At 70.3% G+C, this 54,791-nt stretch carries 55 protein-coding genes (2 of these 55 only partly in view); 34 read left to right on the forward strand and 21 right to left on the reverse strand.

Translation table 11 applies throughout. The features are described 5' to 3' along the window. From A4W93_RS03815 to A4W93_RS03855, 9 genes are all read right to left on the reverse strand, one after another. Positions 1-121, reverse strand: the start of a protein-coding gene (locus A4W93_RS03815) for an amidohydrolase family protein (protein ID WP_085749344.1). The gene continues 686 nt to the left of window position 1, outside the view; the window shows 121 of its 807 coding nt (coding positions 1-121); the start codon lies at positions 119-121; its stop codon lies beyond the left edge, outside the window. A 24-nt stretch (positions 122-145) separates the two neighbouring features. Next, complete coding sequence (locus A4W93_RS03820) at positions 146-1,165, reverse strand: NAD(P)-dependent oxidoreductase (protein ID WP_085749345.1); 1,020 nt, start codon at positions 1,163-1,165, stop codon at positions 146-148. Further along, the gene (locus A4W93_RS03825) at positions 1,162-2,223 is read right to left on the reverse strand and encodes a LacI family DNA-binding transcriptional regulator (RefSeq protein WP_085749346.1); all 1,062 of its coding nucleotides are present in this window, start codon (positions 2,221-2,223) and stop codon (positions 1,162-1,164) included. The genes A4W93_RS03820 and A4W93_RS03825 overlap by 4 nt, the downstream gene beginning before the upstream one ends. 26 nt (positions 2,224-2,249) lie before the next feature. Beyond that, positions 2,250-4,127: a TRAP transporter large permease gene (locus A4W93_RS03830; RefSeq protein WP_085749347.1), complete on the reverse strand. Its 1,878-nt coding sequence runs from the start codon at positions 4,125-4,127 to the stop codon at positions 2,250-2,252. After that, on the reverse strand, positions 4,124-5,152 hold the full coding sequence (locus A4W93_RS03835) for a TRAP transporter substrate-binding protein (protein WP_085749348.1): 1,029 nt from the start codon (positions 5,150-5,152) through the stop codon (positions 4,124-4,126). The genes A4W93_RS03830 and A4W93_RS03835 overlap by 4 nt, the downstream gene beginning before the upstream one ends. 258 nt (positions 5,153-5,410) lie before the next feature. After that, entirely contained in the window at positions 5,411-6,328 is a 918-nt protein-coding gene (locus tag A4W93_RS03840; RefSeq protein WP_085749349.1) for an ABC transporter permease, read from the reverse strand. After that, positions 6,325-7,395: an ABC transporter permease gene (locus A4W93_RS03845; RefSeq protein WP_237357688.1), complete on the reverse strand. Its 1,071-nt coding sequence runs from the start codon at positions 7,393-7,395 to the stop codon at positions 6,325-6,327. Before A4W93_RS03845 ends, A4W93_RS03840 begins: the two co-directional genes overlap by 4 nt. Positions 7,396-7,406: 11 nt before the next feature. Continuing rightward, on the reverse strand, positions 7,407-8,993 hold the full coding sequence (locus tag A4W93_RS03850) for an ABC transporter ATP-binding protein (RefSeq protein ID WP_085749351.1): 1,587 nt from the start codon (positions 8,991-8,993) through the stop codon (positions 7,407-7,409). A 5-nt stretch (positions 8,994-8,998) separates the two neighbouring features. Beyond that, positions 8,999-9,982: a BMP family protein gene (locus A4W93_RS03855; protein WP_085749352.1), complete on the reverse strand. Its 984-nt coding sequence runs from the start codon at positions 9,980-9,982 to the stop codon at positions 8,999-9,001. A 270-nt stretch (positions 9,983-10,252) separates the two neighbouring features. On the opposite strand from A4W93_RS03855, the gene A4W93_RS03860 reads away from it, so the two are divergent. The 14 genes from A4W93_RS03860 (at position 10,253) to A4W93_RS03930 (ending at position 23,403) form a co-directional block, all read left to right on the forward strand. Next, positions 10,253-11,035, forward strand: coding sequence for a cysteine hydrolase family protein (locus A4W93_RS03860; RefSeq protein WP_085749353.1), 783 nt, complete (start codon positions 10,253-10,255; stop codon positions 11,033-11,035). A 1-nt stretch (position 11,036) separates the two neighbouring features. Further along, on the forward strand, positions 11,037-12,209 hold the full coding sequence (locus A4W93_RS03865) for an amidase (RefSeq protein ID WP_237357689.1): 1,173 nt from the start codon (positions 11,037-11,039) through the stop codon (positions 12,207-12,209). A gap of 12 nt (positions 12,210-12,221) precedes the next feature. Then, a complete protein-coding gene (locus tag A4W93_RS03870) occupies positions 12,222-12,899 on the forward strand; it encodes a TetR/AcrR family transcriptional regulator (RefSeq protein WP_085749355.1) in 678 nt (225 codons plus the stop codon). A gap of 167 nt (positions 12,900-13,066) precedes the next feature. Beyond that, a complete protein-coding gene (locus A4W93_RS03875; RefSeq protein WP_085749356.1) occupies positions 13,067-13,804 on the forward strand; it encodes a GntR family transcriptional regulator in 738 nt (245 codons plus the stop codon). A gap of 139 nt (positions 13,805-13,943) precedes the next feature. Beyond that, positions 13,944-15,665 (forward strand): fumarate reductase/succinate dehydrogenase flavoprotein subunit, encoded by a 1,722-nt coding sequence (locus A4W93_RS03880; protein WP_085749357.1) that lies wholly within the window; start codon positions 13,944-13,946, stop codon positions 15,663-15,665. A 9-nt stretch (positions 15,666-15,674) separates the two neighbouring features. Further along, complete coding sequence (locus tag A4W93_RS03885) at positions 15,675-15,917, forward strand: 4Fe-4S dicluster domain-containing protein (RefSeq protein WP_085749358.1); 243 nt, start codon at positions 15,675-15,677, stop codon at positions 15,915-15,917. 19 nt (positions 15,918-15,936) lie between these two features. After that, the gene (locus tag A4W93_RS03890) at positions 15,937-17,355 is read left to right on the forward strand and encodes an ABC transporter substrate-binding protein (RefSeq protein ID WP_085749359.1); all 1,419 of its coding nucleotides are present in this window, start codon (positions 15,937-15,939) and stop codon (positions 17,353-17,355) included. Next, positions 17,352-18,179 (forward strand): ABC transporter permease, encoded by an 828-nt coding sequence (locus A4W93_RS03895; RefSeq protein WP_085749360.1) that lies wholly within the window; start codon positions 17,352-17,354, stop codon positions 18,177-18,179. Before A4W93_RS03890 ends, A4W93_RS03895 begins: the two co-directional genes overlap by 4 nt. Beyond that, positions 18,176-19,003 carry an ABC transporter ATP-binding protein gene (locus A4W93_RS03900; protein WP_085749361.1) on the forward strand — a complete coding sequence of 276 codons (828 nt, stop codon included), beginning with the start codon at positions 18,176-18,178 and terminating at the stop codon, positions 19,001-19,003. The genes A4W93_RS03895 and A4W93_RS03900 overlap by 4 nt, the downstream gene beginning before the upstream one ends. An 11-nt stretch (positions 19,004-19,014) precedes the next feature. Then, positions 19,015-19,953, forward strand: coding sequence for a HEAT repeat domain-containing protein (locus A4W93_RS03905; RefSeq protein WP_085749362.1), 939 nt, complete (start codon positions 19,015-19,017; stop codon positions 19,951-19,953). Continuing rightward, positions 19,950-20,219: a DUF971 domain-containing protein gene (locus A4W93_RS03910; RefSeq protein ID WP_085749363.1), complete on the forward strand. Its 270-nt coding sequence runs from the start codon at positions 19,950-19,952 to the stop codon at positions 20,217-20,219. The genes A4W93_RS03905 and A4W93_RS03910 overlap by 4 nt, the downstream gene beginning before the upstream one ends. Before the next feature lie 53 nt (positions 20,220-20,272). Further along, entirely contained in the window at positions 20,273-20,944 is a 672-nt protein-coding gene (locus tag A4W93_RS03915; protein ID WP_085749364.1) for a phosphoribosyltransferase, read from the forward strand. Further along, entirely contained in the window at positions 20,941-21,240 is a 300-nt protein-coding gene (locus A4W93_RS03920; RefSeq protein ID WP_085749365.1) for a hypothetical protein, read from the forward strand. The genes A4W93_RS03915 and A4W93_RS03920 overlap by 4 nt, the downstream gene beginning before the upstream one ends. Before the next feature lie 444 nt (positions 21,241-21,684). After that, on the forward strand, positions 21,685-23,403 hold the full coding sequence (locus A4W93_RS03930; protein ID WP_174694875.1) for a DUF6055 domain-containing protein: 1,719 nt from the start codon (positions 21,685-21,687) through the stop codon (positions 23,401-23,403). Between the two features lie 9 nt (positions 23,404-23,412). Here A4W93_RS03930 and A4W93_RS03935 read toward each other — a convergent pair whose 3' ends face one another. Next, a complete protein-coding gene (locus tag A4W93_RS03935) occupies positions 23,413-24,348 on the reverse strand; it encodes a LysR family transcriptional regulator (RefSeq protein ID WP_085749366.1) in 936 nt (311 codons plus the stop codon). A 105-nt stretch (positions 24,349-24,453) separates the two neighbouring features. Between A4W93_RS03935 and A4W93_RS03940 the strand changes: the two genes are divergently transcribed. Continuing rightward, positions 24,454-25,428: a Bug family tripartite tricarboxylate transporter substrate binding protein gene (locus tag A4W93_RS03940; protein WP_085749367.1), complete on the forward strand. Its 975-nt coding sequence runs from the start codon at positions 24,454-24,456 to the stop codon at positions 25,426-25,428. On the opposite strand, the gene A4W93_RS03945 is transcribed toward A4W93_RS03940, so the two are convergent. Continuing rightward, complete coding sequence (locus A4W93_RS03945; protein ID WP_085749368.1) at positions 25,415-26,335, reverse strand: LysR family transcriptional regulator; 921 nt, start codon at positions 26,333-26,335, stop codon at positions 25,415-25,417. The two genes, A4W93_RS03940 and A4W93_RS03945, sit on opposite strands and share 14 nt — an antisense overlap. A gap of 108 nt (positions 26,336-26,443) precedes the next feature. On the opposite strand from A4W93_RS03945, the gene A4W93_RS03950 reads away from it, so the two are divergent. From A4W93_RS03950 to A4W93_RS03970, 5 genes are read left to right on the forward strand one after another with little or no spacing between them, the layout of a single operon-like run. Further along, on the forward strand, positions 26,444-27,601 hold the full coding sequence (locus A4W93_RS03950; protein WP_085749369.1) for a CaiB/BaiF CoA transferase family protein: 1,158 nt from the start codon (positions 26,444-26,446) through the stop codon (positions 27,599-27,601). A gap of 24 nt (positions 27,602-27,625) precedes the next feature. Then, positions 27,626-28,594, forward strand: a complete 969-nt coding sequence (locus A4W93_RS03955) for a hydroxymethylglutaryl-CoA lyase (protein ID WP_085749370.1) — start codon at positions 27,626-27,628, stop codon at positions 28,592-28,594. Further along, complete coding sequence (locus A4W93_RS03960) at positions 28,591-28,986, forward strand: VOC family protein (RefSeq protein ID WP_085749371.1); 396 nt, start codon at positions 28,591-28,593, stop codon at positions 28,984-28,986. Before A4W93_RS03955 ends, A4W93_RS03960 begins: the two co-directional genes overlap by 4 nt. Then, entirely contained in the window at positions 28,983-29,924 is a 942-nt protein-coding gene (locus A4W93_RS03965; protein ID WP_085749372.1) for an NAD(P)-dependent oxidoreductase, read from the forward strand. The genes A4W93_RS03960 and A4W93_RS03965 overlap by 4 nt, the downstream gene beginning before the upstream one ends. 2 nt (positions 29,925-29,926) lie before the next feature. Next, on the forward strand, positions 29,927-30,901 hold the full coding sequence (locus tag A4W93_RS03970; protein ID WP_085749373.1) for a Bug family tripartite tricarboxylate transporter substrate binding protein: 975 nt from the start codon (positions 29,927-29,929) through the stop codon (positions 30,899-30,901). Positions 30,902-30,929: 28 nt separating this feature from the next. Here A4W93_RS03970 and A4W93_RS03975 read toward each other — a convergent pair whose 3' ends face one another. Both A4W93_RS03975 and A4W93_RS03980 read right to left on the reverse strand, forming a co-directional pair. Beyond that, complete coding sequence (locus A4W93_RS03975) at positions 30,930-32,642, reverse strand: M20/M25/M40 family metallo-hydrolase (RefSeq protein ID WP_085749374.1); 1,713 nt, start codon at positions 32,640-32,642, stop codon at positions 30,930-30,932. A 198-nt stretch (positions 32,643-32,840) separates the two neighbouring features. Beyond that, positions 32,841-33,932: a tartrate dehydrogenase gene (locus tag A4W93_RS03980; protein WP_085749375.1), complete on the reverse strand. Its 1,092-nt coding sequence runs from the start codon at positions 33,930-33,932 to the stop codon at positions 32,841-32,843. 189 nt (positions 33,933-34,121) lie between these two features. Between A4W93_RS03980 and A4W93_RS29470 the strand changes: the two genes are divergently transcribed. Further along, positions 34,122-34,292 (forward strand): hypothetical protein, encoded by a 171-nt coding sequence (locus A4W93_RS29470; protein WP_157131585.1) that lies wholly within the window; start codon positions 34,122-34,124, stop codon positions 34,290-34,292. A gap of 181 nt (positions 34,293-34,473) precedes the next feature. On the opposite strand, the gene A4W93_RS03985 is transcribed toward A4W93_RS29470, so the two are convergent. Then, complete coding sequence (locus A4W93_RS03985; protein WP_085749376.1) at positions 34,474-36,465, reverse strand: putative Ig domain-containing protein; 1,992 nt, start codon at positions 36,463-36,465, stop codon at positions 34,474-34,476. 352 nt (positions 36,466-36,817) lie between these two features. On the opposite strand from A4W93_RS03985, the gene A4W93_RS03990 reads away from it, so the two are divergent. The 3 genes from A4W93_RS03990 to A4W93_RS04000 are packed head-to-tail and all read left to right on the forward strand — an operon-like array spanning position 36,818 to position 39,307. Next, positions 36,818-37,432, forward strand: coding sequence for a TetR/AcrR family transcriptional regulator (locus tag A4W93_RS03990; RefSeq protein ID WP_085749377.1), 615 nt, complete (start codon positions 36,818-36,820; stop codon positions 37,430-37,432). Further along, complete coding sequence (locus A4W93_RS03995; RefSeq protein WP_085749378.1) at positions 37,429-38,538, forward strand: alkene reductase; 1,110 nt, start codon at positions 37,429-37,431, stop codon at positions 38,536-38,538. The genes A4W93_RS03990 and A4W93_RS03995 overlap by 4 nt, the downstream gene beginning before the upstream one ends. Before the next feature lie 4 nt (positions 38,539-38,542). Continuing rightward, positions 38,543-39,307, forward strand: coding sequence for an SDR family oxidoreductase (locus A4W93_RS04000; protein ID WP_085749379.1), 765 nt, complete (start codon positions 38,543-38,545; stop codon positions 39,305-39,307). On the opposite strand, the gene ligD is transcribed toward A4W93_RS04000, so the two are convergent. From ligD to hemN, 7 genes are all read right to left on the reverse strand, one after another. Continuing rightward, positions 39,292-41,766, reverse strand: coding sequence for a DNA ligase D (gene ligD, locus A4W93_RS04005; protein WP_085749380.1), 2,475 nt, complete (start codon positions 41,764-41,766; stop codon positions 39,292-39,294). The two genes, A4W93_RS04000 and ligD, sit on opposite strands and share 16 nt — an antisense overlap. Positions 41,767-41,772: 6 nt before the next feature. After that, on the reverse strand, positions 41,773-42,663 hold the full coding sequence (gene ku, locus A4W93_RS04010; RefSeq protein ID WP_085749381.1) for a non-homologous end joining protein Ku: 891 nt from the start codon (positions 42,661-42,663) through the stop codon (positions 41,773-41,775). A gap of 80 nt (positions 42,664-42,743) precedes the next feature. Next, positions 42,744-43,502, reverse strand: a complete 759-nt coding sequence (locus tag A4W93_RS04015) for a glutathione peroxidase (RefSeq protein WP_085749382.1) — start codon at positions 43,500-43,502, stop codon at positions 42,744-42,746. 76 nt (positions 43,503-43,578) lie between these two features. Continuing rightward, positions 43,579-44,106 (reverse strand): SRPBCC family protein, encoded by a 528-nt coding sequence (locus A4W93_RS04020; RefSeq protein WP_085749383.1) that lies wholly within the window; start codon positions 44,104-44,106, stop codon positions 43,579-43,581. Between the two features lie 88 nt (positions 44,107-44,194). Further along, positions 44,195-44,593 (reverse strand): VOC family protein, encoded by a 399-nt coding sequence (locus A4W93_RS04025; protein ID WP_085749384.1) that lies wholly within the window; start codon positions 44,591-44,593, stop codon positions 44,195-44,197. After that, positions 44,590-45,024, reverse strand: a complete 435-nt coding sequence (locus tag A4W93_RS04030; protein ID WP_085749385.1) for a VOC family protein — start codon at positions 45,022-45,024, stop codon at positions 44,590-44,592. Before A4W93_RS04030 ends, A4W93_RS04025 begins: the two co-directional genes overlap by 4 nt. A 102-nt stretch (positions 45,025-45,126) precedes the next feature. Further along, entirely contained in the window at positions 45,127-46,491 is a 1,365-nt protein-coding gene (gene hemN / locus A4W93_RS04035) for an oxygen-independent coproporphyrinogen III oxidase (protein ID WP_085749386.1), read from the reverse strand. A 106-nt stretch (positions 46,492-46,597) separates the two neighbouring features. Here hemN and A4W93_RS29475 point away from each other — a divergent pair, with 106 nt between their 5' ends. The 10 genes in view from A4W93_RS29475 to A4W93_RS04085 are tightly spaced (at most 31 nt apart) and all read left to right on the forward strand, a layout consistent with a single transcriptional unit that may run on beyond the window. Beyond that, the gene (locus tag A4W93_RS29475) at positions 46,598-47,338 is read left to right on the forward strand and encodes a helix-turn-helix domain-containing protein (RefSeq protein WP_099959856.1); all 741 of its coding nucleotides are present in this window, start codon (positions 46,598-46,600) and stop codon (positions 47,336-47,338) included. After that, positions 47,332-49,563: a heavy metal translocating P-type ATPase gene (locus A4W93_RS04045; protein WP_099959857.1), complete on the forward strand. Its 2,232-nt coding sequence runs from the start codon at positions 47,332-47,334 to the stop codon at positions 49,561-49,563. Before A4W93_RS29475 ends, A4W93_RS04045 begins: the two co-directional genes overlap by 7 nt. 9 nt (positions 49,564-49,572) lie before the next feature. Continuing rightward, the gene (gene ccoS / locus A4W93_RS04050) at positions 49,573-49,767 is read left to right on the forward strand and encodes a cbb3-type cytochrome oxidase assembly protein CcoS (RefSeq protein WP_085749388.1); all 195 of its coding nucleotides are present in this window, start codon (positions 49,573-49,575) and stop codon (positions 49,765-49,767) included. Between the two features lie 31 nt (positions 49,768-49,798). Next, positions 49,799-51,250 carry a cytochrome-c oxidase, cbb3-type subunit I gene (gene ccoN / locus A4W93_RS04055; protein ID WP_085749389.1) on the forward strand — a complete coding sequence of 484 codons (1,452 nt, stop codon included), beginning with the start codon at positions 49,799-49,801 and terminating at the stop codon, positions 51,248-51,250. Positions 51,251-51,268: 18 nt separating this feature from the next. Next, positions 51,269-51,898 (forward strand): cytochrome-c oxidase, cbb3-type subunit II, encoded by a 630-nt coding sequence (gene ccoO / locus A4W93_RS04060; protein WP_085749390.1) that lies wholly within the window; start codon positions 51,269-51,271, stop codon positions 51,896-51,898. An 11-nt stretch (positions 51,899-51,909) separates the two neighbouring features. Beyond that, a complete protein-coding gene (locus A4W93_RS04065; RefSeq protein WP_085749391.1) occupies positions 51,910-52,065 on the forward strand; it encodes a cbb3-type cytochrome oxidase subunit 3 in 156 nt (51 codons plus the stop codon). Further along, the gene (gene ccoP, locus A4W93_RS04070; RefSeq protein ID WP_085749392.1) at positions 52,062-52,973 is read left to right on the forward strand and encodes a cytochrome-c oxidase, cbb3-type subunit III; all 912 of its coding nucleotides are present in this window, start codon (positions 52,062-52,064) and stop codon (positions 52,971-52,973) included. The genes A4W93_RS04065 and ccoP overlap by 4 nt, the downstream gene beginning before the upstream one ends. 1 nt (position 52,974) lies before the next feature. After that, positions 52,975-54,411 carry a cytochrome c oxidase accessory protein CcoG gene (gene ccoG / locus A4W93_RS04075; protein ID WP_085749393.1) on the forward strand — a complete coding sequence of 479 codons (1,437 nt, stop codon included), beginning with the start codon at positions 52,975-52,977 and terminating at the stop codon, positions 54,409-54,411. A gap of 13 nt (positions 54,412-54,424) precedes the next feature. Beyond that, on the forward strand, positions 54,425-54,646 hold the full coding sequence (locus A4W93_RS04080; RefSeq protein WP_085749394.1) for a hypothetical protein: 222 nt from the start codon (positions 54,425-54,427) through the stop codon (positions 54,644-54,646). Further along, positions 54,643-54,791, forward strand: the 5' portion of a protein-coding gene (locus tag A4W93_RS04085) for a hypothetical protein (RefSeq protein ID WP_085749395.1). It continues 100 nt past the right edge of the window; the window shows 149 of its 249 coding nt (coding positions 1-149); the start codon lies at positions 54,643-54,645; the stop codon falls past the right edge of the window. The genes A4W93_RS04080 and A4W93_RS04085 overlap by 4 nt, the downstream gene beginning before the upstream one ends.

Consider the following 54,791-nt stretch of genomic DNA (forward strand, 5'->3'; position numbering starts at 1 on the left):
TGCGGTACGCCGAGGTGGGCGCGGCGGGCGGGACGAAGGTGGCGGTGGGCGCGAGCGCGAAGCCGGGCTCGTAGATGTGGACGTGGGTGTCGCAGGCGCCGTCGAACGCGAGAGGAGACATGGGCATTCCGGTGAAGAGGAAGGGTCAGCCCGCGGTGCTGTCCGCGGTGTCGGCGAAGGCCGGCCACTGGCGCAGGCGGCGCGCGTCCGGTGCGTTGACGGCGCCGGTGGGGATCTCGCCGCGCAGCAGCGCGGTGAGCTGGGTCACGGTTTCCATCGACTGGTGTTCGACGGCCGGCGGGGTGAGGCCGCCGATGTGGGGCGTGGCGACCACCTTGGGGTGCGAGGCGAGCCGCAGGCTCGGCATCTGGTCGGGGGCCATGCCCACGTCGAGCGCGGCGCCGCCGAGGGGGCCGTCCAGCGCCTGCAGCAACGCGGCCTCGTCGACGAGTTCGCCGCGAGCCGCGTTGATGAAGAAGCTGCCGGGGCGCATCGCGGCGAAGGTGTCGGCGTTGAACAGGTGGTGGGTCTCGGGCTTGGCCGGGGCGAGGCACACGACGTAGTCGCTGTCCTGCAGCAGCTCGGGCAGCGCGACCTGGCGCCGCGAGCCGTGGGCGGCCACCGGCTCGGGCGTGGTGACGAGCACCGTCATGCCGCAGGCCTGGGCGAGGTCGCACACGGCCTTGCCGATCTGCCCGTAGCCGACCACGCCGACCGTGGCCCCGCGGAGCTGCCGGCCCATGAACGGGGCCAGCGGCCAGCCGGCGTGGTACGCCGCGGCGTAGCGGCTGATGCCGCGCCCGAGGTCGATCATCGCGGCGATCACCCATTCGGCCACCGCGGCGACGAAGCCGGCGCTCGCCTGCGTGACCAGCACGCCGTGGCGGCCGGCGGCCGGCACGTCCACGGTGCGGATGTCGATGGCACAGCGCAGGAAGGCGGCCAGCCGCGGGCACTGCGCGAACAGCGTCTCGGGTCCGGGCGTGCCGCGGTACGCGATCAGCGCGTCGCAGCCGTCGAGGGCGTCGACCAGCGCGGGGAGGGGGAGTTCGTGCGGCGTCTCGTTGAGGCGGACGTCCGCCACGTCGCGCAGCGCCGACAGTGCGCGTTGTCCGAAGTAGTGCTCGAACTTGTCCTGGGGATGGCTGACGAAAACCGTGGTCATGGTCTGGCTTTGCTGGGAGATTTCTTGGGGCCGGGCGGGGGCGCGACGGACTCGCGCTCCACCAGGCGCACCTGGCTGAACAGTTGCTCGCGCGGGGCCGCGCCGTCGGTGGCGACGGCCTCGACCATCGCGTGGGCCATCTCGCGGATCGGCATCTGCACGTGCGTGAGGCCCGGGTTCGAGAGCGCCGCGAGGAACAGGCCGTCGATGCCGACCACCGACACGTCCTGTGGCACGCGGAGGCCACCCTCGCGCAGCCCGGCCATCAGGCCGAGCGCCATCAGGTCGTTCAGCGCGACGATGCCGGTGGGCCGCTTCGGGTCCGCGGCCAGCTGCAGGCCGGTGGCCCGGCCCACCTCGGCGATCACCGAGTCGCCGTACTCGTCGAGCGTGCCGCCGTCGAGCACCGCGGCGCTCTTCGACAGGCCGGCGGCCTCGGCCGCGGCGCGGAAGCCCGCGATCTTGTCGCTGCGGCTCATGGTCATGCCCGACACCGTGACGAACGCGAGCCGCTGGTGGCCGTGCGCGATCAGGTGGTCGGCGGCGAGCCGTGCCGCCTCGAAGTTGTCCGGCGTCACGTGTCCCACGCCGGTCTTCTGTCCCAGCGTGGCGCGCCGGTCGTAGCTCATGACCGACATGCCGCGTTCCACCGCGCGCTCGAGGTGGCGCTCGTCCGCGAGCGAGGAGATCACGATCACGCGGCGCACGCCGTGCGACAGCATGTCCTCGAAGAACGCGGCCTCCTTCGCGGCGTCCCGGTACGTGCTGCCGATCAGCAGCCGCAGCCCGAAGCGGTCCTGCGCGAAGGTTTCCACCTCGCGGGCGATGAACCCGTACATCGGGTTGGACATCGACGGCACCAGCAGGCCGAGGAGCGGGGTGTGCCCCGTCTTGAGCTGCTGGGCCAGCTTGCTGGGCCGGAACTGCAGCGCCTCGATGGCCGCCTCGACCCGCTGGCGGGTCTCGGGGCGCATGCGGTCGGCGCGGCCGTTGAGCACGTTGGAGACGGTGCTGGTCGACACGTCCGCGTGGCGTGCGACGTCCTGGATGGTGGTCACTGTTGTTGATCCGGGAGAGGCATCGGCTACAGGCCGAGCCGGTTCGGCAGCCACAGCGAGAACGACGGCACCAGGACGAGCACGATCAAGGTGACGAGCAGAACAGCCAGGTACTTCATCATAGGTCGGGTCACGTCCTTCACCGTGGTGCCCGTGATGGCGCAGGTGGCGAAGAGGCCGAGGCCGATCGGCGGGGCGAACAGGCCGAGGCCCATCGCGATCACCATCACCGTGCCGAAGTGGAGCGGGTGGATGCCCAGCTGCTGCGCGATGGGGGTGAGCAGCGGCCCGAAGATGATCAGTGCCGGCGCACCTTCCAGCACCGCGCCGAAGATGATCATGATGCCCACCGACAGCAGCAGGAACATGATGCTGCCGTAGTCGTTCGCGAACGCGATCATCGTGCTCGACACCATCTGGGGGATCTGCTCGATGGTCAGCGCGAACGACACGCTGGACGCGGCCGCCACGATGAACAGGATGCTGCCCGCCATCGACGCCGACTTCACGAACAGGCGCGACACCGAACGCAGCGTCAGCTCGCGGAAGGCGGCGCCGCCCACCAGCAGCGCGTAGACCACGGCGAAGGCCGACACCTCGGTGGAGGTGGCGACGCCGGACGTCACGCCCTTGCCGATCATGCCCACCATGATGAACGCCACGAGCGCGCCGCCGATCAGCGGCAGCAGCGGCGTGCGCTTCTCGAAGGCATCGTCGGGGTTGATCTTCTTGCCCACGATGACCGCGATGACGGCCAGCGACAGCGCGAGCACCGCCGCGGGCACGAGCCCCGCCATGAACAGCCCCGCGATGGAGATGTTGGCGACGAAGCCCATGATGATCATGTTGATGCAGGGCGGGATCGTCTCGGCCATCACGGCCGTGCACGCGAGCAGGCCGGCGGCCTCGTTGGGGTCCTGCTTCGTGCGGCGCACGGCCGGCATCACGATGCCGCCCACCGCGGCGATGTCGGCGAGCTTGGAGCCCGACACGCCCGAGAAGAAGGCCGTGGCGGTGATCGAGATGATGCCGAGGCCCCCGCGCACGCGGCCGAAGATGCGCAGCAGCAGCTCGATCAGCCGCGACGACATCCCGTTGGCCTCCATCAGCAGGCCGGCCAGCACGAAGAAGGGAATGGCCAGCAGCACGAAGTGGTCCGCGCCCGCCATCACCTGCTGCGAGTACACGAGCATCGGCAGCGTGGGGTCGGACAGGAAGTAGAGCAGGGCGGAGAATGCCAGCACGAAGCCGATGGGCACGCCGAGCACCAGGCCGCCGACGAAGGCGACCCCCAGCAGCAGGCCGTGCGGGATCGCATGGTCCGGCATCACGCGGTTCCAGCCGAACACGAGCACGGCCACGATGGCGCAGCCCACGAGCGTGTTGACGACGAGGCGGCGCGGGCCGTTGCAGGCGTTGGCGATGCCGAACAGGGTCATGAACGCGCTGCCGAACACCACCGGGAACACGTAGAGCCACTGGGGCAGGCCGATGGACGTGGTCTGCTCCCAGGTGTCGACGAGCAGGAGCACCGACGACAGGCACAGGCTGGCCGACACGCCCGCGATGATCCAGTGGCCCACCTGCACCATGGCCGGCTGCCAGCTCGCCGGCAGCTTGTCGCGGAAGATGTCGACGCCCACGTGCTGGCTGCGCGCGAGCACCGTGGCGGCGCCGAAGAACACCAGCACGATCATCAGCGCGCGGGCGATCTCCTCGGCCCAGTCCACCGGGTCGTGCAGGAAGTAGCGGAACACCACCGACAGGAACACCACCACCACGTCCACCGCGAGGACGATGCCGGACAACACCTCCGTCGTGTGGGTCAGGCGGCTGAGCCAGGTGCCCGCCGTGGTGTCCGAGCGAAAGCCCAGCGGCGGGGCTGCCGCGGCCACAGCGCTCACGCCTGCCCCCGGGCCGCGTCGATCGCGGTGAAGAGCGGGGCGGTCGCCGGGTACTGCTTCGCGAAGCCGGACCACAGCGACTTCTGCATCTCGGCGCGCACCGACGCGCGTTCGGCGGCGGCCATCGGGAAGAACGTCATGCCCTTGGCCTTCAGCTCGTCGACGGCGGCCGCGCTCTTCTGGTTGGCGATGGCACGCTGCTGCGTGGTGGCGTCGGCCACGGCCTTCATGAAGGCGGGTTTCAGGTCCGCGGGGATCTTGCTCATGCCACGCTTGCCGATCACCACCACCATCGGGCTGAAGAGGTGTTCGGTGACCCAGCACGACTTCACGACCTCGTTGAGCTTGCTGGCCAGCACCGTGGCCGCGTCGTGCTCGAAGCCGTCGACCACGCCGGTCTGCGCCGCCATGTACAGCTCGCCGAACGGGATGGGCGTGGGGATGGCGCCCATCACCTTGAAGGTCTCGATGAAGGCGGGCGTGGGCAGCACGCGCAGCTTCACGCCCTTCACGTCGGCCAGCGACTTCACCGGCGCCTTCGTGTAGACGCTGCGGGCGCCGAAGTGCGAGGCCCAGGTCAGCACGGAGCAGCCCGAGCGCTTGTTGAGGATCTCGTCGAGCTGCTTGCCCGCCGCTCCGTCGAGGGCACGGCCCGCGTGGGCGTAGCTGTCGAACAGGTAGCCGAGGTCCAGCATGCCGATCTCGGGGGCCACGGTCGCGAAGATCGACGAGCCGGTGACCATCATGTCGATGGAGCCCACCTTCACCTGCTGCACCACGTCGGCTTCCTTGCCGAGCTGGTTGTTCGGGAAGTAGTCGATCTTGAAGCGGTCGCCGGTGCTGGCCTTCAGCGCGGTCTCGAAGCTGCGGTACCAGACGTAGTGCGCGGCGTTTTCGTCGGCGAGCATCGACGACGAGAAGCGCAGCGAGATGGGGGCCTGGGCGCGGGCGATGAGCGGGGCGCCGGTGGCGGCGGCCACGGTGGTCACGGAGGCGGCCTGAAGAAAGCTTCTGCGGGAAGTCATGGGTACTCCAAGAAAAAAGAACGACCCGGTGAGCGGCGGGCCAACCGTTTGTGTATCGGTTTACTGCAACGATTTACTGTAACGGTTTACCGATTTTTGACGGCCTAGGGATTACCCGGTCCAGCGGAAAGCACGTTGTGATTCCCCCCAAAAACGAGTCATCCCGGCGGAGGCCGGGACCCTGGGCGCTGCGAGGAACGCTCGGGGTCCCGGCCTGCGCCGGGATGACAGGAAGTTTTTCGGGCGGCCGGGAGGGGGTCAGCGCACGTAGGCTTGCGTCAACGCCGCCGGCGACGTCTGCCGCCCCACGAGCCCACCCACCGCCAGCAGGGCCAGCAGGTACGGCAGCATGATCAGCAGCGCCCCCGGCACCTCGATGCCCATCGCGGGCAGCTGGAACTGCAGCGCGGTGGCCGCGCCGAACAGCAGGCAGGCGCCGGCCGTGCGGCCGAACTTCCAGTTGCCGAAGATCACGGCCGCGATGGCGAGGTAGCCCGCGCCGCTGGTCATGCCTTCGGTGAAGGTGTGGATGTCGCCGATGGAGAGGAAACACCCGGCCAGCGCCGACGTGAAGCCGCAGAACAGCACCGCGCCGTAGCGCACCGCGTTGACGGAGAGGCCCGCCTTGTCGAGCGCGCGCGGCGCGACGCCCGCCGAATGGATCGCGAGGCCGAGCGCCGTGTAGCGCATGACCCAGGCGGCCGCGAGGATCACCACCACCGCCACGTACAGCAGCCAGGCCTGGCGGAACACCGCCTCGCCGAAGACGGGGATGTCGCCGAGGAAGGGCGGCGCCCACTTCTCGAGGCCGGGGATGGTCTCGCGCGAGCGGCCACCGAAGATCTCGCGGTACGCGAGCGTGGTGGCGCCGAGCGCGAGGATGTTGATGCCGATGCCCGTGACGATCTGGTTCGCGCGCAGCGTGATGCTGAGCCACGCCTGCAGCAGCGCCACCGGCATCACGGCCGCGAGGCCGATCAGCAGCCCGAGGCCCGGCGAGCCGGTGGCCCACGAGCCCACGGCGCCCGCGAACGCGCCCGTCAGCATCATCCCCTCGACGCTCATGTTGAGCACGCCCGCGCGTTCGCTGACGAGTTCGCCGGTGGCCGACAGCAGCAGCGGGGCGGCCAGGCGCAGCGTGGAGCCGACGAACACGGCGGCCATTTCTTCCGTCATCGCGGAGTCTCCTTCTTGTCGAGGCGGTGCGCCGCACCGGCGAGTGTCACGATGATCAAACCCTGGATCACGACGACGAGGGCGGTGGGCACGTTGGCCGACATCTCCATGTTGATGCCGCCCGAGCGCAGGAAGCCGAACAGCAGCGAGCCCGCGACCACACCGGTGACCGATCCGCGCGCGAGCAGGCCCACGACGAGGCCGTCGAACCCGTAGCTCGACGAGAAGCCGGTCTTGAGCGAGTACTGCTCCCCCTGCAGCATGAAGGCGCCCGCGAGGCCGCCGAGGGCGCCCGCGGCGAACAGCACACCCACCACCGACGACACCATCGGCATGCCGGCCCGGCGAGCGGCCAGCGGGTTCAGGCCCACCGCGCGCAGGCGCAGCCCGAGCACGGTGCGGTTCAGCACCACGGCCACGACGATCGCGAGCACGATGCCCACCGGCAGGCCCCAGTGCAGCGGCATCGAGAAGTCGCCGGTGAGCAGCGGGATCTTCGTCGGGTCGGGAATCTCGAGCGATTCGGGCAACGTGGTGGCGTTGCTGACCGGCTGGCGCAGCAGCTGTTCGCTCTGCACGCTGCCGTACACCATCCACACGGCGATGAACGACAGCATCAGCGTGCTGATGACCTCGTTCGTGCCCACCTTGGCCTTCAGCACGCCGGCGATGGCGCCCCACAGCCCGCCCGCGAGGGCGGCGGCCAGCGCGGGCAGCACGAAGGCGAGGCCGGCAGGCAGCTCCTTCGCGCCGCCGTACAGCGCGACGGCGGTGGCGACGATGCCGCCGACGGCGATCTGGCCTTCGCCGCCGACGTTGGTGAGGTTGGCACGTTGCGCGAGCACGAAGCCGAGGCCCACGAGCGCGAACGCGAGGCTGCGGTTCAGCGAGGCCGCCACCGCGTACGGCGAGCCCCAGGCGCCTTCGGCGAACGCTTCGATGGCGTCGCCCACCGGCACGCCCATCAGCGCGACCAGCAGCAGGCCGAAGGCGAGGGCGCCCAGCACGGCGGCGAGGGAGATCCAGACGGCGGGCCGCGCAAGGGCCGACCGCCAGGGCGAAGTCATGGCAACGGTGTTCATTCGGTGTGGCCCGCCATCCAGGCGCCGATGCGGTCGCGGTGCGCCACGTCGGCCGGGCATTGGCCCATCACGCGGCCGCGGTACAGCACGACCACGCGGTCGGCGACGGCGAGCAGTTCGTCGAGTTCGGAGGAGATCAGCAGCACGCCCACGCCGCGGTCGCATGCGGCGCGGATGTGGCCGTACACGGCCTCCACCGCACCCACGTCGAGGCCGCGCGTGGGCTGGGCGGCGAGCAGGAAGGAGAGGCCGTCGAGCGTGAGTTCACGCGCCAGCACGGCCTTCTGCTGGTTGCCACCGGAGAGGCCCCCGAAGGTCACGTCGGGGCTGGCGGCGCGCACGTCGAAGCGCTGCATCAGCGCGAGCGCGTCGCGGCGCATCGCCGCGCGGTCGAGCAGGCCGAAGCGCCGGTAGCGGCCCAGGCGGTCGAGGAAGAGGTTCTCGGCGACGCTCATGCCGGTGATGCAGCCGACCGCGTGGCGGTCCTCCGGCACGATGCCGACGCCGGCCGCGGTCAGCGCACGCGGTGCCGCGGCGGTGAGTTCCTTGCCCGAGGCGAACCAGCGGCCTTCGGTGGCGGGCAGCAGGCCCGACAGCACGGCACCGAGTTCGCTCTGGCCGTTGCCCTCGACGCCGGCCACGGCGACGATCTCGCCAGGCTCGACGAGCAGCGTGAAACGATCGAGCCGCACCACCCCGTCGGGGTCGCGCACGGTGAGGCCGTCGACCATCAGCGCCGGCTCGGGCTTGCGCGAGGGGCCGGCGGGCGGCGGGGTTTCGGTGCGTTCGCGCGGGCGCAGCGGGCTCGTGTCGCGCTGGATCATCGCGCGCACGAGGTCGTCGAGGTCCTGCTCGGGGTGGTCGGAGCGGGCGGCGATGCGGCCGCCGCGCAGCACGGTGGCGCGGCGCGCCACGCGCTTGATCTCGGCGAGCTTGTGCGTCACGAGCAGGATGCCGCAGCCGGTGGCGGCGACCCGCTCGCACACGTCGAGCAGCGCGGCGATCTCGGCGGGCAGCAGCACCGCGGTGGGCTCGTCGAGCACCAGCAGGCGCGGTTCGCGCATCAGGCACTTGACGATCTCGACACGCTGGCGCTCGCCGATGGAGAGGTCCTGGATGCGCGCGTGGGGCGACAGCTGCAGCCCGTAGCGCGCGGAAAGGTCGGCGATGCGGTCGGCGCATTCGCGCCGGCGCAGCACGCCGCGGGTCTGCTGGCCGAGCAGCAGGTTGTCGACGACGCTCAGGTCGGGCACGAGGCTGAAGTGCTGGTGCACCATCGCCACGCGCGACGCGAGCGCGTCGGCCGGGCCGGCCGGGCGGTAGGCCCGGCCGTCGAGGGCCATCTCGCCGTCGTCCGGCGCGTACACGCCGAAGATCAGGTTGCACAGCGTGGACTTGCCCGCGCCGTTTTCACCGAGCAGGCAGTGCACCTCGCCCGGGGCGAGTTCGAGCGACACGTCGGCCAGCGCCTGCAGCGAACCGAACCGCTTGCCCATGCCCGCGAGGGACAGCAGCGAAGGTGCCGCCACCTCGGCGGACGCTTCCGGAACGGAGCGCGCGGGCTCCAGCACGTCGTGCGACATCGCGATCAGCCCTCGAGTACCTTGATCTTGCCGCTCTGGATGTCCTTCTTGATCTCGTCGATCTTGGCCTTCATTGCCGGCGTGGCGCCGCACGCGCTCATGTCGGAAGCCTTCGAACCCATCGCGAGGCCGAAGGGCTTGTAGCCCGCCTTCCACGTGCCGGCCACGGCCTCGTCGATGGCGTACTCGACCTGGTAGCCCACGCCGGTGATGCTGTAGGCGATGTAGAGCGGGTCGGAGCCGCAGCGGTCGGTGTAGCTGCCGATGATGTGCGTGCCTTTTTCCTTCGCCGCCTGCTCCATGCCGCGCAGGCCCAGGTTGAGGATGTGGTAGTGGACGTCGGCGCCCTGCGCGATGGCGGCGAGCGTGGCCTCCTTCGACTTGGCCACGTCGTCGAAGTTGCCCGTGTAGTTCTCGACGTACTTGATCTTCGGGTTGATGTACGCGGCGCCCTTGCCGAACTCCTTGCCCGCGTTGACGATGGACGGGATCTCCATGCCACCCACGTAGCTCACGGCCCCGGTCTTCGAGAGCATGGCGGCGGTGGCGCCGGCCACGAAGGCGATCTCGGCCTGCTTCACGTCGTAGCCCGCCACGTTGGGCAGTTCGTCGCCCTTGCTGCCGCCCACGATCGAGAACTTCGTCTTCGGGAAGCGCTTGGACACCTTGAGCAGCGCGGCCTGCGTCTGGCCGCCCACGCCGATCACGAGCTGGTTCTTCGACGCGAGGTTCGTCAGCGCCTGCTCCATGTCGGCGTAGTTGATGTTCTCGATCATCTGCACCTTGATCTTGTCGCCGTGCTTCTTCTGCGCGGCGACGAGGCCGTCGTAGCCCGACTCCATCCAGCCCTTGTCCGACTTGGAGCCGGGGATCAGGATGCCGATGCGGGTGGCATCGGCGGAGAAGGCCGCGAAGGGCACCGCCACCAGGCCGGCGGCGAGGAGGGCACGGAGGGAGAAGGACCGGCGGGACGTGGAGCTGGACAACATGGCATTCCTTTCGCTTAAGGGGGTGTGTTCTTGTAATTAATCACTTACTGAGTTCACGGTCGCCGTGTTTGCAATAACGATGCCAAGCGCCTCTCTCTCCCTCGGTGACGCCCGGTGTGCGCCGGGTGGCGTGGCGCGGGTGGCATCGCGTGCGGGCAGGGCCGGCGCCACCGGCTTCGGTGCATCATGCCCCGAAGCGAGGCGCGAGGCCCCGCAAGCGTGCGGCGTGGCGTGGACGACGTTCGTGTTCCTCACCCCCTGGAGATCCGCATGACATCCGAAACGAAGGGCCGCCTCGGCACCGCTGACCACTACCACTGGATCGCCTCGCCCGCCGAGGTCGACATGGCGATGCCCGCGCCCGCCCCCGTGCCGCTGAGCGTGCTGGCCGAGCCGCAGAACATCAAGGTCGACCTCGCGCGCACCGCGATCGTCGTGATCGACATGCAGAACGACTTCTGCGCACCGGGCGGCTGGGTCGACGCGATCGGGGGCGACTACCAGAGCGACCGTGCGCCCATCGCCCCGCTGCAGAAGCTGCTGCCCGCGCTGCGCGCGAAGGGCGTGCCGGTGATCTGGGTCAACTGGGGCAACCGGCCCGACCTCGCGAACATGCCGCCGAACCAGATCCACCTCTACAAACCGAAGGGCGAGGGCATCGGCCTCGGCGACCCGCTGCCCGGCAGCGGCGCCCCGGTGCTGCAGAAGGACTCGTGGGCCGCGGCGGTCGTCGACGAACTCGCGCCGCTGCCCGGCGACCTCTCGGTCGACAAGCACCGCATCAGCGGCTTCTGGGACACGCCGCTCGACAGCATCCTGCGCAACCTCGGCACGAAGACGATCCTGTTCGCCGGCGTGAACACCGACCAGTGCGTGCTGCACTCGCTGACCGACGCGAACTTCCTCGGCTACGGCTGCGTGCTGGTCGAGGACTGCTGCGCCACCAGTTCGCCGGCCTTCTGCACCGAGGCCACCGTCTGGAACGTCAAGAAGTGCTTCGGGTTCGTCACCGACTCGGCGCGCCTGCTCGATGCCCTCGGCAGCGGAGGCTGACGTGACCGACGACCACGGTGCGTTCGTGCCGGGCGGGCGGGTCTCGCGCGGCCCCACGGGGTCGGGCGCGCTCGACGGGCTGCGCTTCGCGGTGAAGGACCTCATCGACGTGGAGGGCCTGGTGACCGGCGGGGGCAACCCCGACTGGGCCGCGTCGCAGCGGCCCGCGCCGGCCGACGCGCCCGCGGTGCGTGCGCTGCGGGCCGCGGGCGCCTCGCTGGTCGGCAAGACCGTCACGGACGAACTGGCCTTCAGCCTCGAGGGCGAGAACCACCACCACGGCACGCCGCGCAACCCGCGTGCGCCGGGCCGGCTGCCGGGCGGCTCGTCCAGCGGGTCGGCGGTGGCCGTGGCCGCGGGCCTGGCCGACGTGGCGCTCGGCACCGACACGGGCGGGTCGGTGCGCGTGCCGGCCTCGTTCTGCGGCGTGTTCGGCTTCCGCCCGACCCACGGCCGCGTGCCACTCGACGGCGTGGTGCCGTTCGCGCCCAGCTTCGACACCGTGGGCTGGTTCGCGGCCACGGGCGAGGTGCTGCAGCGCGCGGGGCGGGTGCTGCTCGGCGACACCGGCTCGGCCGCGGCGCCGCTGCACCTCGTGCGCCTCGACGACGCGCTGGCCGCCGCCGACCCGGGCAGCCGCACGCGCCTCGTGCCGCTGGCCCGCGCGCTCGGCGCGCTGGACGGCTTCGACGTGTTCGAGGGCGACCGTGCGTCATGGCTGCGCGCCTACCAGGTGCTCCAGGGCGCGGAGATCCGCGAGACGCTGGGCGGCTGGATCGCCGAACGGCGGCCCCGTTTCGGTCCGTCGATCGCCCCCCGTTTCCACGGCCTCGCCGGCATCGCGGCCGCCGAGATCGACACGTGGCGGGCGTGGCGCGCCGCGCAGGTCCGGCGGCTGCACGCGCTGTTCCCCGCGGACCGGCCCACGGCCTGGGTGCTGCCCAGCGCCCCCGGCGTCGCGCTGCGCCGCACCGCCTCGGCCGACGACCGCGGCCGCTTCTACGACGTGGCGCTGGCGCTGGGCGCCATCGCCGGCCATGCGGGCCTTCCGCAGGTGAGCCTGCCGCTCGCGACGAGCGACGGCCTGCCCGTCGGCCTGTCCGTGATCGGGCCTCCGGGCAGCGACGAAGCCCTGCTGGCGCTGGCCGCCGGCCTCGACACCGACCATCCCTGAGAATCCGAGCCCATGCCGACCCCCACTGCCCGCCGCCCGAAACGTGATCCCGCGAAGACCCGCGCCGGCATCCTGAAGGCCGCCGTCGCCGAGTTCGCGGCGAAAGGCTACAGCGGCGCCCGCACCGAGCAGATCGTGAAGCGGGCCAAGACCAACATCCGCATGCTGTACCACTACTTCGGGGACAAGGACGGCCTGTACGTCTGCGTGCTGGAGGAGGTGCTCGCGAAGCTGCGCACCGAGGAGTTGCAGCTCGACGTGGGCGGCACCGTGCCGCTCGACGGCATCCTGCAGATGTTCGACTTCATCGACGGGCACTTCGCCCGCCACCCCGAGCTGCGCAACCTGCTCGCGTTCGAGAACCTGAACCGCGCGCAGCACCTGAAGCGCTCCACGCGCATCCCCGAGATGGCGACGCCCGTGCTCGGGCTGCTCGACGGCCTGCTGCAGCGTGGCGCCGAGGAGGGTTCGCTGCGCCCGGACATCGACGCGCTGCACCTCTACATCACGATGGTCAGCATGGTGTACTACAGCAAGGCCCACGTGTTCACGCTGTCGCGCATCTTCGCGGAGGACCTGCTGGCGCCCGAATGGCAGCAGCGCCAGCGCGAGCAGGCGAGGGCGATGCTGACGGCGTACCTCGCGCCGCCGGCAACCTGTTCGAAACCCAGCAAACGCAAGGCGAAGTGATGGAAAGACAGCAGCGCTGCTGGCTTTCCGGCGGAGCTGCATCCTGCGTGGGTTTGCTGATTTTCCTTTTCGAATCAATGGGTTGAGTGCTTGGCGAAGGGTGGGAGCCCCTCGGCACATCGCTTGCGAAAGACCGGTCCTGACATGACCAGTCCACGCAAGCCCGCATGACCTTCACCAGCCTCCGGCTTCCCACCCCGACGCTCCACGGCCGCATCCGCGAGGAGTTGCGGGAGCGCATCCTCTCCGGCGCCTGGCAGCCACACGACCGCGTGCCGTCCGAGAGTGCGCTGATGGCGCAGTACGGCGTCAGCCGCATCACCGTGCGCCAGGCGCTCGGCGACCTCGAGAGCGCCCGCATGATCTTCAAGGTGCCCGGCAAGGGCGCCTTCGTCGCCGAGGCCAAGCCGTTCCAGGAACTCGGCCGGCTGCAGGGCTTCGCCGAGGCCATGGGCGAGAGGGGCCACGAGACCTTCAACCGCGTGCTGCGCTGCGAGACGGTCGCGGCGGACGACACCGTGGCCGACCGCCTGCGGCTCGCGCCCGGCACGCCGGTCACCCACATCCGGCGCGTGCGCTACCTCGGGCGTGAGCCGGTGTCGGTGGACCACACCTGGCTGCCCGCCGAACTCGGCGAACGTGTGGTCCGCGAGGACCTCGCCACGCGCGACATCTTCCTGATCCTCGAGAACGAGGGCGCCACGCCGCTCGGCCACGCCGACCTCGCGCTGGGGGCGACCGTCGCCGACGCGGAGATCGCCACGCAGCTCGGTGTCAGCGTCGGCTCGCCGGTGCTGCACATCGAGCGGCTGACCAGCGACCGCGAGGGCCGGCCGATCGACTTCGAACACCTGTACTGCCGCTCGGACAGCTTCCAGTACCGCCTGCGGCTGCAGCGCCGCTGAAGGAACACGCCATGAAGAAACCACGCACGAAGAAAAGCTCCGTCATCCCGGCGAAGGCCGGGACCCTGTGCCTTGCGATGGACGCCCGAGGTCCCGGCCTTCGCCGGGACGACAGCGTTCGGGTGAGCGAGGTGGCGGCATGAACACCATCGAAACCGAAGTCGACGTCCTCGTCATCGGCGGCGGCACCGCCGGCCCGATGGCCGCTGTCAAGGCCAAGCAGGCCAACCCCGCGCTGCGCGTGCTGCTGCTCGAGAAGGCCAACGTCAAGCGCAGCGGCGCCATCTCGATGGGCATGGACGGCTTGAACAACGCCGTGATCCCCGGCCACGCCACGCCCGAGCAGTACGTGCGCGAGATCACCATCGCGAACGACGGCATCGTCAACCAGAAGACGGTGATGGCCTACGCCACGCAGAGCTTCGCGATGATCGAGGAGCTCGACCGCTGGGGCGTGAAGTTCGAGAAGGACGAGACGGGCGACTACGCCGTCAAGAAGGTGCACCACATGGGCAGCTACGTGCTGCCGATGCCCGAGGGGCACGACATCAAGAAGGTGCTGTACCGCCAGCTCAAGCGCACGCGGGTCGAGATCACCAACCGCCTGGTGGCGACAAGGCTGCTGACGGGCCCGGACGGCCGCATCGCCGGCGCGATGGCCTTCGACTGCCGCACCGCCGACTTCCACGTGATCCGCGCGAAGTCGGTGGTGCTCGCCTGCGGCGCCGCCGGGCGCCTGGGCCTGCCGTCGTCGGGCTACCTGTTCGGGACGTACGAGAACCCCACCAACGCGGGCGACGGCTACGCGATGGCGTACCACGCGGGCGCCGAGCTCTCGGGCATCGAGTGCTTCCAGATCAACCCGCTGATCAAGGACTACAACGGCCCGGCCTGCGCGTACGTCACCGGCCCGTTCGGCGGCTACACCACCAACGCCGAGGGCCAGCGCTTCATCGAGTGCGACTACTGGAGCGGCCAGATGATGTGGGAGTTCTACCAGGAGCTGCAGGGTGGCAAGGGCCCGGTGTTCCTGAAACTCGACCACCTCGCCGAGGAAACCATCTCGACGATCGAGACCATCCTGCACACCAACGAGCGCCCGAGCCGCGGCCGTTTCCACGCGGGCCGCGGCACCGACTACCGCGAACGCCTGGTCGAGATGCACATCTCCGAGATCGGCCTGTGCAGCGGCCACTCGGCCTCCGGCGTGTGGGTGGACGAACACGCGCGCACCACGGTGCCGGGCCTGCACTCGGCCGGCGACATGGCCTGCGTGCCGCACAACTACATGCTGGGTGCGTTCGTCTACGGCCGCCTTGCGGGCGAGAGCAGCGCGGCGTGGTGTGCCGAGCACGATTTCGCGCCGGTCGACCCGGAACAGGTGGAACGCGAACGCCAGCGCGTGTGGGCGCCGCTCCAACGCGAACAGGGCCTGCCGCCCAACCAGGTGGAGTTCAAGCTGCGCCGTTTCGTCAACGACCACCTGCAGCCGCCGAAGGTCACCCGCAAGATGGAGATCGGCCTCGAGCGTTTCGAGGGCATCCGCCACGACCTCGAGCACGTCAAGGCACGCGACGCCCACGAGCTGATGCGGGCGATGGAGGTGCACGCGATCCGCGACTGTGCCGAGATGGCGGCCCGCGCCTCGCTGTTCCGCACCGAGAGCCGCTGGGGCCTGTACCACGCCCGCGTCGACTATCCCGAGCGCAACGACACCGACTGGTTCTGCCACGCCCAGCTGAAGAAGGACGAGCGCGGCGCGATGACGAGCTTCAAGCGCCCCATCGAGCCGTACCTCGTCCCCATCGCCGAAACCGAACGCAACGCCTACCGCGAACTCCGCATCGCGGTCCCTGCCTGAGAGGACACCATGCAATACGCCCCCATCGCGTTCACCCCCCACGCCGTGCCGGTGTCGGTCGACGCCGACAAGTGCATCGCCCACAAGGGCTGCACCGTGTGCGTCGACGTGTGCCCGCTCGACGTGCTGGCCATCGACCTGTCGAAGGGCACGGCCTACATGAAGTTCGACGAATGCTGGTACTGCATGCCGTGCGAGAAGGACTGCCCCACCGGCGCCGTGACCGTCGAGATCCCCTACCTGCTCCGCTGACCGACCGAGGAACCCACCGATGAACTTCCGCCTTCCCCTGACCGGCCTCGCGCTGGCCTTCGCACTCTCCGCGGCGCACGCCGGCGAAACGATCCGCGTCGCCCTCGGCACGCAGGACACCACGATCAACTGCGCCACCGGCGGCCTGCTGATCCGCGAGCTGAACCTGCTCGACAAGTACCTGCCGCGCGACGGCAAGTACAAGGACGTGACCTACGACATCCAGTGGAAGAACTTCACGTCGGGTGCCCCACTCACCAACGAGATGGTGGCCGACAAGCTCGACTTCGGCGCGATGGCCGACTTCCCCGGCTCGCTCAACGGCGCCGCGCACCTGAAGGCCGGCAAGAAGAGCATCTTCCTGTCGGTGCTGTCGGGCAGCACCTTCGGCTCGGGCAACGGCATCGTGGTGCCCACGGCCTCCAGCGTGCAATCGCTCGCCGAGCTCAAGGGCAAGCAGATCTCGGTGCCGTTCGCGTCCACGTCGCACGGCATGCTGCTGCGCGCGCTGAAGGCCCAGGGCATCGATCCTTCGACGGACGTCAACATCCTGACCCAGGCGCCCGAGGTGGCCGGCTCGGCGCTGCAGGCCAACAAGATCGACGCCCACGCCGACTTCGTGCCGTTCGCCGACCTGTTCCCATACCGCGGCTTCGCCCGCAAGATCTTCGACGGCGCCCAGGCGAACGCGCCCACGTTCCACGGCACGCTCGTGAACGCCGAGTACGCGAAGAAGTATCCCGAGATCGTGGTCGCGTACCTGCGCGCGGCGCTCGAAGCGCATCGCCTGATCACCGCCGAGCCCGAGAAGTACAGCGAACTCATCGCGAAGGTGACCGGCATCGAGGCCGAGGTGAACTACCTCTTCCATGGCCCGCTGGGCCTGCAGACGCGCGACTTCACGTGGAAGCCCGAGTACCGCCAGGCGCTCGCGACCTCCATCGACACGCTGCGCATCCTCAAGCGCCACGACTCCGACCTGACGGCCGACACGTTCATCGACGACCAGTACCTCCGCGCCGCCTTCAAGCAGGCCGGGCTCGACTACGAGGCGCAGCTGAAGTCCTACGACAAGGCGCCGCTCAAGGCGAACGACCACCTGACCGGCAAACCCATCACCGACTTCAAGCGCGTGGCCCAGGTGTGGGTGGAGGGCGAGCCGCGGGTGCGCCACTACGCCTCGCCCGAGAACGCGTTCGCCGACGCGAAGAAGGCCACCGCCGCCGGCCGCAAGATCCGCGTGATCTTCGCCCACGACGACACGCTGGGCATCAAGCTGCTCGCGAACCAGGCCTGGTTCGCCGCGGACGCGAAGGGCCAGCTGCGCGCCTTCCTGCTGAAGGATTCGGCCACGAAGTGGGCCGCCGCGAACCAGGGCAAGGTGGTCGACTTCACCGCCGCGCGCGACACCGCCACCCGCGTGGCCCTGGCGCCATGACCTCCGCGGCCGTCCTCGCGCCGCCGGACGTGGCGCCCGCGCCGGCCGGATCGCGGCGCGTCGGCCACTGGGTGGCCGGTACGCTGTCGCTCGTGGCGTGCGTGGTGCTGTGGCACCTGCTGTCGACCTTCCACGTGCGCACCCCGGTCATCACGTTCGCGAACGTGCCGCCGCCGCTGGAGGTGGCGCAGGCCGGGCTCGACCTGCTCGGGTCGCCGAAGCTGCTGCAGCACCTCGGCTGGAGCCTGTTCCGCATCGCGGCCGGCTTCGCCGCGGCCGCCGTCGCGGGCATCGGCCTCGGCCTGCTGATCGGGCGGTTCGCGTGGGCGCAGGCCGTGCTCGCGCCGCCGCTGGAGGTGCTGCGGCCCGTGCCGGCCGTCGCGTGGATACCGCTCGCGATCCTGATGTTCCCGTCGTCCGAGGTGTCGATGATCTTCGTGACCTTCACCGGCGCGGTGTTCCCGATCCTGCTCAACACCATCCACGGCGTGGAGGGCGCCGACGCGCGCCTCGTCGCGTCGGCCCGCAGCCTCGGCTGCCGCGGCGGGCGGGTGTTCACGCAGGTGATCCTGCCCGCGGCGGCGCCCAGCATCGCGACGGGCCTGTCGATCGGCATGGGCACCTGCTGGTTCTGCCTCGTGTCGGCCGAGATGATCTCGGGGCAGTTCGGCATCGGCTACTACACGTGGGAGTCGTACACCTTACAGAACTACGCCGGCATCGTCGTGGGGATGTTGTGGATCGGGCTGTTCGGCATGGGCAGCAGCGCGCTGATCCGCCAGGCCGCGCGCTGGCTGATGCCGTGGCAGGAGGGAAGAGCATGAGTGGCCACATCCAGGTCGAACGGGTCGGCATCCACCTCGGCGCGGGCCACACGCGTTTCGAGGCCGTGCACGACCTGAGCCTCGACATCGCCCCCGGCGAGTTCGTGTGCCTGCTGGGCCCGTCGGGCTGCGGCAAGTCCACGCTGCTGGGTGCCCTGGCCGGGCACCTCGTGCCCAGCAGTGGTCGCATCCGCGTGGATGGCGAGCCGGTCGACGGACCCGATCCGTCGCGCGGCCTCGTGTTCCAGCACCACACGCTGTTCCCGTGGAAGCGGGTCGTCGACAACGTCGCGTTCGGCCTGCAGATGAAGGACGTGCGGGCCGGTGAACGCCGCACGCGGGCGCGCGAGCTGCTGGCGAGCGTGGGCCTCGGCGACTTCACGGAACGCTATCCGTCGCAGCTGTCGGGTGGCATGCAGCAGCGCGTGGAGATCGCGCGCGTGCTGATCAACCGGCCCGCGGTGCTGCTGATGGACGAACCCTTCGGCGCGCTCGACGCGCTGACCCGCGTGAAGATGCAGCGCCTGCTGCTCGACGTGTGGTCGCGCGTGCGCACCACCGTCGTGTTCGTCACGCACGACATCGACGAGGCGCTGTTCCTCGCCGACCGCATCGTCGTGATGAGCGCGCGGCCCGGGCGCATCGTCGAGCAGATCGTGCTGCCGTTCGCGCGCCCGCGCGACGCCACGCTGCTGACGACGCCCGGGTTCGCCGCGCTCAAGCGCCGCTGCCTCGCGCTGCTGGAAGAGCCGGACGAGGACGACCCGCTGCCCCGCCTGACCCCGCTCGGGGAACCCGACGCCGCCTGGCGTTTCGCTGTCTGAGGATCCAACACATGACGCTGTCCGCCCGCCTGTCGAGCGACGACCCCGCGGTGCGCCGCATCGCCCTGCTCGAACTGGCCGACGACGAGGACGAGGCCGGCCTGCCGGCGCTCGTGTCGGCGCTGTCGACCGACCCTGCGCCCATCGTGCGCGACGAGGCCGCGCGCCGGCTCGCGAGCTGGGACACGCCCGAGGTGGTCGATGCGCTGGCAAACGCGCTGCTCGATCACGACACCACGGTGCGCGCCACCGCCGCGCAAAGCCTCACCGAACTGAAGGACCCCCGCTCGGGCGAACGCCTGCTGCCGTGGGCACGCCATGCCGACGCGTCGGTGCGCGCCGCCGCGTTGCGTGCGCTGCGCGAGCTGCGGCTGCCCGCGGCGGGTGAGCCGGCGCTGGAGGCCGTGGCGAGTGGCGACGCCGCCGTGCGCCGAGAGGCCGTGGGCGTGCTCGGCTGGCTCAAGCGCTCGGACGCCTTGCCCGTGCTGGCGGGGCTGGCCACGGGTGACAGCGACCCCGAGGTGCGCCGAGCGGCGGTTGGCGCGCTGGGCCTGGCCGACGGGGACGAGGAGATCGAGTCGGTTCGGGTGGCGCTGGAGTCGGCGCTGTCCGATGCCGCCTGGCCCGTGCGCGAGGAGGCCGCCGGCACGCTCGCGAAGTTGCGTCCCGCGGCGTCGGTGCCGGCGCTCCAGGCCGCGATGTCGGACGAACGCTGGCAGGTGCGCCTGCGCGCCGCCCGGGCGCTCGGCCGCCTGCGGGACCCCGCGGCGCTGCCCGAGCTGACCGAGGCGCTCGCCCATCCGATCGCCAACCTGCGCAAGGAGGCGGCCATCGCGCTCGGCGAGGTGGGCGACCCGGCCGGCGTGCCGGCGCTGGAGGTGGCCGCGGCCGATGCCGATCCCGAGGTGCGCAAGGCCGCGCGCCTGGCGCTCGGGCGGATCGCGCGATGACCGCCGCACCCGAGGCGGTCGAACTCGGCCGGGGCCGGTTGACGGTGCGCTGGCCCGACGCCGTCGTCGAGTGGCCGGCCTCGCGCCTGCGCGCGGCCTGCCGCTGCGGCGATTGCCGGTCGTTGCGGCTCGCCGGCCGGGCACCGACGGGCGAGGGCGCGGAACTCGCGGGCGCGGAACCGGTCGGACAGTACGCCCTGCAACTGGTCTTCCGCGACGGCCACGACCGCGGCATCTACCCCTGGGAGCTGCTGCGCGCGGGCTGACGAGGCATGCGGATTGCCACGTGGGGACGTGTTGTCCGCCTGGAGTTGCCGTCATGACCCGAGCCCCCTTCGAAGACCGTCGCCACGCGGGGCGCGACCTGGCGCAGCGGCTGTCCCGCTTCGCCCACCGCCCCGACGTCACCGTGCTCGCGCTGCCGCGCGGCGGGGTGCCGGTGGCGGCCGAACTGGCCAGCGCGCTGGATGCGCCGCTCGATGTGTTCATCGTGCGCAAGCTGGGGGTGCCCGGCCAGCCCGAGCTGGCGATGGGCGCCATCGCGAGTGGCGGCACACGGGTGCTGAACGAGGACATCGTCTCGTCGCTCGAGATCCATCCCGAGACGGTGGATGCCGTGACGGCCGACGAGGCCGAGGAACTGGCGCGCCGCGAGCACGCCTACCGCGACGACCGCCCGCCGATCGACGTGCGCGGCCGCACGGTGCTGCTGGTGGACGACGGCGCGGCCACGGGCGCCACGATGCGGGTGGCCGCCGAGGCGCTGCGCCAGCTTCACCCGGCGCGCATCGTCGCCGTGCTGCCCGTGGCCTCGCGCGATGCCTGCGAGCGGGTCCACCGCGTGTGCGACGCGGTGGTGTGCGCCGAGATGCCCGAGCCGTTCCATGCGGTGGCCGTCTGGTACGACCGCTTCCCGCAGGTGGAGGACGAGGAGGTGATGTCCGCCCTGGCGCTGGCCCAGGCCCATCCGGCCGGGGAGGGCGCCGCATGACGACGACGCCGTGGTTCGATCCGGCGGTGCGCCCGGTGCACGTGGGGGTCTATCGCCGCCGCTGGCCCGGTGGTCCGTTCACCTGCTGGGACGGTGAAGCCTGGCGGGCCGACGCGGCCACGCCGGAGGCCGCCGCGGCGCACGAGGCGCCAAGCCGGGTGCAGGACGCCTGTTGGCAGGGGCTCGCGGAGGCGCCCGCCGTGCTGTGCCTCACGTGCCGGGGGCACACGGTGATCGACCGCGGGGTCGACGAGGAGACGGGGGCCGACTTGATCAGCGAGTGTCCGGATTGCTGAACACGCTTACAGAAATTACCTGATCGCCCGTGCCCCCCGGGGCCGATCGCGAGGCAACATGCGCGCCGTCGTGCTGCAACCCTTCAGCGGCGTGGGCGGAGTCGGAAGGGGATGCGGTTCCTCCCACTGACCCCGGACTCATCGCCCATGGCCTTCCGCCGCGCTCCTGCCCCGTCGTCGACCCGCCTCGCGGTGCTCGTGCCCCTGATCGCACTGGTCGCCGCCTGTGGTGGGGGCGGTGGAAGCGGAAACGATGTGGTTTCGCCGCCGACGGCTGCGCCTGCACCATCTCCATCTCCAGCCCCAGCCCCAGCCCCAGCCCCAGCCCCAGCCCCAGCCCCAGCCCCAGCGCCAGCGCCAGCGCCAGCGCCAGCGCCAGCGCCCGCACCCGCACCCGCGCCAGCCCCCGCACCGGCCCCCGCCGTCGTCGACGCCGGCACGACCGTGACGACCTGGGCCCCCACCGGCGCCACGCCGAAGCCGGCGGTGACCCCCGGCACCTGGCGCGCCGGCGGCCCGAACCCCGAGCAGGCCGCCTTCGTGCTCGTGAAGGAGTCGGCCCACTTCGCGTTCTATTCGGACGAGGCGGTCTCCGACGCCGACCTGACCCTCGCCGCCGAGACCCTCGAGAACACCGTCTGGCTGAACCTGTTCGACTCGAACCTGTTCATGCCCGAGCCTTTCCACAACCAGGCCGACAAGATCAAGGCGGCGGTCCACATCCACTCCGGCTGGGGCCTGACCGGCGGAGCCTGGACCGACAGCCAGCGCAAGCTGCACCTGGGCATGTGGATCGCCCCCGCCGCGCTGAAGGACCACTGGGGCCTCACGCACGAGTTCACCCACGGCTGGCAGTCGTGGGCCGCGAGCAACGGCGGCCTGGCGTGCAACCAGTCCAACACCTGCGGCTGGATCTTCGAGAGCCACGCGAACTTCACGCCGCACCAGCTACCCGAGTACCAGGGCAACGTGCACTGCTCCGAGATGCTGCCCAACGCGCCGCACCTGTACCTCGGGTCCACGCGCGACCGGTACTGCAACTGGCAGTTCATGGAGTACCTGAAGGACAAGCACGGCCCCGAGGCGGTCACGCAGATCTGGACCACGTCGGGGGCCGACCCGCTCACCAACATCCAGAAGTCCCGCGGCTGGACCCTCGCGCAGCTCAACGACTTCATCGGCGACTGGGCGATGCACAACGTCGTGTGGGACTACCGCGCCACGCCCGCGGCCTTCCGCACGAGCTACGGCAACATCACCGCCACCGACCGGCCCGAACGGCTGCGCCGCCTGATGCCGCTGGAGGCGCTCGACACGAACTGGGCGGCGAACCGGCGCTTCACCTCGCCGTACTTCGGGTCACCGCAGCGCTTCGGCTACAACGTCGTGCGGCTGTTCCCGGAGAACGGGGCCACCACCGTGACGGTGAAGTTCCGCGGCATCGACGCGGCGGGGGCGGGCACCGATTTCCGCTGGGGCCTCGTCGCCACGAACACGCAGTTCACGTCGGCCCGCTACAGCGCGCTGCAGAAGGGGCTCGACGCCGACCTCACCTTCAAGGTCAACGCGGGCGAGCCGCTGTTCCTCGTGGTGGCGGCCACGCCGTCGGTGTTCGACACCATCGTCTGGGACCAGGCCTACGGCACGATCCGGCGCCATGCATACATGGTCGAACTGGCGAACGCCTGGCCGCAAGGCTTCCAGGGCGGCCAGCGCGACGCGTGCCCGTCGGGCACCGTGCGCCACGGCAACGGCGGCGGCTGCGCGCCGTCGAGCACGCCGTCCACCGTGTACGTGGGGCCGTACGCCACCATCCTGCCGAATGGCCGCGCGTCGGGCACCGCCCGCATCGAGGACCAGGCCATCGTCTACAACGGTTCGGTCACCGGCGGCACCGTGGGTGGCCTGAGTGTGGTGGGCGCCACCAACAGCGCCTTCACGGTCTCGGGTTCGGCGCAGGTGCGCACCACCTTCTACCCGCTCGGCTTCTTCGAGGCGAACCAGCAGGCGTCGGGCACGCTGAACCTGCATGGCGACGTGGAGTACCGCGGCGCGGGGCTCAACCTGTCGGCGGGCAACCGTTCGGGCTTCGTCGATGCCACGTCCACCGTGGGCGCGGCCACCGACGTCAACCCGCGCACCACGCCCGCGTGGCGTCCGTGACGGGCCGCGTCAGGGTTCGTGGTCGGCGCTGACCTTCGCGAAGGCCAGCTCCACGAACCGCACGAACGCGCGCACCCGCGGCGACAGCTGGTGGCGTTGCGCGTAGATCGCGTAGATGTCGGCGTCGGGCGTGCGGTACTGCGGCAGCACCTCCACGAGCCGGCCGCTGCGCAGGTAGCGGCGCACGTCCCATTCGGCGCGCATCAGCACGCCATGGCCTTCCAGCGCCCACTTCACGGCGATCTCGCCGTCGTTGGTGGACAGGCTGCCGCGGGTCTTGACGGACTCGGTGCGCTGGTTGGCGCCGCGGCGGCTCGTGAGCTTCCACACGCCGAAGCTTTCGTCGCCCTGGCGGATGCCGATGCAGTTGTGGCGGGTGAGGTCCGACGGCGAGCGGGGCGTGCCATGCTCCGCGAGGTACGCCGGCGACGCGCACAGCAGCCGCCGGTTCTCCGCGAGCCGCCGCGCCACCACCCGCGCGTCGGGCGGTTCGCCGAAGCGGATGCAGACGTCGTACGCGTCGTCGCTGAGCGGCGGCGGGTTCACCGACAGCTGCAGCTGCACCTCCACCGACGGGTTCGCGCGCGCGAAGCGCGAGACCACCGGCGCGAGGTAGCTGCGCCCGAAGCCGAGCGTGGCGTTCACGCGCAGCAGCCCCGTGGGCTGGCCCTTCGCGCTGCCGAGCAACTGCTCCATCTCGTCGATCTCGGAGAGGATGCGCCGCGCGTGCATCAGGTACAGGTCGCCCTCGGGCGTGAGGTTCATGCGGCGCGTGGTGCGCACGACCAGCGCGACCCCCAGCCGGGCCTCCATGTTCGTCAGCCGCTTGCTCACCGCGGCGGTGGTGAGGCCCAGTTCGCGCGCCGCCGCGCTCAGGCTGCCGGCGGCGGCCAGGGTAGAGAAGAACCCTAGTTCGGAAGGCTGTGCGCCTGGGGAAACCAGCATGGTTTGTTGAAAACAGGTTAAGAGTGAGTTGACTCTAGGCCCGCATCGCGCACCTGTCCACTCCATAGAGTGCAGACCATCCCCTTGAGTCCCTTGGAGAGCGAGATGCGATCGACGACGTGTTCCCCCACCCTGAAGACCCTCGGCGCCGCGGCCCTGCTGGTGCTGGCCGGCCAGGCGTTCGCGCAGGCGTATCCGACGAAGCCGGTGACGCTGATCGTGCCGTTCCCGCCCGGCGGCACCACCGACGTGCTGGCGCGTGCGCTGGGCGAGAAGCTCGGACAGTCGCTGGGCCAGACGGTCATCGTGGAGAACAAGCCGGGCGCGGGCGCCACGCTCGGCGCCGACTACGTCGCCAAGTCGAAGCCCGATGGCTACACGCTGCTGATGGGTGCGGTGCACCACACCATCGCCACCAGCGTCTACAAGAAGCTGCCGTACAGCTTCGAGAAGGACTTCGCGCCCATCACCACGGTGGCCCTCGTGCCCAACGTGCTCGTGATCAGCGAAGCGACGAAGGCGACCGACGTGAAGTCGCTGGTCGCGCTCGCGAAGAAGGACAAGTTCACGTACGGCTCCAACGGCAACGGCACGGCCCAGCATCTGATCGGCACGCAGTTCGCCTCCCTCACCCAGACCGAACTGCTGCACATCCCCTACAAGGGCAGCGGCCCGCTGACCACCGACCTGATCGGCGGCCAGATCACGATGTCGTTCGACACCATCACGCCGGTGCTGCCACACATCAAGGCCGGCAAGCTGCGCCCGCTCGCGGTGACCACGGCGAAACGTTCCACGGCGCTGCCGAACGTCCCCACGCTCGACGAACAGGGCTTGAAGGGCTTCGACCTCGGCACCTGGTTCGGCGTGCTGGCGCCCGCGGCCACGCCGAAGGACATCGTGGCGCGCCTGAGCAGCGAGATGACGAAGATCATCGCGTCGCCGGACTTCCGCAAGCGCATGGAGGAGATCGGTGCGGAGCCCATCGGGGACTCGCCCGCGCAGATGGGGCAGCTGATCAAGTCCGACACCGAGCGCTACGCGAAGCTCGTGAAGGCGGCGAACGTCACGCTGGATTGACGCGGGCCGACGCGAGCAGGTGATCTCGCAGCAGCAGGGCCGCGGGCGACGGGTCGCGCCCCGCGGCCATGCCGAGCAACAGGTGGCGGTGTGCCCAGGGTTCGTCCAGGTCGATCACCGCGAGCGACTTCGGCACCGGGGTGCGCAACACCCCGACGGGCAGCACGCCGATGCCGAGGTTGGCCTCGATCATGCGGCACATCGCGTCGAAGCTGCGGACCTGAACGCGCAGCTGCATCGCCTTGCCGGCCAACTGCGCCGCCCGCGAGGTCAGCTCCAGCAGCGAGCTGCCGCGGTTGAGCCCGACGAACTCGTGGTCGAGGCATTCGGCGTACGTCACCTTCCGGCGCCGGGCCAGCGGGTGCTTTCGTGAGCAGAGCACCGCGAGGCGGTCCTCCTGGAACCGTTCGACGTCGAGCCCGTGCGTGGGGGTGTTGTCGGCGAAGATGCCGATGTCGGCCAGCCCGTCCACCAGCGCGCGGGCGGTCTCGCCACTGAGCTGCTCCTCGACCTCGACGCGGATGTCGGGCTGTGCCTCGAGGAAGGCGGCGAGGCGCTCGGGCAGGTACTCCGTCAGCGAGGACATGTTGGCCCACAGCCGCACATGGCCGCGCACGCCGCGGGAGTAGTCGCCGAGTTCGCTGCTGAGCTGCTCGAAGCCCTGGAAGAGCCGCAGCGCATGCTGCATCGCCACATGGCCGGCCGGGGTCAGCGACACCCCTTGCGCGGAGCGTTCCAGCAACCGCGTGCCCGAGGCGCTCTCGAAGTCGGCCAGCCGGCGGCTCGCGGCGGAGAGCGCCAGGTTGCACGCCTGCGCGCCCTTCGTGATGCTGCCGGATTCGGCGACCGCGCAGAACAGCCGCAGCGTGACGAAGTCGATGCGCGCGGGATTGATCAACCGGTCCATCCAGGGAATTCTACGGACTTCGCGAAACGCGAAGGGGCGTTGTCCACTCGGCAATTCCGCGGCGGACCGGCGCGGCCTAGAGTCCGTTCCATGCAACGAGGAACCGGCATGGACGCACTGAAGGGACTCAAGGTCATCGAACTGGGGCAGCTGATCGCGGGCCCCTTCGCGGGCAAGACGCTCGCCGAGTTCGGGGCCGACGTGATCAAGGTCGAGCCGCAGGACGTGGGCGATCCGCTGCGCAAGTGGCGGATGCTGCGCGACGGCACGTCGGTGTGGTGGGAGGTGCAATCGCGCAACAAGCGTTCGGTGGCCGCCGACCTGCGCAGCGAGGAGGGCCAGTCGCTCGTGCGCGAACTCGCCCGCGAGGCGGACGTCGTGATCGAGAATTTCAAGCCCGGCACGCTCGAGAAGTGGGGCATCGGCTGGGACGTGCTGCACGCGCTGAACCCGCGCCTGATCATGCTGCGCATCTCCGGCTACGGGCAGACCGGGCCGTACCGCCACAAGCCGGGCTTCGGCGTGCTGGGCGAGGCGATGGGCGGGCTGCGCCACCTGACGGGCGAGCCGGGCCGCGTGCCGGTGCGCTGCGGCATCTCCATCGGCGACACGCTCTCCGCGCTGCACGGCGTGATCGGTGTGCTCACCGCGCTGTACCACCGCGACGCCCGCGGCGGCGAAGGCCAGGTGGTCGACGTGGCCCTCTACGAAAGCGTGTTCAACGTGATGGAAAGCCTGCTGCCCGAGTACGACGCCTTCGGCGCCGTGCGCGTGCGGTCGGGCAGCGCGCTGCCCGGCATCGCGCCCACCAACGCGTACCGCTGCGCGGACGGCAAGTACGCGCTCGTCGCGGGCAACGGCGACAGCATCTTCAAGCGGTTGATGGCCACCATCGGGCGGCCCGACCTCGAGAACGATCCCGCGCTCGCCCGCAACGACGGCCGCGTGGCCCGCGTCGACGAGATCGACGCGGCCATCGAGGCGTGGACGGCGGTGAAGCCGCTCGAAGAGGTGCTCGCGGTGCTCGACGAGGCCGGGGTGCCGGCCGGCAAGGTCTACGCCGTGGACGACATCGCCCGCGACCCGCAGTACCTGGCACGCGAGATGATCGTCGAGGCCGTGACCTCCGACGGCTCGGTGCTCAAGGTGCCCGGCATCGTGCCGAAGCTGAGCGCCACGCCGGGGCGCATCGCGTCGCCCGCGCCTCGCCTCGGCGAACACACCGCGGAGGTGGTCTCCGCGCGCGGCTGGCCCGCACGCGGCTGACCCCGACAGGAAGGAGAGGACACCATGCAGGCAGGCAACGGGCGACGGCTCGCCATCAACGAAGTGGGAACGCGCGACGGGTTGCAGGCGGAATGCCGCTTCGTCGAGACCGACGACAAGGTCGCGCTCGTGGACACGCTGAGCAGTCTCGGCTACGCGAAGATCGAGGTCACCTCGTTCACGTCGCCGCAGGCCATCCCGGCGCTGCGCGACGCCGAGGCGGTGATGCACCGCATCCGGCGTGCGCCCGGTGTCGTCTACACCGCGCTCGTGCCGAACGTGCGGGGCGGCGAGCGGGCCCTCGAATGCCACACGGACGAGTTCAACCTCGTCATGTCGGCGAGCGAGACGCACAACCTCGCCAACCTGCGCATGACGCGGGACCAGTCGTTCCGCCAGCTGCTCGACGTGATGGTGCTGGCGCGCGACGCGCGGGTGCCGGTCAACGTGTCGCTGTCGTGCGTCTTCGGCTGCCCGATGGAGGGGGAGGTGCCGCTCGACGGCGTGCTCGGCTGGATCGACCGCTTCGCGGAGGCGGGGGCGCAGGGCATCACGCTGTGCGACACGACGGGCATGGCGTACCCGACGCAGGTGCAGGACGTCTGCGAGAAGGCGCTGCGCCGCCAGCCGTCGCTCGCCTTCACCGCGCACTTCCACAATACCCGCGCGATGGGGCTGGTGAATACGGTCGCCGCGGTCGAGGCCGGCATCCGACAGTTCGACATGTCGCTGGGCGGCATCGGCGGCTGCCCCTACGCGCCGGGTGCGTCGGGTAACGTGGCCACGGAGGACGTGGTGCACATGCTCGAGTGCATGGGCTACGACACGGGGCTGTCCGTGCCGGCACTGATCGGCGCGGCGCACCAGCTGGCCGGGCTGATCGGCCACGACGTGCCGTCGCAGCTGTCCCGCGCCGGGGAACGGTTGACGCGGCACGCACCGCCCGAAGGCTTCGAGGCGATCCACGAGCGGGCGCTGGCGAGGTCCGCATGATCGACCACCTGGACCACCTCGTGCTGACGACCGCGCACGAAGCCGCCTGCGTCCGCTTCTACACGGAGGTGCTGGGCATGCGGCTCGAATCGTTCGTCGGCGGTACGCCGCCCGTGGAACGCAAGGCCTTTGTGTTCGGGTCGCAGAAGATCAACCTGCACGTCAAGGGCCGGGAGTTCGAGCCGAAGGCGCACACGCCGGTGCCGGGGGCGCTGGACCTCTGCTTCATCGCGGCGGTGCGGCTGGACGCGGTGATCGCGCGTCTGGAGGCGCTCGGTGTCCCGATCGCCGAAGGACCCGTGATGCGCACGGGCGCCACGTCGCGCATCCGTTCGGTGTACGTGCGGGACCCCGACCTCAACCTGATCGAAATCTCGGAGCCGGCGCCATGAGCATCCCCACCGTCGTGTTCCTCGATGCGGGCAGCCTGCCGCTGCCGCTGCCGCTGAGCTTCGCGACACCCGTCGCCTACGAACCGCACGACACCACGCGGCCGGAGGAGGTCGCTTCGCGCATCGCGCGGGCCGACGTGGTCGTCACGAACAAGGTGCGCCTGACCCGCGAGCAGCTGCATGACGCGCCACGGCTGGGGCTGGTGGTGGTGGCCGCGGCCGGCACCGACAACGTCGACCTCGATGCGGCGAAGGCGCTGGGTATCGCCGTGCGCAACGTGCCCGACTACGGCACGGACTCGGTGGCCGAACACGTGATCGCGGCGCTGCTGATGTCGCGGCGGTCGCTGGCGGTCTACGCGCAGGCGGCCGTCGACGGCCGGTGGTCGGCCTCGCCGCACTTCTGCTGGCACGGCCCCGCCATCCGCGGCGTGGGTGGCGCGTTGCTGGGTGTCGTGGGGCGAGGCCGCATCGGCGAAGCCACCGCCCGGCTGGCCCGCGGCCTCGGGATGCGGGTGCTGTACGCCCGGTCGCCGAACCGGCCGCCCGCGGACGACGAACGCGAACTCGACGACCTGCTGGCCGAGGCCGATGCCGTGACGCTCCACGTGCCGCTGACGCCGCGAACCCGGCACCTGATCGACGCGCGTCGCCTGGCCTTGATGAAGCCGACGGCCACCCTGATCAACACGGGTCGCGGCGCTCTCGTGGACGCGGCCGCGCTCGTGCACGCGCTGCGGTCCGGGGCCCTGGGCGGCGCGGCCCTCGACGTGCTGGACACCGAACCTCCTCCTCCCTCGCACCCGCTGCTCGCCGAGGGAATTCCCAACCTGTTGGTGACACCGCACGTCGCGTGGGCCAGCGAGCCGGCCCAGGCGAACCTGGCGTCCGCGGTGGAGGACATCGTCGAGCGGCACCTCTCCCTCGAAAGAAGCTGACCATGCCGAACTTCCAACGCCGCCGGATCGCCGTCCTGCTCCTCGCCGCCTGCAGCGGCGGCGGGGCCATGGCCGACGGCACCTGGCCGAACAAGCCAATCACGCTGATCGTGTCGAGCGCCGCGGGCGGCACGACCGACATCGCCGCCCGCATGCTGGCCGAGCCCCTCGGGAAGGCGCTCGGGCAGACCGTGGTCGTCGACAACCGCGCGGGGGCGAGCGGCGGCATCGCCGCGTCGACCGTCAAGCGCGCCGAACCCGACGGGTACACGCTGCTGATGCAGTACTCGGGCTACCACGTCATCACGCCGCACGTGGTGAAGAACACGCCGTGGGAGGCGAAGGACTTCCAGGCCGTGGCGAACGTGCTCGCGGCGCCGCAGGTGATCGTGGTGCGCGAGGGACTGCCGGTGAAGACGCTCGCCGAGCTGATCGCGTACGCGAAGGCGAATCCGGGCAAGCTGACCTACGCGTCGTCGGGGAACGGGTCGCTGCAGCACGTCACCGGCGCGATGCTGGAGCAGCAGGCCGGCATCGAGATGACCCACGTGCCCTACAAGGGCACCGGTCCCGCACTGCAGGACCTGCTGGGTTCGCAGGTCGACCTCACGTTCGGCACGCCACCACCGTTCATGCCGTTCATCCATTCCGGCAAGCTGCGGGCGCTGGCTGTCACGGGCAAGGCCCGCGTGCCGTCGTTGCCCAACGTGCCCACCGCGGCCGAGGCGGGGCTGCCGAAGCTCGACGCGACGTCGTGGTTCGCGGTGTTCGCACCGGTGAAGACGCCGAAACCCGTGATCGACAAGCTCCAGGCCGAGATCGCGAAGGTGATGGCGACGCCGGCCTTCAAGCAGAAGGCCACCGAACTCGGCGCGACGGCGGAGTTCATGAACCCGCAGCAGCTGACGGACTACAGCGGGGCGGAGCTGGCGCGGTGGGCGGGGGTGGTCAAGGCGGCGAAGATCCAGGCGGATTGAGTCGGGTGGGAAACGCGGCCCGTCCTTGCTATTTCGCGGTCTTGTTGGCCACCTCACCCAGCATGATCTGGTACAGGATGCGCGCGCTGAGCCGCAGGTCTTCGATCGGCGCGCCTTCGCCCAGGCCGTGGTAGTTGATCGGCGGGCCGAACGCCAGCGAGAAGAGCGGGCCGGCCGCGACGAGGTTGACCACCCCTTTGGCGTCGGTGCCCCCGCCGATGGCCGCCAGCGGCATCGGCGAGCCCACCGCCCGCTCGTAGGCGCTGCTGATCCGCTGGAACAGCGGGCTCTGGGGATTTCGCACGTCGGGTGCCGCGGCGTTCGTGCTCGTCACCGCGATGGCCTGGCCCGGCTGGTCCCGCTGGAAGCGGTCGACCAGTTGCCCGAAGGCATCGGGAAAGATGCTGCCGCCGGACAACAGCCCCTCGGTCTGGCCGTCCCATGCCGTGCCGTGGTGGCCGAGGGCATAGCGGATGTCGATCCGGAGCGCCACGTCCTGCGCACTGGTCGTGACACGCGTCAGCGCGTAGGTCGTTCCGTTGCCTTGGGCGAAGACCTCGTCGTGGCGTTCGAGCAGGTCGGGGTGCTTCTCGCCGAACACGGTGGTGCCCCAACCCCAGGCCATGAACTGGAGCATCCGCCCGACGTTGTTCGGCACGAGCGTTCCGTCGTCCACCAGGTGGGCGAGGAAGTTCGAGAGCGAGACGACCGGATTCGCCCCGTCCGCGCGGTTCTGCTCCGGCACCGACCCGTGTTGCGCGCCGAGGACCTTCGTGGTGAGCACCACCGCGTTCGCATCGCGCGACACTTCGAGCGGCGCGCGCCGATACTGCGGATCATCGAATCCGTACTGCTGGTAGAGCGCGGCCACGTTGGCCGCCAGCTGGTCGAGCGCGGCGGCGTTGTCGCCGTTGATGCGGGCGGTCACCGTGTCCGGGATCTGGTTGGTGGCCCCGGGGGCGCTGTCGAAGGCTTCGACGAAGAGGCCGGTACCCGGCGCCGCGCCGAGCGGCAGCGTGAAGACCGGCCGCTCGATCCCCTTCTCCGCGCGGACCGTCCAGGCCGCGTCGAAGACGATGCCGAAGTCGGGTTCGCCCACCTGCTGGAAGTAGTACGCGGTCGAGAAGTCGGTCTCCTCGGAGGTGTCGAAGATCAGTTCGATCGACAGCCCGTCGAGCGCGCGGGTGCCGTCGTAGAGGTTCGCCAGCGCCCGCATCACGATGAACCCGAGGACGGCCGGGCCCTTGTCGTCCACGGCCCCCCGGCCCACCAGGAAGGACTGGGGCGAGCCGCGGTGGTCGCGCGTCTCGATGCGCGGCTCGAACGGCCGCCAATCCGCATTGCCGGGGGGGACCGTGTCCAGGTGCGCCAGGATCGCGATCTTCTTCGGCCCGTCGCCGAGGCGGAATCCGAACACCCATTGGGTCGGGGTCGTGCCCGCCGCCCCGCGCCACTCGAACGGTTCTAGCTTCAGCGTGCGCTGCCCGCGGTTGAACGTCTCGGCCAGCCCGTTCAGGTAGTCGCGTGCGCTCGCGAGGTTGTCGACTGCCCGCTGCTCGCTCTGCGGGTCATCGGTGCGGAAGGTCTGCAGCGTGACGAGGCGGCTCGTCTCGGGCACGAACTGCTCGGCCAGCATCCGCTCCAGGATCGGGGGATCGTCGTTGTCCGAGCTGCCGCAGCCCGTCAACAACACCAGGGCCGCGACGGCCAGGCGAACGTGGCGCCCGAGGTCGCGTTTCATGCAATGGAGCATCGACACAATCACCTCCCGCGTGTTCAGGGCGAGGGCGAGTATGGCGCTTTCGTCGATGGGGGTCGACGAATCACCCTGATGGAAACGAGTCGCGGTTCAGCGTCGCGGTCGTCCGGCCGGCCTCACGCCTGCGCGATGCGCAGCAGGTTCGTCGTCCTCGCCACGCTGAACGGCATGTCCGCCGATTCAGGCCGCGCGACGGTCGCTGGCCGTGGCCGCCAGGCGGGCGCACACGGCGGCAGTGACCTGGGCGGTCGTCGCGGTGCCGCCGAGGTCGCGGGTGTGGAGCGAGGGGTCGGCCGTCACGGCCTCGATGGCCTGCATCACGCGGGCGGCCGCGGCGTGTTCGCCGAGGTGTTCGAGCAGCATCACCACGGACCAGAAGGTGCCCACCGGGTTGGCGAGGCCCTTGCCCATGATGTCGAAGGCCGAGCCGTGGATGGGCTCGAACATCGACGGGTAGCGGCGTTCCGGGTCGATGTTGCCGGTGGGCGCGATGCCCAGGCTGCCCGCGAGCGCGGCGGCCAGGTCGCTCAGGATGTCGGCGTGCAGGTTCGTCGCGACGATGGTGTCGAGCGTCGCCGGCTTGTTGACCATGCGCGCGGTGGCGGCGTCCACCAGTTCCTTGTCCCAGGTGACGTCGGGGAAGTCGCGCGAGACCTGCACGGCGATCTCGTCCCACATCACCATCGCGTGGCGCTGGGCGTTGCTCTTCGTGATGACGGTGAGTTGCTTGCGGGGGCGCGACTGCGCGAGCTTGAACGCGAAGCGCAGGATGCGCTCGACGCCCGTGCGCGTCATGATCGACACGTCGGTGGCGGCCTCGATCGGGTGGCCCTGGTGCACGCGGCCGCCCACGCCCGAGTACTCGCCTTCGGAGTTCTCGCGCACGATGACCCAGTTCAGGTCGTCGGCCTTGCAGCGCTTGAGCGGGCCGTCGATGCCGGGGAGGATGCGCGTGGGGCGCACGTTGGCGTACTGGTCGAAGCCCTGGCAGATCTTCAGGCGCAGGCCCCACAGCGTGACGTGGTCGGGGATGTGCGGGTCGCCGGCCGAGCCGAACAGGATGGCGTCCTTGCCGCGCAGCGCGTCGAGCCCGTTGGCCGGCATCATCTCGCCGTGGGCGCGGAACCAGTCGCCGCCCCAGCCGAAGTCCTCGAACTCGAACGAGAAGCCGGCCCCCGTGGCGGCCAGCGCCTCCAGCACCTGGCGGCCCGCGGGCACCACTTCCTTGCCGATGCCGTCACCCGGGATCGTGGCGATGCGATACGTCTTCATGAGTCTCTCCTGGCGTCGAAGCGGCACACGCCGCGGTGAAGAGACTTTAAGAACGGGGTGCCCGTCGAATCGGTCGAGAATTCAATGCATTGTTGAATTCGATTCAAAGGTGGCGCGGAGGCCTCCGAGGGGAGACCGGCGTGATCTCAGGGTTTACCTGGAGTCTGCGCAGGCGAAGACAATCGGCCCATGACGGCGACATCCGTTGCCCCGACCGCCTTCGTGCTCGACCTCGACGGCGTCGAGCTGCAGACGACGCTGCTGAAGGCCCGCGCTGTGGGGTCACGTCTTGCCTTTTGCCTCCCTCCCGCACCCATGGAAGGCGAAAGGCAAGATCTGACCCCACAGCCGGAGATCTGACCCCACAGCCCCCTCCACTCCACAGCCCCCGGGTTCATGAATCCGCAGCAACTGACCGACTACAGCGGCGCGGAATTGGCGCGGAGGGCCGGGGTGGGTGAAGGCGGCGAAGATCCAGACGGATGGATCCTCCCTGATCGGTCACCGTGCCCTCGCGTCGGCGTCATCGCTCCGCATCGGCTCAGGGCAAGTAGGTCTCGGAGGCGTCCACTTCGCCTGAACCGGAAAAGCCACCCACGGTGAGCACACGGCCGTCGTTCAGCAACACCGCCGACGCGGCCCTGCGACCCGTCGCCATCGGGCTCGCCGTCGTCCAGACATCGAAATCGGGATGGAAGACCTCGGCCGTGTTCAGGTTGCCGCCTCCGGCCAGCAGCACACGGCCATCGGCCAAGGTGGTGAGCGTGGGCAGGGCGCGGGTGGCGGCGAAGGTGCTTGTGGTCCACGTCGAGGTGGCCGGTTGGAATCGCAACGCGGTGGTACTGCCATCCGCCAGCGTCAGCACGCTGCCGTCGGCCAGCATGACCGAGCGGAAGAGGTTGCCCTGGATGCCGATCGGCATCGACGTCGTGGACGTGCCGTCGACTGAGAATACTTCGGCGGTGGTCACGAAGCCATTGCGGTTGACGCCGCCGATCACCAGCACGGCGTTGCCGCCAGGCAGCAATTCCATCGCGTGCTGGCTTCGGGGGGTTGTCAATGGCGTCGCCGCGGTCGTCCAGGTGCCGACGGCGGGATCGTACAGTTCCGCGGTCTGCGAGAAGTTCAGCGTGGGCTGCGAAGTATGGCCGCCCACGATCAGGACCTTGCCGTTGGGCAGCCGCGCTGCGGAATGCCATTCGCGCGGCTCCGCGATGCTGCCCGTTGCCGTCCAGGTGTTGGCGACAGGATCGAAGATTTCCGTCAGCAGCACGCCGTTGCGCGCCGTGTCGCTGCCGCCGGCCACCAGCACCCTGCCGTCCAGGAGCAGTGTGGCCGTGTGGCCATTGCGCGCGGCCAGCATCGAAGCGGTCGGAGCCCAGGTGCCCGTCGCCGGATCGTAGAGTGCGGCCGAGCTGGTGACGCCTCCCGCCGTGTAGCCGCCCGTGGCGAGCACCTTGCCGTCGTTCAGGCGCGTCAGCGCGAAATAGTGCCTGGCGGGCGCGATGGTGGTGGCGGGGGCCCAGCTGCCGCGCGCGGTGGTGGCGATCTGCACCTGCGCCTGCACCGAGCCCGCAGCGTTGACGGCAGTGACGGTGTAGGCCGCCAGCGACTGCGGCGCTGCCGGCGTGCCGGTGATGGCGCCGGTCTGCGCGTTGAGGCTCAGGCCCGCCGGCAACGCCGGCGCCACCGTGAAGGTGGTGACCGGTCCGCCAGTCGTCTGCGCGGCGTTGGGAACGATGGCTTCCGTTGCGACATACAGCACCTTGGGTGCGCTGTAGACGAGACTGGCCGGCGCGACCAGCGCCGCCTTGACCGTGATGTGCAATGCGACGTCGGTCGAGCCCGCGGCGTTGGTGCCGGTGACCGTATGGGAAGTCTGTGCGGTCACGGCGGTCGGTGTGCCGCTGACAACCCCGGTTTGCGCGTCGAGCGACAGCCCTGCGGGCAGGGTCGGCGCAATGGTGTAGGTGGCAATCGGGCCGCCGCTGCTGGCGGGCGCATTCGGGGCGATGGCTTCGCCCACGGTGTAGACCACGGCGGTTTCGCGGTAGGTCAGCCCGGCCGGCATCGCGGGCGTCTGTCGCACTTCGATGTCCACGCGGGCCGTGGTGCTGCCCGCGGCGTTCTCGGCCGTGACCACGTAGGCGGCTTGTGCGGCGACGGCGCTCGGCGTGCCGCTGATGAGGCCCGTGAGGGAATCGAGAACGAGGCCGGCCGGCAGCGGCGGCGCGATGCCGTAGCGCGCGACGGCCCCGCCGCTGGCGTTGGGCTGGTTCGGCACGATGGATTGGCCGACCTCGTAGACGGCGGAAGTCATCGCGTAGGTCAGACCTGCAGGCGGCGTGAGTTGCGCGGGCGGATCGCCGGGCTGGCCGGAACCCGGGTCGGCGGCGCCGTCGGAATCGTCCCAGCCGCATGCAGACAGTGCGGTCATGCAGCAGCCCAGCAGCAAGGCCAGCAGCCAGTGGCGAAAGGGTTGGCCTTGTGCTCGTGCAGCGTTCAGCAAGCCGGAGGCGATCGAAGAGTTCATATTGGATGTAGACCAGGAGCGAGGTTGTTCTCGGACTGGCACACCATCGCCGCGACCCCGCACGGGCAGCACGCATTGCCACTCCGCGCGGATTGCCGCCCTTGCCCGATGTGACCGGCCGAGGGGAGGGGAGGCCCGCTGAGTTCCTCAAAAATTCTAATGCTCGGCTTCGGGTAGCCACGCCGCTCGCACCGAGAAGTATTCGGCAGTCGGACACGTTCAGTGTCGTCCAGGGAGGGCCCTTCTGGGTCGAACCTTTCGCAACCATGGCGCCCGCCTTTCGGCCCCCCGGAACGCCCCCGGGTCCACCCTCGGTTGACGTTTCAAGACGACTGGTCATATTATTCCAGCCATGCCCCGCACCGCCGACCCCACCGACATCCCCGAGCGCCTGCTCGCCGCCGGGCTCGACCTGTTCCTGAACCAGGGTTACAACGCCACCGGCATCCAGCAGCTGACCGACCACGCGCGGGTACCGAAGGGCTCGTTCTACAACCACTTTGCCAGCAAGGAAGCCTTCGCGGCCGGGGTGGTGCAGCGGTACGCCGAGCTGATGCAGGCGTCGTGGGAACGCATGATGGGCGACGCCCCGGCCGACCCCATGGCGGCCATCCGCCACGTCTTCGCGAAGATGTTGCGGTACCACGACCGCCTCGCCGAGTCGCCCGCGGGCTGCCTGATCGGGAACTTCGCCGCCGAGATCGCCGTGTCCAGCGAACCGTGTCGCCAGAACCTGCTGGCCGCGCAGCTCGCGTGGCGGCAGCGGCTCGCCGGCCTGATCGCCGCCGGCCAGTCCGCCGGCCAGATCCGCAACGACCTCGATCCCATCGAACTCTCCGCGCTCACCTGGAGCGTGTGGGAGGGCGCCCTTCTCCGCATGAAGGTCGAACGTTCCGTGCAACCCCTGCGCGACAGCGTCGCCCTCGTGCTCGACCGAATCTACCCACCCACGACATCCCGCCCATGAACGCCAAGACCGACTCCTTCCTGACCGACGCACTGTTCCAGCCCCTGCAGCTGGGCCGCATCCAGCTCGCCAACCGCATGGCCATGGCGCCGCTGACGCGCAACCGCGCGGCCGATGGCAACCTGCCCGCGGACATGGCCACCGACTACTACAGCCAGCGGGCCAGCGTGGGCCTGATCATCGCGGAGGCCACCCAGGTGTCCGAGACGGCGCAGGGCTACAACGCCACGCCGGGCGTGCACACGCCGGAGCAGATCGCCGGCTGGAAGAAGGTCACCGACGCCGTGCACGCCAAGGGCGGCCGCATCTTCTTGCAGCTGTGGCACACCGGCCGCATCTCGCACACGCACTTCCAGCCCGGCAACCAGTCGCCGGTCGCGCCGTCGGCCCTCGTCGCCAAGGCCAAGACCTTCATCGTGGGCCAGGGCCACGTCGAGACCTCGGTGCCGCGTGCGCTGGCCACCGAGGAGATCGCCGGTGTGGTGAACGACTTCCGCACGGCCGCGGCCAACGCCATCGAGGCCGGCTTCGACGGGGTCGAGATCCACGGCGCCCACGGCTACCTCGTGGACGCCTTCCTGCGCGACGGCTCCAACCACCGCACCGACCCGTACGGCGGCAGCATCGAGAACCGTGCCCGCTTCCTGCTCGAAGTGATGGCCGCCGTGGTGGCCGAGATCGGCGCCGACCGCACGGCGATCCGCCTGTCGCCGGTCTCGCCCGTCAACGATTCGTCGGAGAGCAACCCGCAGCCGTTGTTCGAGCACGTGGTGCGCGAGCTGGAGAAGCTGCACCCGGTCTACATCCACGTCGTCGAGGGCTACACCGGCGGCCCGCGCGACAACGCCCCGTTCGACTACGAGGCGGTGCGCCGCCTGTACTCGGGCGTCTGGATGGTCAACAACGGCTACACGAAGGAGATGGCGGTGGAGGCCATCGCCAGCGGCCGCGCCGACCTGGTGTCGTTCGGCCGCCCGATGATCACCACGCCCGACCTGCCGCGCCGCTTCAAGGAGAACAAGCCGCTGAACGAGCCCTTCGCCGATGCGCCGCTGTACGGCGGCCGCGGCCCGCACGGCTACGTCGACTACCCGTCGCTGGCCTGACCCGATGAGCCGCAAGCTCGAAGGGAAGATCGCGCTGGTGACCGGCGGCGCCGGCGGCATCGGCCGCGCCACCGCGCTCGCCTACATGCGCGAGGGCGCCAAGGTGGCTGTGGCCGACCTCGACGGCGCTGCCGCGCGCGACGTCGCCGACGAGATCGTTGCTGCCGGCGGCGAGGCCCTCGGCCTGGCCGCGGACGTGTCGCTCAGCGAGGACGTCGAGGCCATGGTGGCGCAGGTGGTGGCCCGGTTCGGTCGCCTCGACATCGCATTCAACAACGCGGGCATCGAGGTGGAGCACGAACCGCTGCACAAGACCGACGAGGCCATGTTCGACCACCTGATGAACGTCAACGTGAAGGGCGTGTGGCTCTGCATGAAACACGAGATCACGCAGATGCTCAGGCAGGGCCACGGCGGCGCCATCGTCAACACGGCCTCGGTGGGCGGACTGATCGGCGCGCCGCGGCAGCCCATCTACGGCGCCACCAAACACGCGGTGGTGGGCATGACGAAGTCGGCGGGGCTCGAGTACGGCCGCAAGGGCATCCGCGTCAACGCGGTGTGCCCCGGCATCATCCGCACCGAGATGACCGAACGTGCCATCGCGCGCGAGCCGCGGCGGCAGCAGTACATCGACCAGGCGCACCCCATCGGGCGGCTGGGCGAAGCGGACGAGATCGCCCGCGCGGTGGTGTTCCTCAGCTCGGACGACGCGGCCTTCGTGCTGGGGCATCCGCTCGCGGTGGACGGCGGCTACACGGCGCGCTGAGCCTTCTCGAGCTTCCTGATGGCGGCTGCGAGCGCCTGTTTCGTTCCGGCGTAGTCGGCCCACGGGTCGACCTTGCGGAACGACAGGTGGTCGAGCGTGTTCGCCACGGTCCACTGGCTGCCGCTTTTCACGTCGGGCAGTTCGTCCCACGAGATCGGCATCGACACCCCCAGCCCCGGCCGTGCGCGGGCGCTGAACGCCGCTGCGGTGGTGGCGCCGTGGCCGTTGCGCAGGTAGTCGATGAAGATCTTGCCCACGCGGTTGGCGGGGCCGCTCTTCACGACGAAGCGCTCGGGGATGTGGTGGGCCATGTGGGCCACCACGTCGCGCGAGAACGCCTTGACGGTGTCCCAGTCGAGCCGGGGCGCGATGGGCACCACGACGTGCAGGCCCTTGCCGCCGCTGGTCTTGAGCCACGACACGAGGCCCAGTTCGGTCAGCAGCGCGCGCGTGAGGATCGCGGCCTCCTGCACCATCGCCCACCCGACACCTTCGCCGGGGTCCACGTCGAACACGATGCGGTCGGGTTTGCCGATGTGGCGCGACATCGTGTTCCAGGTGTGGAACTCCACGGTGTTCATCTGCGCGGACGCGGCCAGCGCCTTCGCCGTGTTCACCTCCATCAGCGGCTCGTGGCCTTCCCACCGCGACACCGGCAGCTCCTTGATGCCGTCGATGTGCACCTTGCCCAGGTGCTTCTGGAAGAACAGCTCGCCGCCCACGCCCTCGGGGCCGCGCACCAGCGACACCGGCCGACCCTTCAGGTGCGGCAGCAGGTGTGGCGCGATGGCCTCGTAGAAGCGCACGAGGTCGAGCTTGGTGGTGCCGGTGCTCGGGTCGATGACCCGTTCGGGGTTCGACACCTTGACGGAGGACTTGACGATGGCTGGTGCATCCACGGCCTTCTCCCGCGTGATCTGGTGCACCGGCTTGTCGGTGCGCAGGCTGATGAAGACGGCGTGGCGGATCTGCTGGTCCGGGGTCCACTCGCCGAAGTTCACCTCGGCGATGCGGGTGGGTTTCACCCAACGGTCCACGGCGCCGGGGCGGCGTGACCAGCGGCTGCGTTTGGCGGGGCCGCCGGATTCGAACGGGGCCTTCGAGGCCTCGATCGCGGTCAGTTCCTTCCACAACGCACGCGACGTGTCGGTGTCCCAGCCCGTGCCCACGCTGCCCACGGGCTTGAGGGTTCCCGACGCGTCGTGCACGGCCAGCAGCAGGCTGCCGATCTCGCCGTCGACGTTCTTGCGCGCGGTGAACCCCACGATCACGAACTCCTGCCGCTGCTGGCACTTGAGCTTGAGCCAGCTGGTGCTGCGGCGCGACTCGTAGGGCGCGTCGGTGCGCTTGGCGATCACGCCTTCGAGCTTCATCGCGCAGGCGGACGCGAGGATGCTGTGGGGGTCGGCATCGATGTCGGGGCTGAAGCGCACACGGTCGGTGCCGCGTTCGTCGAGCACGGCCTTCAGTGCGGCACGCCGCGCCGAGAGCGGCTCCTCGCGCAGGTCGCGGCCTTCCAGGAACGGGGCGTCGAACAGGAAGTAGACGATGCGCCCGGTGCGCTGGCGGTCGAACGCGTTCTGGAGCGCGTTGAAGTCGGGCACGCCGTTGTCGTTGAGCACCACCAGCTCGCCGTCGAGCCAGCCGCTCTTCACGCCGAGTTCGCGCAGCGCGGCCGACAGCTCGGGCAGCCGCGCGGTCCAGTCGTGGCCGCCACGAGTCACGAGCTTCGGCACCCCGCGCTCGAAACGGGTCATCACGCGGTAGCCGTCGTACTTCAGTTCGTACGACCAGGTGCCGGACGACGGCACGCCGGTGGCGAGCGTGGCCAGTTGCGGAGACATCGTCTCGGGCAGGGGGGCGCGCTTCGGCGCCTTCTTGCGAGCGGTGGACGCGGGCGGCTTCGACGTCATGACGCTGTCGGGCTTCGCGATCACCACGTCGTAGTCGGCGTGCGGGCGCGCGTGTTCGTCGCGCTTCTTGAAAAGCAGCCAGGTTTCCTTGCTTTCGTCGGGCCGTTTCAGCCGCACCAGTTCCCACACGCCTTCGAGCTTCTCGCCCTGCAGTTCGAACGACAGCTTGCCGGCCGCAAGGCTCGCGCGCGGGTCGCCGTGCGGAGTCCACGTGCCGCGGTCCCACACGATCACGTGGCCCGCGCCGTACTGGCCGGGCGGGATCGTGCCCTCGAAGTCGGCGTACGACATCGGGTGGTCCTCGGTGCGGACCGCCATGCGCTTGTCCGCGGGGTCGTACGACGGGCCCTTCGGCACCGCCCACGACAGCAGCACGCCGTCGAGTTCGAGGCGGAAGTCGTAGTGCAGGCGGGTGGCGTCGTGTTTCTGGACCACGAACGACAGCGCCTTGCCGGCCTTGGCCCGCACGCCGCGCGGTTCGGGCGTTTTCGAGAAGTCGCGCTTGGCCCAGTAGCGGCCGAGCGGGTCGGTGTGCGTGGCCGGCATCGGCGGTCAGGCCCGCTTGCGGGCCGCGGTCGTCTTTTTCGCGGGGGCCTTCCTCGCCGCGGGTTTCGCGGCCTTGGCGGCCGGCTCGTTCGCCGCGGCGCCGCGCCGTCCGCCCAGGCTCTGCTTGAGCAGCGCGGTGAGGTCGACCACGTTGGTGGACGCGGCGGGGCCGGCCTCCTCGAGCGGCGTCACCTTCTCGGTCTTGCCGGCCTTCACCCGCTGAGCGATCAGCGCGTGCACCGCTTCGGCGAAGTGGTCCTCGTAGCGGTCGGCCTGCCAGGTGTCGGTCATGTCGGCCACCAGTTGCGCGGCCATCTTGAGTTCGCTGTCCTTCAGGTGCGCGGCCGATTTGCCGGCGGCGGGCAGCTTCAGGTCCTCGATGTCGCGGATGTCCTTGGCCCACCGCAGCGTGTTGAGCATCAGCGCGGGGCCCGCCGGGATCAGCGCGGCGAGGTGTTCCTTGGTGTGCATGACGACCCGCGCGATGCCGACCACGCCCTGCGCCAGCATCGCCTCGCGCAGCAGCGCGTAGACCTTCTCGCCCTTGGCGAGCGGCTCCAGGTAGTAGGGACGTTCCAGGTGCACGAACGGGATCTCGGTGGCCTGCACGAAGGTCTCGATCTCGATGGTCTGCATCGTCTTCGGGTACGCGGCCTTGATCTCGTCGTCGCTCAGGATCACGTAGTCGCCGTCGGGCTGCTTCACGCCCTTGACGATGTTCGCCTTGTCGATCTCCTTGCCGGTGCGCTTGTTCACGCGCTTGTAGCCGACGGGGTCCATCGAGCGCTTGTCGAGCCAGTCGAAGTCGATGCCGGATTCGGTCGACGCGGGGTACAGCGCCACCGGCACGTGCACGAGCCCGAAGCTGATGGCCCCTTTCCAGATGACTCTCGGCATGACCGTTCTCCCAAGCGTGCGGGGGACCATCGTGCGACTGCACGATGGCGCCGGACGTAGGACGTTTCAGCGATCCGCTGTCAGGCGACCGCGCGGGCGGCGAGCCAGCGTTCGAGGTCTTCGGAGCCACCGATGCGCGTGCCGTTGACGAACACCTGCGGCACCGTCGCCTGGCCCGCGATGGCGCTGAGGGCCTTCGAACGGATGGTGGCGTCGAGCGGCACGTCGACGAAGGGGACCTTCGCCTCGGCCAGCATCTTCTTCGCCTTCGCGCAGAACGGGCAGCCCTCGCGGGACAGCATCGCCACGGCGTCCGGGGTCTTCGCCTCGGGGGCGAGGTAGTTCAGCATGGTGTCGGCGTCGGACACCTCGAACGGGTCGCCTTCCTTGTCGGGCTCGATGAACATCTTCTCGATGACGCCGTCGCGCACGAGCATCGAGTAGCGCCACGAGCGGTCGCCGAAGTTCAGGTCGCGCTTGTCGACGAGCAGGCCCATCTGGCGGGTGAACTCGGCATTGCCGTCCGGCAGCATCGTCAGGTTGTCGCAGTGCTGGTCGCGCGCCCACTCATCCATGACGAAGGGATCGTTGACGGACAGGCACACCACGTCGTCGATGCCGTGCTGGCGGAACACCGGCGCCAGCTGGTCGTAGCGGGGCAGGTGGGTGGACGAGCAGGTGGGCGTGAACGCACCGGGCAGCGAGAAGACGACGACGTTGCGGCCTTCGAACAGTTGCCGGCCGTGGAGGGTGGTCCAGTCGTTGTCGCGGCGCACGCGGAACGAGACGTCGGGGACCCGGTCGCCTTCCTTGCGGTGGTCGGGTGCGGGGTGGGCCATGGCGCTTCCTCTGACGGTGGTCGATCCATCGAGGATGCGGCCGTCGCCGGGTCGCGCGTGTAGGACCGGGCCGCGCCTACTTCTCGGCCACGGCCTTCAGGTTCGCGAGACCGCGCTCGAAGTCCTTGCCGACGAGGCTGTCCATGCTGGCGAAGAGGCTCATCACCTTGCCGATGAACAAGTTCGGGCCGGACATGGCCCAGGTGACCGTGGTGGCGTCGCCCCGCGGCACCAGCACGAACTCGGCGGTGTTGTGGGCCTCGAAGGGCGCGAGGAAGTCCAGCTTGATCACCACGCGCGACGGCAGCGTGGCCTCGGTGATCTCCATCTGGCCCTTGCCCACCTCCTTGTTGCCCTCCCAGCCGTAGAGCGCACCCTTGCCCTTCGGCGCGCCCCCGTGCTGGCGCTTCATCGCGGGATCCAGGCGCTCCCAGGGCGACCATTGCTGCCACTGGTGGAAGTCTTCGATCAGCGCATACACCTTCTCGGGCGGCGCCTTGATGGTGGTGGACCGCTCGACGCGGAAGGTGTCCGGCCGCGTGGCCGCGAGCGCGAGCACCGCGGCGATGACCACCACCACCGCGATGCCGATGTACTTGAACATGCCGTCCTCCGTCCCTGGTCGGGTTGTTGTGGGGCGGATGCTACTGGGTGGCGGCGGGTTTCGGCAACTGCCGGGACCCGGCGCGGGGTCAGGCCGGCGTGGGGGCCATGTGGAGCACGCCCCACCCGTGCCCGTCCGGGTCGACGAAGCTGTGCGAGTACATGAAGCCCAGGTCCTCGGGCTCGTCATAGGTCGTTCCCCCGGCGGCCAGCGCCCGCGCGACGAGGTCGTCGACCCGCTCGCGGGTGTCGCAGGCGAGCGAGATCAGCACCTCGACGGCCCTGGACGTGTCGCACACCTCCTTCGGCGTGAAGTCGCGGAACCGGGCGTGGGACAGCAGCATCACGCGGATCGTGTCGTTGACGACGATGCACCCGCCGCCGTCGCCGGCGAACCGCGGGTCGGCGGAAAATCCGAGGGCCGAGAAGAACGCCATCGACCTCGGCAGGTCGGCGACGGGGAGGTTGAAGAAGAGCTGCTGGATCATGGCTGGGCCGGCAGCATCGACTTGCCGCAGTTCATCATCCACGCCGTGCCGTACTTGTCTTCCAGCATGCCGAAGCGCTCGACCCAGAAGGTCTGCTCGAGCGCCATCGTGACCTTGCCGCCCTCGGCCAGCGCGTTGAAGATGCGCGTGCCTTCCTCCACCGATTCGTACATCAGCGCGAGGGTGATGCCGTGGCGGCCGTGGAAGGGCATGCCGCCGGAGTCGGACGCCATCAGGCGGTGGTCGTTGCCGAGGCTCACCGAGATGTGCATCGTCTGCTGCAGGTGTTCCTTCGACATGTTCTGGCAGCCAGGCGAGCCGTCGAACTTCTGCTCGTACTCGACCTTGCCGCCGAGCACCTTGGCGTAGAAGTGCATCGCCTCCGAGGCGTTGCCGTTGAAGGTCAGGTACGGATCCAGCGTGGTGGCCATGGCGAACTCCTCGTGGGTGTGCTGATGGGACGACCAGCTTAAGCGCGGGCGCCCAAAAACACAACCACGTGGTTTACCGAAGGCCTTTCATCGTCCTGTCGCTCAGGCGATGCGCGAGTAGCGGGCCGTGGTCCGGGCGGTGCGCAGGTGGGCGTCGAACACCATCGCGACGGCGCGCACCACCTGCCAGCCGGCCGGGGTCACCACCACGGCGTCGGGGTCGAGTTCGACGAGGCCCATGCCGGCCAGCGGCGCGAGGTCGGCCAGTTCGGTCGCGAACCGTTCGGTGAACACGCCCCCGTGGGCGCGCTCGAACTCGGCGTGGTCGAGGCGGCCGCGGCACATCAGCGCCATGATCGCGTCGCGGCGGGCGAGGTCGTCGGCGTCCAGTGCACAGCCACGTTCGATGGGCAGTTCGCCTCGGTCCAGCGCCGCGTGGTACTCGGGCAGGGTCTTGGCGTTCTGGGCGTAGGTGGGACCGATGCGGCCGATGGCCGAGACCCCGAGCCCGACGAGGTCGCAGTCGGGCTGCGTGCTGTAGCCCTGGAAGTTGCGGTGCAGCCGGCCTTCGCGCTTGGCGACGGCGAGGCTGTCGCCGGCAAGCGCGAAGTGGTCCATGCCGATCAGCTCGTAGCCGTGGTCGCCGAAGACGCGGCGCGCCTCGCGCACCATCGCGAGCCGCGCGGTGCCATCGGGCAGTTCGGCCGGGACGATGCGACGCTGCGGCTTGAACCGCTCGGGCAGGTGGGCGTAGGCATAGAGCGCGATGCGGTCCGGGTGCAGCGCGGTGACCTGGCCCAGCGTGCGCGCGAACGACTCGGGCGTCTGGCGGGGCAGGCCGTGGATCAGGTCGACGTTGGTCGACACGAAGCCGAGCGAGCGCGCCGCATGGATCAGCGCGGCCACCGACAGGAACGACTGCTCGCGGTGCACGGCCTGCTGCACGGCCGGGTCGAAGTCCTGCACGCCGAAGCTCAGGCGGTTGAAGCCCAGCTCGCGCAGGAACGCGAGGCGATCGGCGTCCGCGGTGCGCGGGTCCACCTCGATGGACACCTCGGCGTCGTCGGCCAGCGGGAACGTGGCCTTGATCATCGTCATGAGGCGCGACAGCTCGGTGTCCGACAGGAAGGTGGGCGTGCCGCCGCCCAGGTGCAGTTGCGTGACCGGTTGCGGGCCGCCGAGGGCGTCGCCGTACAGCGCGATCTCCTTCGCGAGCAGGTCCAGGTACGGGCCCGCGCGGTCGTGGTGCTTGGTGACGATCTTGTTGCACGCGCAGTAGTAGCAGACCGACTCGCAGAACGGGATGTGCACGTACACCGAGAGCGGCCCCGGTCGTCGCCGCGCCAGCGCCAAGCGCAGGTCGGCCGCCCCGAACGCCGGCGTGAAGCGGTCGGCGGTGGGGTACGAGGTGTAGCGGGGACCGTTCGTGTCGAGACGGGCCGGCAGGGGGATGGGGGTCGAGCTCATGGCGCCACTGTGGGGTCGAGTGGCGGGCGCGGGCTTGATCTGGCGCAAGGTCCGGAGGCGAGGTGCCTCAAACAATCCCTGTGTCACTTCCGCAACGAAACCGACCATGCGTCTGATCCCCATCACCGCGGCCGAAACGGCCGAGCAAACCTCCGTCTGCGCCGGCTGCAGCCTGCGCGAGCTGTGCCTGCCGCTCGGGCTGTCGGCCGAGGAGCTGGATGACGCCGGCGAGATGGTGGCCTACCGCCAGGCGGTGGCGCGGGGCGAGGCGCTGTTCCGCCACGGCGACACCTTCCACGCGGTGTTCGCGGTGCGCACCGGCTTCTTCAAGACGCGCACCGTGGGGGCCGACGGGCACGAATGGATCACGGGGTTCCGCATGTCCGGCGACCTCGTGGGCCTGGAGGGCCTCGGCGACGATCGCCACCTCGGCGACGCGCTGGCGCTCGAGGACTCGCAGGTGTGCGTGATCCCGTACCCCCCGCTGATGGCGCTGCTGCGCGATTCGCCGCCACTGCAGCGGCAGTTCCACCGGCTGCTGGCCCGCGAGATCGCACGCGACCATCCCGAACGCCTGCCGGGCCGGCTGCGCGCCGACACCCGCGTGGCCGCGTTCCTGCTGGACCTGGCCGAGCGGCTGCAGGCCCGCGGCTTCTCCGGCTCGTCGTTCGTGCTGCGCATGACCCGCGCCGAGATCGGCAGCTTCCTCGGCCTCACGCTCGAGACCGTGAGCCGCGCGTTCTCGGCCTTCCAGTCCAAGGGGTGGATCGAGGTCAACCAGCGCGACATCCGCATCGTCGATCCCGAGGCGCTCGCCGTCACGGTGCGCGCGGAGGTGCCGTGCTGACACCGGCCGCCGCGCTCCCGGCGCTGGCCCCGGCCGAACGCGCGGCGCTCGACGACGACGCGGCACTCGCCGGCCACACCGAATGGCTGGCCCGCGCGGACGGCACGCGCGAGGCGCGGTCGGTGTTCGCGGTGCAGGGCATGCACTGTGCCGCGTGCGCCGGGATCATCGAGGCCGCGTTGCGGTCCGTGCCCGGCGTGGTGCGCGCGGAGGTGCACTCGGCCTCGGCCCGCGCGAAGGTGCACTGGGAGCCGGGACGCACGAGCGCGTCGGCCCTCGTCGACGCGGTGCGCCGGGCCGGCTATGACGCGCTCCCCGCCACCCACGAAGCCGCGCGCACCGCCCGCCGGCGAGAGGCACGCCAGGCGCTGTGGCAGCTGTTCGTGGCCGCCTTCTGCATGATGCAGGTCATGATGCTGACGGCGCCGGTCTACGTGGCCGCGCCCGGCGAGATCCCGCCCGACCAGCTCGCGCTGCTGCGCTGGAGCGCCTGGGTGCTGACATTGCCGGTGGTCGTGTTCTCGTGCGGACCGTTCTTCCGTGGCGCCTGGGCCGCGCTGCGCCAGCAGCGCATCGGCATGGACGTGCCCGTCGCGCTCGGCATGGCCATCACCTTCGTCGCCGGCACCGCGTCCACGTTCGATCCGGCGGGGCCGTTCGGCCGCGAGCCGTACCTCGATTCGCTGGCGATGTTCGCGACCTTCCTGCTCGCCGGCCGCTGGCTGGAGCGCCGCGCGCGCCACCGGGCCACCGAGACGCTGGAGGGCCTGCTGCACCGGCTGCCCGACGCGGTGGAGCGGCTGGCCGACGACGGCTCGGCGGCGATGGTGGCCGTGGCCCGCCTCGCGCCCGGCGACCGCGTGCGCATCGCCGCGGGCCAGGCCTTTCCCGGTGACGGCGTGGTGCTCGAAGGGCATGTGCAGGCCGACGAGTCGTTGCTGACGGGCGAGTCTCGCCCGGTGGACCGCGGCGTGGGCGACCCCGTGCTCGGCGGCAGCCTCAACGTCGCCGGCCCGGTGGTGGTGCGGCTCGCGAAGGTGGGCGACGACACCCGGCACGGGCACATCGTGCGGCTGCTGGAGCGGGCGCTGGCCGAACGCCCCGGCGTGCCGCGCCTGGCCGACCGCATCGCCGGCCCCTTCCTCGCGGTCGTGCTGCTGCTGGCGGCCGGGGCGGCGGCTGCATGGAGCGCCGTGGACCCGGCCCAGGCGGTGTCGGTGGCCGTGGCGGTGCTGATCGTGACGTGCCCTTGCGCGCTGTCGCTCGCGGCCCCGGCCGCATGGCTCGCCGCGGCGTCGGCGCTCGCGAAGCGGGGCGTGCTCGTGCAGCGGCTGGAGGCCATCGAGGCCCTGGCCGGCGTGGACACCGCGTGTGTCGACAAGACCGGCACGCTCACCCGCGACACCCTGACCCTCGCCGCCGTCGAGGCACCGGACGACCGGCTGCGGGACCGCGCCGCCTCGCTCGCGGCGCTGTCGCGGCACCCGCTGTCGACGGCACTCGCCGCCGCGCTGCCTCCCGCCTCGCCGGCCTGGGCCCGCGTGCGCGAGGTGGCCGGCTTCGGCGTCGAGGCGGTGGACCCGGACGGCCGCATCTGGCGCCTCGGCGCACCCGCCTGGGTCGGCACCGACCCGCTCGACGACCGCCCCCAGGTGGCCTGCGGTCCGGCCGGTGGTCCGTTCGCCCGGTTCGCGTTCGACGAGATGCTGCGCGACGACGCCACCGCCGCGGTCGCATCGCTGCAGCGGCAGGGGCTGGACGTGCGCCTGCTGTCGGGCGACGCCGAGGCGAGCGCGCGGCGCGTGGCGGCCCGCGTGGGCATCGCCCACGTGTCGGGCGGCGCCACGCCGGACGACAAGCTCGCCGCCATCACCCGCCTGCAGGCCTCGGGCCACCGCGTGACGATGGTGGGCGACGGGCTCAACGACGGGCCGGTGCTGGCGAGGGCCGACGTGTCGTTCGCGCTCGCGCATGGCAGCGCCCTCGCGCAGCAGCGGGCCGACTTCGTCGTGCTGGGCAGCCGGCTGTCGGCCGTGCCCGACGCGCTGGGGCTCGCGCGCCGCATGGCGCGTGTCACGCGCCAGAACCTGTTCTGGGCCGCCGCCTACAACCTGACCTGCGTGCCGCTCGCGCTGGCCGGCTGGATGCCGCCGTGGGCCGCGGGCGCCGGCATGGCGCTCAGTTCCCTGGTCGTCGTGCTCAACGCGCTGCGGCTCGCCCGCTGAAAGGCTCCCATGGACACCCTCTACCTGCTGCTGCCGATGGCGGTGCTGCTCGTGCTCGGCCTCATCGGCCTCTTCGCCTGGGCGCTCGACGCCGGGCAGTTCGAAGACCTGGAACGCGAGGGCTGGCGTGCCATCGCCGAGGAGCCCGGATGCGACGCGCTTGATCCCGGTCAAGCCACGAATGAACCCGCGTTTCGACAATGAAAACCAGGATTGAAACGAGGACAAGTCCGCCATGAACGACGCGACGCATGCAGTGAACAAGGTCGGCCCGGTGCCGATCTACAACGACCGGGTGGTGCGCAATTTCACGCTCGCCGCGGTGTTCTGGGGGGTGGTGGGGATGCTGGTGGGCGTGGTGATCGCCGCGCAGCTGACCTGGCCCTCGCTCAACTTCGGCATCCCGTGGCTCAGCTACGGTCGGCTGCGCCCGCTGCACACGAACGCGGTGATCTTCGCGTTCGGCGGTTGCGCGCTGTTCGCGTCCAGCTACTACGTCGTGCAGCGCACCTGCCAGGCGCGCCTGTGGGGCGGCTGGCTCGGCGACTTCACGTTCTGGGGCTGGCAGCTCGTCATCGTGGCCGCGGCCATCTCGCTGCCGCTCGGCATGACGCAGGGCAAGGAATACGCCGAACTCGAATGGCCCATCGACCTGCTGATCGCGGTGGTGTGGGTGGCGTACGCGATCGCGTTCTTCGGGACGATCGGCGTGCGGAAGATCCGCCACATCTACGTGGCCAACTGGTTCTTCGGTGGCTTCATCCTCGCCGTCGCGCTGCTGCACATCGTCAACTCGGCGGCCATCCCCGTGAGCTTCACGAAGAGCTACTCGGCCTACGCCGGCGTGCAGGACGCGATGGTGCAGTGGTGGTACGGGCACAACGCCGTGGGCTTCTTCCTGACGGCGGGCTTCCTCGGGATGATGTACTACTTCATCCCGAAGCAGGCCGAGCGGCCGGTGTACTCGTACCGCCTGTCGATCGTGCACTTCTGGGCGCTGATCTTCACGTACATGTGGGCGGGCCCGCACCACCTGCACTACACCGCGCTGCCCGACTGGGCGCAGAGCATCGGCATGGTCTTCTCGCTGGTGCTGCTGGCCCCGAGCTGGGGCGGGATGATCAACGGGATCATGACCCTGAGCGGCGCCTGGCACAAGTTGCGGGACGACCCCATCCTGAAGTTCCTGATCGTCGCGCTGTCGTTCTACGGCATGGCCACGTTCGAGGGCCCGATGATGTCGATCAAGACCGTCAACGCCCTCAGCCACTACACCGACTGGACCGTGGGCCACGTGCACGCCGGCGCGCTCGGCTGGGTGGGCCTGATCTCGATGGGCACGCTGTACTACCTGACGCCGCGCATGTTCGGCAAGACGAAGATGTTCAGCGTGCCGGCCATCGAGCTGCACTTCTGGGTGGCCACCGTGGGCATCGTGCTCTACATCGCGGCGATGTGGATCGCCGGCGTCATGCAGGGCCTGATGTGGCGTGCGGTGAACCCGGACGGCACCCTCGTCTACACCTTCGTCGAAAGCGTCAAGGCCACCTTCCCGTTCTACGTGGTGCGCCTGTGCGGCGGCCTGCTGTACCTCGCCGGGATGCTGATCATGGCGTGGAACGTGGTGATGACCGCGCGCTCGCCGCGCTCCGTGGCGGCGCCGCAGCCCGTCGCCGTGCCCGCCTGATTCCACCGGACAACCACCATGGCATCCAACACCAAGAATCCAGGCTTCTTCAGCCACGAGAAGATCGAGACCAACAACCTGCTGATGATCGTGCTCATCGTGCTGGTGGTCGCGGTCGGCGGCATCGTCGAGATCGTGCCGCTGTTCTTCCAGCGTTCCACCACGCAGCCGGCCGAGGGCCTGAAGCCCTACACCGCGCTGCAGCTGGCCGGGCGCGACGTCTACCTGCGCGAGGGTTGCTACAACTGCCACTCGCAGATGATCCGCCCGTTCCGCGCCGAGACGCTGCGCTACGGCCACTTCTCCACCGCGGGCGAGTTCGTCTACGACCACCCGTTCCAGTGGGGCAGCAAGCGCACCGGACCCGACCTGCACCGCGTGGGCGGCAAGTACAGCGACGACTGGCACCGCATCCACCTGATCAACCCGCGCGACCTCGTGCCCGAGTCGAACATGCCGGCCTACCCCTGGCTCGAGAAGGCCAAGGTGGACCCGGCCGACATGGCACCGAAGCTGCGCGCGTTGCGCACCGTGGGCGTGCCGTACACCGACGCCGAGATCGCCGAGGCCGGCGCGGCCGTGAAGGACAAGACCGAGCTCGACGCGCTCGTCGCCTACCTGCAGGTGCTCGGCACCACCCTCAAGTGAAAGGTTTCCAGATGGACGTCAACGACCTCCGCATCGTGGTCACCGTGCTCTCGTTCCTGTGTTTCGCCGGGATCGTCGCGTGGGCCTGGTCGCGCCGCAACCGCGCCGAGCTCGAGGCCTGCGGGCAGATCCCCTTCCTGGCCGACCGCGAGGGCCCCCGCTCATGAGCGATTTCTTCAACCACGGCTGGTCCGTCTTCGTGGCCGCCGTCACGGTGGTCTCGCTGATCGCGTGCCTGTGGCTGCTCATCGTGGCCAGCCGGCGCGTGCCGATGGCCGACGACGGCAGCACCGGCCACGTGTGGGACGGCGACCTCAAGGAGATGAACAACCCGCTGCCGCGCTGGTGGGCGGTGCTGTTCGTCGTGACCGTGTTCGCCGGCGGTGGCTACCTCGCGATGTACCCGGGCCTCGGCAGCCACCCCGGCCAGCTGGGCTGGACCAGCGAACGCGAGTTCCAGGACGAGCAGGCCAAGGCCCGCGAGGCGATGGCGGCGCAGTACGCTCCCTTCAAGGGCCAGCCCGCGGAGGCGCTCGCGAAGGACACGACCGCGATGGGCATCGGCGAGCGCCTGTTCCTGAACAACTGCGCGGCCTGCCACGGCTCGGACGCGCGCGGCTCGAAGGGTTTCCCGGACCTGACCGACCGCGACTGGCTGTACGGCGGCACGCCCGCCATCATCGAGGAGACGATCCGCAAGGGCCGCCACGGCATGATGCCGCCCATGGCCGAGGCCATCGGCGGGGGCGCGAACGTGTCGAACGTCGCCAACTACGTGCTGAGCCTGTCGGGCAGCCCGCACGACTGGGTCAAGGCGATGGACGGCAAGGAGAAGTTCGCGGCCTGCGCGGCCTGCCACGGCGTGGGCGGCAAGGGCAACCCCGCGCTCGGCGCGCCCAACCTCACCGACAAGGTGTGGCTGCACGGCTGGGGCGAGCAGGCCATCACGCAGATCGTCACGCAGGGCAAGTCGAGCATGATGCCGGCGCACGAGAGCCGCCTGACCGACGAGCAGATCCACGTGCTGGCCGCCTACGTCTGGGGCCTGTCGAACGGGGCCGCCGCGGGCCGCTGACATGAAGGTGATCCCGATCGTGCCGGCGGCGGAGGAGGAGCCTCGGTCGATCTGGCTGTACGAGAAGCAGAAGAAGATCCACCCCCGGTCGGTGACCGGGCGGTTCGCGCGCTGGCGCTGGATCATGGTGTGGCTCACGCAGCTCGTGTTCTACGGGCTGCCGTGGCTCACCTGGAACGACCGCCCCGCGGTGCTGTTCGACCTCGACGCGCGCCGCTTCTACATCTTCGAGCTGGTGCTGCACCCGCAGGACTTCATCTTCCTGACGGCGCTGCTGATCATCAGCGCGTACGGCCTGTTCCTGTTCACCGCGGTGGCGGGGCGCCTGTGGTGCGGGTTCACGTGCCCGCAGACCGTCTACACCGAGATCTTCCTGTGGGTGGAGCGCCGCTTCGAGGGCGACCGCCTGGCCCGCATGCGGCTCGACGCCGCGCCGTGGTCGTGGAACAAGGCCTGGCGCAAGACGGGCAAGCAGGCCGCGTGGCTCGCCATCGGCCTGTGGACCGGCATCAGCTTCGTCGGCTACTTCACGCCCATCCGCGAACTCACCGGCGAGATCGCCTCGTTCGGCCTCGGCCCGTGGGAGTCGTTCTGGGTGCTGTTCTACGGCTTCGCGACCTACGGCAACGCGGGGTACCTGCGCGAGCAGGTGTGCCTCTACATGTGCCCCTACGCCCGCTTCCAGAGCGCGATGTTCGACCGCGACACGATGATCGTGTCGTACGACCCACAGCGCGGCGAGGCGCGCGGCTCGCGCAGCCGCAAGGCCGATCCGAAGGCGCTGGGCCTCGGCGACTGCATCGACTGCAGCCTGTGCGTGCAGGTGTGCCCGACCGGCATCGACATCCGCGACGGCCTGCAGTACCAGTGCATCAGCTGCGCGGCCTGCGTGGACGTGTGCGACGGCGTGATGGACAAGATGCAGTACCCGCGCGGGCTGATCCGCTTCGCCACCCAGAACGGGCTCGTGAACCGGTGGAGCCGCGCGCAGGTGCTGCGGCGTGTCTTCCGGCCGCGCGTGCTCGTGTACTCGGGCGTGCTGGTGCTGATCGCCGGCGCCTTCGTCACCAGCATGCTCCTGCGCAGCCCGTTCAAGGTGGACGTGGTGCGCGACCGGGGCGCGCTCGCGCGGCTGGTGGGCGACGGCCAGGTCGAGAACGTGTACCGGCTGCAGGTCATGAACGCCACCGAACGGGCGCAGCGCTACCGCGTCACGGTGGAGGGCCTCGACGGCGCGGTGATCAGCTCGGCCGACAGCCTCGACGTGGGTTCGGCCGACGCCCGCTGGCTGCCGGTGAGCGTGCGGGTGCCGTTCGAGACGGCGACGGCCCTCGGGCCCGGCGCCCACCCGCTGAAGTTCCGCATCGAGCGGCAGCACGACGGCGCCGACGCGGCCGCCACCGTGGTGGAGAAGTCGACGTTCGTCGTGCCGCGTTGAACCGGAGGTTTCCATGACGACATCCCCATCCGCCCATCCCGCCTGGTGGCGCCTGCCCATCGTGTGGCTCGTGATCGCGCTGCCGCTCGCCTCGGTGTTCGCCGGCTTCGGCATGCTGCGTCTCGCGTGGACCGACGCCGACGTGGTGCTGGCCGACCCGCCCCGCGTGTCGGCCACCGGCAACGAGGCCCCCGCGCTGAAGGCCCGCAACCACGCCGCCACGGGGGTGCGATGACCCGCCTCGCCGTGCAGATCCTGTGGCCGGCGTTCCTGATGGCTGGCGTGTTCGAGATGCTGCTGTTCGCGGTGGTGGACCCGGGCCAGCTGCAGTGGTTCGGCGGGCCGGTGATCGACTGGCCGAAGCAGGCCGTCTACAGCGT

Origin of the sequence: Piscinibacter gummiphilus (assembly GCF_002116905.1) — a bacterium.
Classification (GTDB): Bacteria; Pseudomonadota; Gammaproteobacteria; order Burkholderiales; family Burkholderiaceae_C; genus Rhizobacter; species Rhizobacter gummiphilus.

What these genes read in the sequence shown, in the direction of transcription:
- hemN (WP_085749386.1), bottom strand. Translation starts at nt 46,491, where the DNA reads ATGAGCTCGACCCCCATCCCCCTGCCGGCCCGTCTCGACACGAACGGT.
- A4W93_RS03835 (WP_085749348.1), bottom strand. Translation starts at nt 5,152, where the DNA reads ATGACTTCCCGCAGAAGCTTTCTTCAGGCCGCCTCCGTGACCACCGTG.
- A4W93_RS03880 (WP_085749357.1), top strand. Translation starts at nt 13,944, where the DNA reads ATGAACACCATCGAAACCGAAGTCGACGTCCTCGTCATCGGCGGCGGC.
- A4W93_RS03975 (WP_085749374.1), bottom strand. Translation starts at nt 32,642, where the DNA reads ATGAAACGCGACCTCGGGCGCCACGTTCGCCTGGCCGTCGCGGCCCTG.
- A4W93_RS04030 (WP_085749385.1), bottom strand. Translation starts at nt 45,024, where the DNA reads ATGGCCACCACGCTGGATCCGTACCTGACCTTCAACGGCAACGCCTCG.
- A4W93_RS03985 (WP_085749376.1), bottom strand. Translation starts at nt 36,465, where the DNA reads ATGAACTCTTCGATCGCCTCCGGCTTGCTGAACGCTGCACGAGCACAA.
- A4W93_RS03935 (WP_085749366.1), bottom strand. Translation starts at nt 24,348, where the DNA reads ATGCTGGTTTCCCCAGGCGCACAGCCTTCCGAACTAGGGTTCTTCTCT.
- A4W93_RS04000 (WP_085749379.1), top strand. Translation starts at nt 38,543, where the DNA reads ATGAGCCGCAAGCTCGAAGGGAAGATCGCGCTGGTGACCGGCGGCGCC.
- ku (WP_085749381.1), bottom strand. Translation starts at nt 42,663, where the DNA reads ATGCCGAGAGTCATCTGGAAAGGGGCCATCAGCTTCGGGCTCGTGCAC.
- A4W93_RS04020 (WP_085749383.1), bottom strand. Translation starts at nt 44,106, where the DNA reads ATGTTCAAGTACATCGGCATCGCGGTGGTGGTGGTCATCGCCGCGGTG.
- A4W93_RS03990 (WP_085749377.1), top strand. Translation starts at nt 36,818, where the DNA reads ATGCCCCGCACCGCCGACCCCACCGACATCCCCGAGCGCCTGCTCGCC.
- A4W93_RS04025 (WP_085749384.1), bottom strand. Translation starts at nt 44,593, where the DNA reads ATGATCCAGCAGCTCTTCTTCAACCTCCCCGTCGCCGACCTGCCGAGG.
- A4W93_RS03905 (WP_085749362.1), top strand. Translation starts at nt 19,015, where the DNA reads ATGACGCTGTCCGCCCGCCTGTCGAGCGACGACCCCGCGGTGCGCCGC.
- A4W93_RS03875 (WP_085749356.1), top strand. Translation starts at nt 13,067, where the DNA reads ATGACCTTCACCAGCCTCCGGCTTCCCACCCCGACGCTCCACGGCCGC.
- A4W93_RS03970 (WP_085749373.1), top strand. Translation starts at nt 29,927, where the DNA reads ATGCCGAACTTCCAACGCCGCCGGATCGCCGTCCTGCTCCTCGCCGCC.
- A4W93_RS03845 (WP_237357688.1), bottom strand. Translation starts at nt 7,395, where the DNA reads ATGACTTCGCCCTGGCGGTCGGCCCTTGCGCGGCCCGCCGTCTGGATC.
- A4W93_RS03820 (WP_085749345.1), bottom strand. Translation starts at nt 1,165, where the DNA reads ATGACCACGGTTTTCGTCAGCCATCCCCAGGACAAGTTCGAGCACTAC.
- A4W93_RS03840 (WP_085749349.1), bottom strand. Translation starts at nt 6,328, where the DNA reads ATGACGGAAGAAATGGCCGCCGTGTTCGTCGGCTCCACGCTGCGCCTG.
- A4W93_RS03855 (WP_085749352.1), bottom strand. Translation starts at nt 9,982, where the DNA reads ATGTTGTCCAGCTCCACGTCCCGCCGGTCCTTCTCCCTCCGTGCCCTC.
- A4W93_RS03860 (WP_085749353.1), top strand. Translation starts at nt 10,253, where the DNA reads ATGACATCCGAAACGAAGGGCCGCCTCGGCACCGCTGACCACTACCAC.
- ccoP (WP_085749392.1), top strand. Translation starts at nt 52,062, where the DNA reads ATGAGCGATTTCTTCAACCACGGCTGGTCCGTCTTCGTGGCCGCCGTC.
- A4W93_RS04015 (WP_085749382.1), bottom strand. Translation starts at nt 43,502, where the DNA reads ATGGCCCACCCCGCACCCGACCACCGCAAGGAAGGCGACCGGGTCCCC.
- A4W93_RS29470 (WP_157131585.1), top strand. Translation starts at nt 34,122, where the DNA reads ATGACGGCGACATCCGTTGCCCCGACCGCCTTCGTGCTCGACCTCGAC.
- ccoN (WP_085749389.1), top strand. Translation starts at nt 49,799, where the DNA reads ATGAACGACGCGACGCATGCAGTGAACAAGGTCGGCCCGGTGCCGATC.
- ccoO (WP_085749390.1), top strand. Translation starts at nt 51,269, where the DNA reads ATGGCATCCAACACCAAGAATCCAGGCTTCTTCAGCCACGAGAAGATC.
- A4W93_RS03895 (WP_085749360.1), top strand. Translation starts at nt 17,352, where the DNA reads ATGACCTCCGCGGCCGTCCTCGCGCCGCCGGACGTGGCGCCCGCGCCG.
- A4W93_RS03885 (WP_085749358.1), top strand. Translation starts at nt 15,675, where the DNA reads ATGCAATACGCCCCCATCGCGTTCACCCCCCACGCCGTGCCGGTGTCG.
- A4W93_RS03965 (WP_085749372.1), top strand. Translation starts at nt 28,983, where the DNA reads ATGAGCATCCCCACCGTCGTGTTCCTCGATGCGGGCAGCCTGCCGCTG.
- A4W93_RS03890 (WP_085749359.1), top strand. Translation starts at nt 15,937, where the DNA reads ATGAACTTCCGCCTTCCCCTGACCGGCCTCGCGCTGGCCTTCGCACTC.
- A4W93_RS03910 (WP_085749363.1), top strand. Translation starts at nt 19,950, where the DNA reads ATGACCGCCGCACCCGAGGCGGTCGAACTCGGCCGGGGCCGGTTGACG.
- A4W93_RS03955 (WP_085749370.1), top strand. Translation starts at nt 27,626, where the DNA reads ATGCAGGCAGGCAACGGGCGACGGCTCGCCATCAACGAAGTGGGAACG.
- A4W93_RS03920 (WP_085749365.1), top strand. Translation starts at nt 20,941, where the DNA reads ATGACGACGACGCCGTGGTTCGATCCGGCGGTGCGCCCGGTGCACGTG.
- A4W93_RS03870 (WP_085749355.1), top strand. Translation starts at nt 12,222, where the DNA reads ATGCCGACCCCCACTGCCCGCCGCCCGAAACGTGATCCCGCGAAGACC.
- A4W93_RS29475 (WP_099959856.1), top strand. Translation starts at nt 46,598, where the DNA reads ATGCGTCTGATCCCCATCACCGCGGCCGAAACGGCCGAGCAAACCTCC.
- A4W93_RS03980 (WP_085749375.1), bottom strand. Translation starts at nt 33,932, where the DNA reads ATGAAGACGTATCGCATCGCCACGATCCCGGGTGACGGCATCGGCAAG.
- ccoS (WP_085749388.1), top strand. Translation starts at nt 49,573, where the DNA reads ATGGACACCCTCTACCTGCTGCTGCCGATGGCGGTGCTGCTCGTGCTC.
- A4W93_RS04065 (WP_085749391.1), top strand. Translation starts at nt 51,910, where the DNA reads ATGGACGTCAACGACCTCCGCATCGTGGTCACCGTGCTCTCGTTCCTG.
- A4W93_RS03945 (WP_085749368.1), bottom strand. Translation starts at nt 26,335, where the DNA reads ATGGACCGGTTGATCAATCCCGCGCGCATCGACTTCGTCACGCTGCGG.
- A4W93_RS03915 (WP_085749364.1), top strand. Translation starts at nt 20,273, where the DNA reads ATGACCCGAGCCCCCTTCGAAGACCGTCGCCACGCGGGGCGCGACCTG.
- ccoG (WP_085749393.1), top strand. Translation starts at nt 52,975, where the DNA reads ATGAAGGTGATCCCGATCGTGCCGGCGGCGGAGGAGGAGCCTCGGTCG.
- A4W93_RS03995 (WP_085749378.1), top strand. Translation starts at nt 37,429, where the DNA reads ATGAACGCCAAGACCGACTCCTTCCTGACCGACGCACTGTTCCAGCCC.
- A4W93_RS03940 (WP_085749367.1), top strand. Translation starts at nt 24,454, where the DNA reads ATGCGATCGACGACGTGTTCCCCCACCCTGAAGACCCTCGGCGCCGCG.
- A4W93_RS04080 (WP_085749394.1), top strand. Translation starts at nt 54,425, where the DNA reads ATGACGACATCCCCATCCGCCCATCCCGCCTGGTGGCGCCTGCCCATC.
- ligD (WP_085749380.1), bottom strand. Translation starts at nt 41,766, where the DNA reads ATGCCGGCCACGCACACCGACCCGCTCGGCCGCTACTGGGCCAAGCGC.
- A4W93_RS03900 (WP_085749361.1), top strand. Translation starts at nt 18,176, where the DNA reads ATGAGTGGCCACATCCAGGTCGAACGGGTCGGCATCCACCTCGGCGCG.
- A4W93_RS03850 (WP_085749351.1), bottom strand. Translation starts at nt 8,993, where the DNA reads ATGTCGCACGACGTGCTGGAGCCCGCGCGCTCCGTTCCGGAAGCGTCC.
- A4W93_RS03960 (WP_085749371.1), top strand. Translation starts at nt 28,591, where the DNA reads ATGATCGACCACCTGGACCACCTCGTGCTGACGACCGCGCACGAAGCC.
- A4W93_RS03950 (WP_085749369.1), top strand. Translation starts at nt 26,444, where the DNA reads ATGGACGCACTGAAGGGACTCAAGGTCATCGAACTGGGGCAGCTGATC.